This window comes from Flavihumibacter solisilvae, from assembly GCF_000814475.1.
GTDB lineage: Bacteria > Bacteroidota > Bacteroidia > Chitinophagales > Chitinophagaceae > Flavihumibacter > Flavihumibacter solisilvae.
The window spans coordinates 1-57,671 of sequence record NZ_JSVC01000024.1 but is presented as its reverse complement, the minus strand read 5'-3'; the positions used below and the strand labels follow the sequence as shown (position 1 = coordinate 57,671).

Genomic DNA, 57,671 nt, shown 5'->3' with positions numbered 1-57,671 from the left:
GACCGTTGTTATCGAGCACCTGCATTTCCGGACCGGTATACCAAACGTATTTGTATTTAGCTGGCTCATCCTGTACGTTGAAGATTACACCACTGTTACCATCTTTGGAAATCTTCCACTCGAGCTTGAGGTGATAGTTAGTGAAAGCCTCTTCCGTTACGATATCACCGCCGCCACCTGTCTGCCAGTCGGCACCTTTGGCGGAAGCATCGAGGTGAAGCGTACCATTGTCAACTTTCCATGCCGGGCCGGTAATGGTTTTGCCGAATGTATGCCAGCCTTTGGTTGAAGTTCCGTCGAACAATAATTGCCAGCCTTCTTTTTTCTCCTGCTTGCTCAGTGTATTGTCTGCAGCCGCGTTATCAGATACTTTGTTGGAAGAACCACACGATGCCAGTACTGCCAGGGTAGCGGAAAAAGCAAATATCCTTTTGATCATTCTTATTGGTTTTTGAGTGTCAGTATGTATTTCACCATTGTTTTCGCATCGTCCTCAGATACCTGTGGGTGAGGGGTCATGGGAACCTGTCCCCATACACCACTGCCACCTTTTATGATCTTGTTTGCCAGATCAGTAATAGTAGCGTCGTCTGCAGTGTATTTTTTTGCAACGTCAGAATAAGAAGGGCCGATGGCCTTTTCGTTAACCTTGTGACAGGTAAGACAATCGCTTGACGCAATCAGTTCAACCCCCTTGTCATCCTCTGCAGGTGCAGGTGCTGCCTGCTCTTCTTTTGCCGCGGGTTCGTCCGCCTTTTTTTCAGTTGTCTGGTTGTTTCCACATGCAATGGCAATGGCGCTTACGCCCAGCACGATGAAGAACTTTTTCATTTTCGTTTGTTTATTGAATGCCTAGAATTTTTTTATTGAAAGCTTCGTCTGACCCGGTTCCCGCAAAATCATCAAATGCTTTTTCGGTAACCCTGATGATGTGATCCTTTATAAAGATAGCACCTTCTGATGCACCATCTTCCGGATGTTTCAGGCAACATTCCCATTCCATTACCGCCCAGCCTTTATAGTCATATGCAGCCAGCTTGCTGAAGATTGCTCCGAAATCAACCTGCCCGTCGCCAAGGGAACGGAACCTGCCGGCACGATCGATCCAGCTCTGGTAACCGCCATATACACCCTGCCTGCCGGTTGGATTGAATTCAGCATCCTTTACATGGAACATCCTGATGCGCTCATGATAGATGTCAATATATTCGAGATAGTCGAGGCACTGCAGCACGAAATGTGAGGGATCGTAAAGCAGGCAGGCGCGTGGATGGTCATTCACTTCCTTCAGGAACATCTCGTAAGAGATGCCATCGTGGAGGTCTTCGCCCGGATGGATCTCATAACAGAGATCAACGCCATTTTCATCAAATACATCGAGAATAGGTTTCCACCGCTTTCCAAGTTCACGGAAACCGGTTTCTACCAGTCCTGCCGGACGCTGGGGCCATGGGTAAACCGTATGCCACAACAGGCTTCCGCTAAACGTAGCATGGGCATTGAGTCCAAGGTTCTGAGATGCTTTGGCTGCATATTTCAGCTGCTGTACTGCCCATTCTGTGCGGGCAGCAGCATTGCCGCGAACCTCTTCCGGTGCAAAGCCATCAAACAACTCATTGTAAGCCGGGTGAACGGCAACGAGTTGTCCCTGCAGGTGCGTAGACAATTCCGTAATGGAAAGCCCGCATTCATTTACGATGCCTTTTATTTCATCTGCATAAGTTTTGCTTTCTGCCGCCTGTTTAAGGTCGATGCACCTGCTGTCCCAACTTGGGATCTGTACACCTTTAAATCCCAGTGATTCTGCCCAAAGGCAGATGGAACGGAGATTGTTGAAGGGAGCCTGGTCACCAAGAAACTGCGCAAGGAAAATACCGGGGCCTTTTAATGTGGTCATATTTCAAATTAAAAAGTCAAAATTAAAAAGTAAAAATTCGTTGTGCTGCGAGCTCCGTCTAATCACAGTTCGAACTCAGTCCATTTCCTCTCACTCCTGCCACTTTTTACGACGTTCTCGATGAACGCCATTCCGCGGATGCCTTCTTCGATCCCGGGGAAGTCGAGCCACTCCTTTTCAGGAGTACGGCCATCGAGACGCGCGCGCAAAGTCAAAGCGAAATTTCTGTAAAGGTTCGCGAATGCTTCAAGGTATCCTTCCGGGTGCCCCGGGGGAACACGGTAATTGTGCTTCGCAAAACTTCCAAGGTAAGGAGCGCCGGTGCGTAATACCTGAGTAGGCTGGTCAAACCATTTTACCTTCAATGTATTCGCATCTTCCTGTTGCCATTCAATTCCGCCTTCCTCGCCATAGATGCGGATCTTAACATTGTTTTCTTCACCCGCAGCCACCTGCGTGGCAAAAAGGAATCCGCTTGCACCTCCCTCAAATTTCAATAACACCGTACCGTCATCATCAAGCAGGCGACCAGGCACATTGATGTTCAGGTCTGCACAAATGCTGGTTACTTTCAGCCCGCTTACATATTCGGCCATGTTGAAAGCATGCGTCCCGATATCACCCATTGCGCCTGCAATACCGCTGCGCTTGGGATCAGTACGCCACTGTGCCTGTTTGTAATCGGTTACTTCCAGGTATTTGCTCAGCCATCCCTGCGGGTATTCGACGTAAACTTTTCTCAGTTTCCCGAGTTTACCAGATGCCACAATTTCGCGGGCCTCCTTGATCATCGGGTAACCGGTATAGGTATGTGTAAGGCAAAACAGCAAACCCGAATTGTCGGCAATTTTCTTCAGCTCCTTTGCCTCTTCCAGTGAAAAGGTCATGGGTTTGTCGAGCACCACGTGAAACCCATTTTCCAATGCCAGTTTTGCCGGGGCAAAATGCACATGGTTGGGAGTAACGATACTCACAAAATCCATCCGTATTCCTTCAGGCAACTCTTTTTCTTCGAGGATCATTTCTTCATATGATCCATACACCCTTTCAGCCGGAAGATGTAACAATGCACCACTTTCCTTTGACTTCTCCCTGTTGCTGCTGAACGCCCCGCAAACCAGTTCAGTTTCTCCATCCATTATCGCAGCGATCCTGTGTACCCCACCTATAAACGCATCTTTTCCTCCACCGATCATTCCCATCCTGAGTTTCCTGCTCATGGTCTTTGAATTTATTTAGAGAAGCTGACACACTCTTTTAGTTCTTTTTCGCTGTAGGCGAGCCCGTATTGCTTCAGTACATCATCTGGAACACCATTCCATTGGTTGGGTTTGTTTCCGGCGTATCCGATATCTGCTACACCAATTTGCGAAGTATAGAAACCGGATGCGGTCAGGTCACGCATTTTATTGAAGAAAGCCACGCCCTGGGCCATTTCCGGTTTCGCTTTTTTAGGATAAGCGATCTGGTCCACCATATTGATTCGTTCCTGCTCACTGCAATCCTTAAACGCTTTTCCAAATTGCCTGAGGCACTGGAGGTCGAGCCAGCGAAGACCACCGCGCATTGGTGTCTGGTGGTTAGGCATATCCTTCACAATAAACTCGATGAAGTCAGGAACTTTCGCATCGGATGCGCTTCCGCTTACTTCATCTTTCGGGATGATAATGTCTGCGAGGATGGTAATGGTGGCCATCTCATGTTCCGTGAAGAATTTTTCACTGGTAACATTCTTGTAATGGGCTACTTCCTCTTTCATCCGGTCAAGGTTGCCGGCAATATTTTTTTCGTCCTCCTTGGGAGCAGCTTTTTTATCGGTATCCTTACAGGCGTCAAGAAGCATGCCGGTGGACAATGATCCGAGAGCAAGGGCTTTGAGCGATTTTCTTCTGTCCATATCAGGGTTATGAAGGTTAGATATTTTGTTTTTTCAGCTGGTCAACAATGTATTCGCTTGCGCGCATTGACAACGCAAGGATAGTCCAGGTGATGTTTTTATCTGCCTGCGATACAAACGGGGCACCATCAACCACGAACAGGTTTTTACAGTCGTGTGCCTGGTTCCATTTGTTCAAAGCAGATTGTTTCGGATCGTTACCCATTCTTGCGGTACCTGCTTCATGGATGATCTTTCCTGGAGTGTGCAGTCCGTAATTATTCTCCGGACCATCATCACCACCCCAGGTTACGATCGCACCCATTTCATGCATGATCTCCTTAAATGTTTCCTTCATGTGCTTTGCCTGGTTGATCTCATGTTCACTCCATTTCACATTAAACTTCAACACGGGGATACCATATTTGTCAACCACATTAGGATCTATCTGGCAATTATTTTCGCGATAGGCAATTGCTTCTCCGCGTCCGGCCATACCCACATTGGCGCCGTAGAAGAAGCGGTAATCTTCCTTCAGTGACTTACCATATCCGCCGGCTTCCTTCTGTGTTCCGTTAACCAGGAATTTCCCGTTGAGGTTCTGGATGCCGCCGCCAAATCCGTAGGAAGGCTGGCCCATACCACCCCAGTACTCAATGTGGTAACCACGTGGGAAGTCAAGCTTTTTATTATCAAGCCACCAGGGTGAATAGATGTGCATACCACCTACACCATCTTCATTATATCGTTTCCGGCCCATAAGGTTCGGCAGTACACCGCCCATGTCGGCACCGGTTGAATCGTGCAGGTAACGACCTACTACGTCACTTGAGTTGGCGAGTCCGTTCGGATGGCGCTGAGACTTGGAGTTCAGCATGAGACGGGCACTTTCACAGGCACTTGCAGCCAGCACAACTACTTTTCCTTCAACCTGGTATTCCAGCATGTCATCCTTGTTCACATATGATACACCTGTGGCAAGTCCTTCTTTATTTGTTAATACTTCACGAGCCATTGCATTCGGGATAACATCGATATTCCCGGTTTTCATTGCAGGCTTGATCAATACACTGGAAGAGGAGAAGTCTGCGTACACCTGGCATCCGCGTCCGCATTGTCCGCAGAAGAAGCATGCACCCCGGTCATCGTTGATCTTCTGGGTAAGCATGCTCAGGCGGCCGGGAATTACTTTTACGCCGGCACGTTCAGCACCGCGTTTGATGAATAGTTCATGCAGCCTGGGTTTGGGAGGAGGGAGGAAAAATCCATCGGGGTCGTTTTCAAGACCTTCGTTGGTTCCGAACACCCCGATCAGTTTATCTACACGATCATAGAAGGGCTTAATATCATTATAGGTGATCGGCCAGTTTTCGCCCAGACCGTCAATGCTCTTGCGCTGGAAGTCCTTGGGTCCGAACCTTAAAGAAATCCTTCCCCAGTGGTTCGTACGGCCACCCAGCATGCGTGCGCGGAACCAGTCCCACTGCGTACCAGGGGCCTTAGTGTATGGCTCGCCATCCACTTCCCAGCCCCAGTAACATGCATCAAAATCGCCAAATGGACGGAACCTGGTGCTTGCACCTCTTCGGGGTGAATCCCAGGGATTTTTGAGTTGCGTTACATTAACAGCAGGGTCGTACATTGGACCCGCTTCAAGTAGACATACCTTAAGTCCGGCATTGGCGAGAATATACGCGGCCATACCGCCACCAGCACCAGAGCCCACAATTACGGCATCATACTTAGTTGCTTGTTTCTTGATCTGAAGATCACCCATCGTAAGATTTGTATTGATGTGAAGTAAGAGGGGCTAAATTAAATGATAATTGCAATTCAATGAACGAAATCCTAAAACAGTATCAATCTGATAAAAAAAACATTCAAATGGTTAAAAAAATGCAACTGAATCCCGATTCTGTAAAATTTTTTTTGATTTGGGAAGACGAATAGTGTTTGAAATACACTTGAATCCCATAAATTTATGACCGCTCTGATTAAATAACCCGAACGATATGCAAGCAATAAACAAGAACCGTCTCTTCGTAGCCAGTTGTCTGGCCCTTTTGGTAACTTCTCTCTCTTTTGGTATTCGCGCTGGCTTGTTAGACACCTGGAAATACCAGTTTGGACTAAGTCAGGAACAGGTTAGCGTAATCACCAGCACAGCGTTCTGGGGGTTTCCACTTGCAATTATAATAGGAGGTATGGTAGTTGATATAATAGGAATGAAACGGCTCTTAATTTTTGCTGCCTTATTCCATTTACTTGGAATCGTTCTAACGATCACGGCTACTGGTTTCTGGTCACTCTTCATTTCTACTTTATTAATAGGATTAGGTAATGGCACAGTAGAAGCTGCTTGTAATCCTCTGGTGGCTAGCTTGTATACTGATAATAAGACTACAAAACTTAATCATTTCCACTTATGGTTTCCTGGAGGTATAGTGATTGGAACTTTGATAGTTAGATTCTTTGGAAACGCAATCCCCGGTACTACGTATCTCGACAACTGGCAGTTTCTCGTTGCATTGATGCTTATTCCAACCCTTCTTTATGGATACTTTTTTATCAAACAGGAGTTTCCTGTTACAGAAAGAGTTGCATCAGGTGTGTCTACAAGTGAAATGTATAAGTCTTTACTTAATCCGTTGTTCATCATTATGATTTTCCTGATGTTCGGTACAGCGATTACTGAATTGTTTACTGGACAATGGATTGATGTGTTACTGAAAAATGTTTCTGACAATGCGCTACTCCTCTTAACTATTGAAACTGGAGTAATGGTATTGGGACGGGCCTTTGCAGGCCCGGTGGTAGGACGCTTCTCACCTCAGGGAGTTCTATTGCTTTCGGCTATTTTTTCTACCATTGGCCTCTATATGTTGGGGCATTACCAGGGCAATATGCTTTTCGTTGGAGCTTTAATCTTCGGTATTGGCGTATGCTATTTCTGGCCAACAATGATTGGATTTGTCGCAGAAAATCTTCCAAAAACCGGAGCTGTTGGATTGAACTTTATGGGGGGGGCGGGAATGTTTGCCGTTTCTCTTTATATGATTTTTATGGGTGGTTATTATGATCGCCTTCTCCTTAACAAACTTCCTGAGGGTGCGAGCTTGGAAACATACAATAAATCGCAGCCTGGAACTGAAATGGCGAATGCTCTTGTGGAAGCTAAAAAAGCAGCTGGTCCGGAAATTATCAATACTACAATGATCATTCCGGTCATCCTGACTTTTGCTTTCGCCGGCTTAGTCTTCTATATGAGAAATAAGAAAAGTACAGTAAGGGTTGCTCCTTCTCACTAATTTGATGTATAAAAAGTCTCCATCGCAGGAGTCTGATCACCCGACAAATGAAAAAAGAAAATTCAAGGCGAGACGCCGTGCGTAAAATGCTGGTAGCAGGTGCCGGTGTGGCACTCGCACCCGTCGCTGGTTTCTCCGCGGGCACCAGCAGTTCCGAAAATCTGAACATGAAAGGAAATATTAATCATGCAGTTTGCAGGTGGACATACGGACATTTGCCTCTTGAGGAATTGTGCGCTGCTGCAAAACAGATCGGCATCAAAGCTATTGACCTTGTAGGTCCGAAAGATTGGGAAGTGCTCAAGAAATACGGACTTGATTCATCAATGTGCAACGGTGCGGAGATTAACCTGGTTGATGGATTCTGCGAACCAAAGTTTCATGATACCCTGATAAAGAACTATACGGAGATGATCCCGCTTGTTGCAAAAGCAGGATATAAGAACCTGATCTGCTTCAGTGGGAACCGCAGGGGAATGGATGATGAAACTGGACTGAAAAACTCTGTGCAGGGATTGAAGAAGATCCTTCCGCTTGCAGAGAAACATGGCGTTGTGATCACAATGGAGCTGCTAAACAGCAGGGTGGATCATACCGACTATATGTGCGATCGTTCTGCATGGGGAGTGGAACTCTGTAAAAGACTGGGCACTGCAAATTTCAAACTGCTGTTTGATATCTACCATATGCAGATCGATGAAGGAGATATAATGCGCTCTATTCAGAAGAACCACCAATACTTCGGTCACTACCATACCGGCGGAAACCCTGGTCGGAACGAGATCGACGAATCACAGGAACTGTATTACCCCGCAATTATGAAAGCGATTGTCGCTACAGGATTCAAAGGATATGTAGCACAGGAATTCATTCCGTCGGCGTCAGATAAAATTGCTTCTTTGCGCAAAGCAGTGCAATTGTGTGACGTGTAACAATCGCTTATCGTCTTAACAAAACTTCAAACTCAAACTTCAAATTAGAGATATGGCTGAGAATACTTATGATGCGATCGTTGTAGGCTCCGGTATCAGCGGAGGCTGGGCTGCAAAGGAACTTACTGAGAAAGGCTTGAAAACCCTGATGCTGGAAAGAGGACGGGATGTAAAGCACGTCAAGGATTATGTGAATGCCAACAAACATCCATGGGAATTTCCGCACCGCGGCGGACGCACACAGGAAATGATCGCCAATTATCCCGTTTTGAAAAGGGACTACCCTTTGAATGAGACCAACCTGGATTTCTGGGTAAATGAAAAAGATTGTCCATATACAGAAGTAAAAAGATTCGATTGGTTCAGGGGATACCAGGTAGGTGGCCGCTCCTTAACCTGGGGCAGGCAGAGTTACCGCTGGAGTGATCTTGATTTTGAAGCAAATGCAAAAGATGGATTCGGCGTTGACTGGCCAATCCGTTATGCGGAAATCGCACCCTGGTACAGCCATGCAGAAAAATTCGCGGGCGTGAACGGATCCAAAGACGGATTACCCCAACTGCCTGATGGTGACTTTCTTCCTGCAATGGAAATGAACTGCGTGGAAAAAGACGTGGCTGCAAGGATCAAAGACCAATATAAAGGAAAGCGCGCCATGATCATGGGCCGAAGTGCAAACCTTACGGCACCGATCAACGGCCGTACCAATTGCCAGTACCGGAACAAATGCTGGCTGGGATGTCCCTTCGGCGCTTACTTCAGCACGCAGTCCGCAACACTGCCCGCAGCAATGGCTACCGGTAACCTGACACTTCGCCCGTTCTCAATCGTAACAAGGATTCTTTACGATAAGGATACCAAGAAGGCGAAGGGAGTAGAAGTGCTTGATGCAGAAACAAACAAAACTTATGAGTATTATGCCAAGATCGTGTTCCTGAATGCATCGGCATTGAACTCAACCTGGGTCCTGATGAACTCAGCCACCGATATCTGGCCCGAAGGACTCGGAAGCACCAGTAACGCGCTCGGACATAACCTTATGGACCACCACCTTGGCGTAGGTGCTTCGGGTATGGTTGAGGGTTATGAAGATAAATATTACTACGGTCGCAGGCCGAACGGAATTTATATCCCGAGATACCAGAACATCGGTGACGATAAGCGCGGATATCTCCGCGGATTTGGTTACCAGGGTGGTGCAAGCCGCCAGGGCTGGAGCCGCGATATTGCCGAACTGAATGTTGGTATCGAACTGAAAGAAGCACTGACAGAACCTGGACATTGGTCTATGGGTATGGGTGGTTTCGGTGAAGTTCTTCCTTACCACGAAAACAAGGTTACGCTCGACAAAACGAAAAAAGATAAATGGGGATTGAATGTCCTTGCCATCGATGTTGAACTGAAGGATAATGAAAAGAAGATGCGCGTGGATATGATGAACGATGCAGCTGAAATGCTTGAAGCAGCAGGTGTGAAGAATGTAAGGAAATGGGATGGTGACGGTACATTGGGCCGTGGTATCCATGAAATGGGAACTGCAAGAATGGGTAAGGATCCCAAGACTTCAGTTCTCAACAAATGGAACCAGGTTTGGGATGCACCTAACGTTTTTGTAACTGATGGCGCCTGTATGACTTCCGCAGCCTGTGTTAACCCTTCGCTTACTTACATGGCACTGACAGCAAGGGCTGCCGACCATGCGGTTAGCGAGTTGAAGAAAGGTAACCTGTAAAAGGGAAACAATATTCTCAATATGCCTGGAGATTCAACCAATGTGAACATTAATGCCAAGGCCATGGAGCAGTACACTTATGATGCCATAGTTGTAGGAAGTGGTATCAGTGGTGGGTGGGCTGCAAAAGAGCTTTGTGAAAAAGGACTGAAAGTCCTGATGTTGGAGCGCGGCCGTGATTTCGAACATGTGAGTGATTACAAAACCGCCAACCTTCATCCCTGGGAAATACATCATAGGGGAAGGGTTCCGCTCGAACAGAAAAAACACTTTCCTGTAATTGCACGGGGATGGGCATTAAGTGAACCGGTGATGGATTATTGGGCAAATGAAGACGATTGTCCATATACGGAAATCAAGCCCTTTACCTGGTGGCGAAGCTACCAGATGGGTGGCAGGTCAATACTTTGGGGAAGACAAAGTTATCGCTGGAGTGACCTCGATTTTGAAGCGAACAAAAAAGACGGTCATGGAATTGACTGGCCTATCCGTTACAGCGATATAAAGGAATGGTACGATTACGTTGAACGCTTTGCAGGTATCAGTGGATCAATAGAAGGTATACCACATCTTCCGGATGGACAGTTCCTGCCTCCAATGGATCTCAACTGTGTGGAAAAAGATGTAGCGCAAAGACTTAAAGCAAAATATAAAGGCGACAGGCACCTGATCATTGGGCGGGTGGCGAATTTAACAGCACCAATTCCGGGACGTACACAATGCCAGTTTCGCAACAGGTGCTGGGAGGGTTGTCCATTCGGTGGTTACTTTAGTACGCAGTCATCTACTTTGCCTGCAGCTAAAAAGACAGGTAACCTGACTGTGCGGCCATATTCAATTGTTACAAGTGTACTGTATGACAAGGACAGGAAAAAAGCCAATGGGGTAGAAGTATTGGATGCTGAAACAAACAAGACTTACAGGTTTGGGGCAAAGATTGTTTTCCTTTGTGCTTCTGCACTAAATTCGACCTGGGTATTGTTCAACTCCGCGACAGACGTCTGGAACGGTGGACTCGGAAGCAGTTCAGGTGAACTCGGGCACAATGTAATGGATCACCATTATAATCTCGGGGCTACAGGCCGTGTGGAAGGATACGAGGATAAGTATTATTATGGTCGACGGGCGAACGGATTTTATATCCCGCGCTTTGCAAATATTAATGGAGATAAGAGAGATTACCTCCGGGGTTTCGGGTACCAGGGTGGTGCAAGCAGAACAGGCTGGCATCGCGAGATCGCAGAAATGTCGATCGGCCAGGAATTGAAAGAAGCGATCACTGAACCGGGTGGCTGGGCGATCGGCGCAACGGGATTCGGTGAGATCCTGCCTTACCATGAGAACAGGATCCAGCTGGATAAAACAAAGAAGGATAAATGGGGACTTCCGATATTGGCCATGGACGCTGAACTCAAGGAGAATGAAATGGCCATGCGGAAAGACATTGTGCAGGAAATGGTCAATATGCTCGAAGCAGCAGGAGTGAAGGACATCAGTACTTACGACAGTGGTCATGCGATGGGGCACGGGATTCATGAAATGGGTACGGCACGGATGGGACATGATCCGAAAACGTCTGTTCTCAACAAGTGGAACCAGGTGTGGGATGCAAAGAACGTATTCGTTACTGACGGTGCATGCATGACCTCGTCTGCCTGCCAGAATCCCTCACTTACTTATATGGCACTAACCGCAAGGGCGGCAGACTATGCGGTAAGTGAACTGAAAAAAGGAAATCTATAACAGTAATAAATAACCGAAAACAAAAACATATGAATAGAAGAGAAGCCGTTTCAGCAGTGGCGGTCATCCTGGGCGGAACCGTTGTTGGTTCCAGTCTCTTTCTTTCCGGTTGTAAGCAGCAGGACAAGAAAGGCTCGCCGACAGATTTCACCGCGGATGAGATCGCATTGCTGGATGAAGTAGGGGAAACCATCATTCCCACTACAGACACGCCGGGAGCCAAAGCTGCTCAGGTGGGTGCATTCATGAAAGTGATGGTGACAGATTGCTACGAGGAAAAGAACCAGAAAGCTTTTGTGGATGGTATTGCTGCCCTGCAGACTGCCAGCGATAAAAAGTTCGGCAAAGGGTTCATGAGCCTTGATGCTGCACAAAAGAAAGAGTTGCTTACAGAACTGGACAAAGAACAGAAAGCATATACTAAGGACAAGAAAGCGGAGGATCCTTCCCATTACTTCAGGCTGATGAAGGAGCTGACGCTGCTCGGTTATTTCTCATCGGAAGTGGGAGCGACCCAGGCGCTTCGTTACGTTCCCGTTCCGGGCAAATACGAAGGGTGCATACCTTATAAGAAAGGCGACAAAGCCTGGGCGACTTAATTAAAAGCACATTTCCCCGCAGGGAACTTATTTCATAAATAGTTCGCAGGATATCCTGCGAACTATTTTTTTATGCCTCTACATTCCAGTTTCCATATCAAATTGATAGGATTATCATTGGGTAATAATAGGCTAATAATAGGCTTATTATGCAACCAAAACCCTACCAAAACCCTACCAAAACCCTACCAAAACCCTACAAACAATTATAGAATTCCTTAAATAATGGGCATAAAAAAGCCACCCGAAGGTGGCTTTCAATATCAATTGTGGAATGGTTAATTGGCAGCTGATTCAGAATTGCTCTCAGATTCCGGATTTTCCATTGTAGGCATTTGAGGAAGAATTTCAGCCACTTTATTGCGGAGGACCCTCTTTGCAATCGCTCTTCTGACTACCGCTTTCTTAACAGCCCTTTTTACGGCTGCTTTTTTAATGGCCTTTTTTACCACGGCCTTTTTCACGGCTTTTTTAACAACAGCCTTTTTCACGGCTTTTTTCACTACGGCCTTTTTTACCGCTTTTTTTACTACGGCCTTCTTCACCGCTTTTTTAACCACCGCCTTTTTTACTGCCTTTTTTACGGCTGCTTTCCTTACCGCTTTTTTTACGACCGCTTTTTTTACTGCTTTTTTAACCACAGCCTTCTTAACGGCTTTTTTAGCCACCTTTTTGGCTACTGCTTTTTTTACTGCCTTTTTGGCCGGTGTTTTTTTAGCGGCCTTCTTTTTTGTGGGCATATTAATTCGTGATTTTGAGTGAATAATAATGGGTTAATAAAAAGATTTTTAAATTTACACAGGATGTGGGGAACTACCAATATGTCAGTTAATATTTCTTGCCATATTTTCAAAAAGTGGATATCGTGTTGGTTTCCCCTTTCCCCGGCTTTCCCGTCAGATTCATATTTTCTTTAACTTATCAACAACTCCTGTTAATTCATTTCGATTTCTTACCTTTGCGCTCCAAATTAGGCGACGTGACTTTTTTAGTCATTTTCCCCCAATTTGGCGGCCTGTTTACGGCCGGAGATCAAGTGCATAACTTTTTAACATACAACAATGGCAGACTTAAGATTTCAAAGAAACTTTGGTATTGCGGCCCATATCGATGCCGGTAAGACCACCACTACAGAGCGTATTTTGCGCTACACAGGTATGATTCACAAAATCGGTGAGGTACACGATGGTGCTGCTACCACTGACTGGATGGAACAGGAGAAAGAAAGGGGTATCACAATTACCTCCGCTGCTGTAAGCTGCCAGTGGAACTTTCCTACCGAAAAAGGTAAGGTAACAGGTGACACAAAAAAATATGCTTTCAATATCATCGATACCCCGGGTCACGTGGACTTTACCGTTGAGGTAGAGCGTTCTATGCGTGTTCTGGACGGTCTGATCGCCCTGTTCAGCGCCGTTGACGGTGTTGAGCCCCAGTCTGAGACTGTATGGCGCCAGGCTAACCGCTACAAGGTTCCCCGTATCGGTTTCGTAAATAAAATGGACCGTTCCGGTGCAGACTTCCTAAACGTGGTTAAGCAGGTGAAGGAAATGCTCGGTGCAAAGGCAGTTCCCCTCCAGCTCCCCATCGGTGCTGAAGACAATTTTAAAGGTGTGGTAGACCTGATCAAAATGAAAGGGATCATCTGGCACATGGAGACTGAAGGAATGACTTTCGATGAAATCGACGTTCCGGAAGACCTGAAAGCAGAAGCTGAAGAATGGAGAGCTCACCTGGTTGAAGCCGTTGCTGAATACGATGATACCCTGATGGAAAAATTCTTCGAAGATCCGAATTCAATCACCGAAGTGGAAATGCATGAAGCGATCCGCAAGGCGACTATCGATCTCAGCATCGTTCCGATGATGTGCGGTTCTTCATTTAAGAATAAAGGTGTTCAGACTGCGCTCGACGCGGTTTGTCGTTACCTGCCAAGCCCGGTTGACATCGACGCGATCGAAGGTATCAATCCTGAGAATGGCGAAACGATCAGCCGTAAGCCGGATGCTAAAGAACCTTTCGCAGCCCTGGCTTTCAAAATTATGACCGATCCTTTCGTGGGTCGTCTTGCGTTCTTCCGCGCATACTCTGGTCACCTCGACGCAGGTTCTTATGTGCTGAACGTACGTAGCGGCAAGAAAGAGCGTATCAGCCGGATCATGAAAATGTTCGCTAACAAGCAAAACCCGATCGATTTCATCGAAGCCGGTGATATCGGTGCGGCAGTAGGTTTCAAGGAAATCAAAACTGGTGATACCCTCTGCGACGAAAACCATCCGATCGTTCTGGAGAACATGTTCATCCCTGAACCTGTAATCTCTGTTGCGATTGAGCCTAAAACACAGGCTGACGTGGATAAAATGGGTATGGCTATCGCCAAGCTCGTTGAAGAAGATCCTACACTCCGCGTACGTACCGACGAAGAAACAGGCCAGACTATCCTCAGTGGAATGGGTGAACTGCACCTCGAGATCATCGTTGATCGTATGAAGCGTGAATTCAAAGTTGAAGTTAACCAGGGTAATCCCCAGGTTGCCTATAAAGAAGCATTCGCTGGTAAAGTTGAGCACCGCGAAACACTGAAAAAACAAACCGGTGGTCGTGGTAAATTCGCCGACATCGTGTTCGAACTCGGTGCTGCTGACGAAGAGTGGCTGGCTGCAAACCCTGGCCAGGGTTACCAGTTCGTAAACGATATCTTCGGTGGTTCCATCCCCCGCGAATTCGTTCCGGCTATCCAGAAAGGATTCCAGCTCGCAATGTCAAATGGTGTTCTGGCTAACTACCCTGTTGTTAGTATGAAGGTCCGTGTATTCGACGGTAGCTTCCACGCGGTTGACTCCGACGCAATGTCATTCGAACTTTGCGCGAAGCAAGGTTTCCGTGAAGCTGCCCGCAAAGCGAAGCCGCAACTCCTGGAGCCGATCATGAAAGTTGAAGTGGTTACCCCTGACCAGTATATGGGTGATGTAACCGGTGACCTTAACCGTCGTCGTGGTATGATGGAAGGTATGGACAGCCGTAACAATGCACAGGTGATCAAGGCGAAAGTGCCCCTGAGCGAAATGTTCGGTTACGTAACACAGTTGCGTTCCCTGTCTTCAGGCCGTGCATCTTCAACCATGGAGTTCTCTCACTACGCACCTGCACCAAACAACATCGCTGAAGAAGTGATCGCGAAAGTGAAGGGCAAAGTGAACGCATAAGCATAGAAGTTTAAGCAATATAGAGGGCTGTCTAAAGACAGCCCTTTTTTTATCTTTGCCGAATGACGAAAGCAGGTAAACCTTCCATCGATATCATCAATACAGTTCTCGAAGACTGCATCATTGCCTATCCTGTTTCATCGTTTATCATCAGCCTGTATAAGCACTACCTGAAATGGGGAACCTTAAGCAAGAAACAACTGATCGGGCTGCATGCAAAGGCCTCGCAGATTGAAGGCATCGCCCCCGGCAAACTGGCTGCTATCGAAACTATTATCAAGCGCATGCCCGATAAGGTCAAACCTGTTGAGATCACCAGGTCGCCTGTGGTTACTAAAGACTCCTCCATCGGCGAAACTTTGGAAAGGCTGTTAGCAGCTTACCCCAATCACAAACGCGGACTGTTCCTTCAGTCAAAATTCCAGCTCAATGAATCGTTCTCCCCGGAAGAGATGGCCGATATAAAGCGACTGAAGCAAATGCTGGATAAGAAATAAACTCAATTTCCTTCATGCATCGGATTACACATCCGCTTTGTCAGCAGTGAAACTACTGATATGAGGAAAGCGCCGGTCACCTGGCTCTTACTACTTCTGTTTTATGCAGGTTATAGCCAGGTTAAACCTGCTTCCAAATTGGGGGCTACGCTCAAACACTTCCTGGCAACGGAACAGAAAGACCAGCGTTTCATATCCAACACCAAAACCGGCAGTTTCGTTTCGGTTTTCATAGAGTTCACAGACCAGGCACAACTGGTTGCTTTGCCACCCACGGAAATCCATATACGCACCAGGACAAATAACATCGCTACAGCAGACATCCCGATCGACCAGGTTGAGCGGCTGGCTGCTTCGCCATCCATAAAGCGGATCGAACTTCCCCTATTGCTGGTTAAGACCGACACCATCATAAAAAAAGTGACTGGTGTTGATAAGGTGCTGGGTGGATTGAACCCATTGGACAAGTCCTATTCCGGCAGCAATGTTATAATGGGAATAATAGATGATGGCATTGACATCACGCATCCGGATTTTATGGATGCCACGGGTAAGACACGCATAAAGACACTTTGGAATATGGACTACGCCGGTACGCCACCAGAAGGATATCTATACGGGCATGTCTGGGCGCCGGACTCAATCGATCAGTACGTGCGAAAATTTCAGAACCAGCAAATTGCCAGGTGGAGCATGCAGGAGCGTTTCGGTTACGGCGGTCATGGTACACCGGTAACAGGGCTGGCTGCCGGAAAAAACGGTGTAGCAACAAATGCAGAGATCATCTCTGTGGCCCTTACAGCATTTGCAGATACCCTGCTTCGTTCTGACCGGGTAATTGATGCCATCGCGTTTATTTATTCGAAAGCAAAGGCACAGAAAAAGAAATGCGTGATCAATATCAGTCTTGGGGTAATGGATGGTGGTCCGCACGACGGGCAAACCCTGGTGGAAAGAGCAATCGATAACTTTTGTGCCGAACGCAACGACCTGCTGATCTGTGTTTCGGCCGGTAACAATGGCAACACCTGGAAACACTGGGGTGGCTTCCCGATCCATAAAGATTCCAGTTATGGCTTCTTTCGTTGTGCGTACAAAGCATCCCTTTATGTGACTGTTCCGAAGCAATTCTCATCCACGCTTTCTATCTCGATTGGTGAGGCAAAACTGGGTGACATCAACCGGCCGAATATCAGTCCGGATTCCGTGTATTACCAGACGCCATATATAAACATTGCAGATCTTGTCCGTAGTCCCATGCCACTTTCCTTCGATAGTAAATTGCCCAACGGCAACCCTTCTTCCACCATCACCTTCACTGCTTCTTCCTATAATGATGATTATGATGAGCTGATCATTACTACCGATGACCATACGTCCGGTACCAATGGTGTCATCTTCGATGACCACCTGTATCGCTTTATTTTTAAAGGAACCGGTACAGTGCATGCCTGGTACCCATTCTGGAATCTGCATCCTATATATTTCTTTGGGAACAATCCTTATCCCGATGATCCGACCTATAATAGTTCCGATAACGGGTATACTACAAATATTCCTTCACATGCTTTTTCTGTTCTGTCTTCGGGTGCATACAATATCCGAAGCTGTTACGTGAACAAGAGACAGAATAAAGTAGTTTATGGTTACCAGCCCTGCCAGCTGACTTACTTCACGAGCCATGGTCCCACGCTCGATGGACGGATCAAGCCGGATATCTTGTCGCCCGGTGAGAATGTTTTAACGCCGCGATCGCGGATGGACGACTTCCTTGATCATGAATTTATTATTGATACAGACATCCAGGCTTTTAGTGGAACAAGTGCTGCGAGCCCGATCACTGCCGGTGTTGCAGCCATGATCTGGGAGAAGTACCCGGACTTCATCCGTGATTCCGTTATCAACAGGATCAAATCCACAGCTTACGCTGACGACTATACGCTGCTGAATGGTCCGCTTCCAAACAATGTTTCAGGTTGGGGGAAGATCGATGCTTTCCGTGCCCTGAGTGGTGAAATAACTGACTATTCCTTATTCTGTCAGAATAACGTGTGTGAAGTAACGGTAGTTCCTACTGATCCCAGGGTCAGCAACCCGTACCATTTCAGGTTTTTTCCCAATCCCGCTTTTCAATTCGTGATTGCAGAATACAATTCCGAAACCCCTCTTACCCTACTTATGTACAACAGTATCGGTCAGCGGGTAAGTGAATTCAAACTGCCCGCTTCACCAATAGTTTCCAGGCAAATAATTTACCTCAATTATTTCGCCCCTGGTATTTACTTTATGAGGATAACAGGTAAGAACTACAGCATAAGTCAACCTCTGCTGATTGGTCGTTAATATACAGGGGCTTCCGTATCAGGGTTTTTTATACATTCGGGAATCAATGGAATAAATCATCAAATGAAACTTCGTATGTACAGGACCCTCAGGCTGATCATGCTGATCGCACTCCTGAATTTGCAACAGGCATTTGCACAAACTCCCGATTCTGTTATAGTAGCAGGAATAGTAAAGGAGGCAACTGAAAACTCCCAACTCGAGAAACTCGCTCACGAACTGATGGATGTGATCGGTCCGCGCCTGGTCGGCTCACCACAGATGCAGCAGGCACATGATTGGGCAGTAGAAAAATACAAGACATGGGGCATTACGGCCAGGAATGAAAAATGGGGTGAATGGCGTGGATGGGAGAGGGGCGTTACACATATCGATATGGTTCACCCGAGAGTGAAATCGCTTGAAGGGATGCAACTCGCATGGAGTCCCTCCACAGCAGGAAAATCAGTAACTGCAGAACTGGTTATCATTCCCGACGTGCAGGATTCAATAGCCTTCCAGCAATGGCTGCCCCAGGTAAAAGGGAAATTCGTGATGATCTCCATGAACCAACCGACCGGGCGTCCCGACTACAACTGGCAGGAATTCGCTACCAAGGAATCATTTGAGAAAATGAAGAAGGAGAGGACTGCCCAGACCGAAGCATGGCGCAAGCGGATCTCCAAAACAGGCATGAACAACCGAACATTGGCAGAGGCCCTGGAAAAAGCAGGTGCTGTGGGTATTGTCATGAGCAACTGGTCAAATGGATTTGGTGTGAACAAGATCTTCGGCGCTAACACCAAGAAGATTCCGACAATCGATATCGCATTGGAAGACTATGGCTTGCTGTACCGGTTGACCGAATCGGGCAACAAACCAAAAATTACGGTACGCTCGGATTCCAAAGAAAAAGGAACCGTTCCTACTTTCAATACTATTGCTGAGATCAAAGGAACCGAAAAGCCTGATGAATATGTGATCCTTTCTGCCCACTTCGACTCATGGGATGGAGGAACAGGTGCAACAGATAACGGAACCGGTACACTTGTGATGATGGAAGCCGCAAGGATCCTGAAGAAATTATATCCCAATCCCAAAAGGACGATCCTGGTTGGTCACTGGGGAAGCGAAGAGCAGGGATTGAACGGCTCACGTGCATTCGTCGAAGATCACCCGGAAATCGTAAGTAATATCCAGGCAGTGTTCAACCAGGATAATGGAACCGGAAGGGTTACCAGTCTCGCAGGACAGGGTTTCCTCCATTCATATGAATACCTGGGCCGCTGGCTGTCAGTAGTACCGGCAAACATCAAAGACCCGATCGAGACCCGGTTCCCGGGATCACCTGGAACAGGCGGTTCCGATTTCGCATCCTTTGTAGCTGCAGGTGCACCGGCATTTTCACTTAGTTCACTGAGCTGGTCATACGGTTCCTATACCTGGCATACAAACCGCGATACTTATGATAAGATAGTATTTGATGATGTGCGCAGCAATGCGATTCTCGCAGCAATCATGGCTTATATGGCGAGTGAAGATCCACAGAAAACAAAACGCGACCAGATCGTACTGCCGGTAAATCCGCAGACCGGCAAACCCGGCACCTGGCCCGCAAAAAGAACCCCAACCCGTAAAGGCGGTGTGAATTAAACTGAAGTAAAATTTGAACAACATGAGGTACCTGGTATTGTTTCTTTCGTTATTTTTTTCCGGTATTGCCGGCGCGCAAAATGGTTTCCAGTGGGCTGCTGATGGCAAAGGCTATTACCAGCATTCGGAAGACGGGTCAATTACATTTACAGAGTTACCCGGCGGGGAAACATCTGTATTTATCAATAAGGATGACCTGAAACCAGAAGGCTCCGCCAACCCGCTGACTGTAATCAGTTATTCGTTTTCGGCCGACAGGCAAAAAGTGCTGATCTACACCAATTCGCGCAGGGTATGGCGCTACTGGACAAAGGGTGATTATTATGTGTACGATATCGCCACAAAAAGAGTAACCCGCGCAGGAGCGTCCCTGCCCGGGTCATCACTGATGTTTGCAAAGTTCTCACCCGATAGTAAGAAGATTGCCTACGTTTCAGGTAATAACCTTTACTCCGAAGACCTGTCAAACAACAGGATAACCCAGCTAACGACTGACGGTAGCCGAAAACTGATCAATGGTACATTCGACTGGGCATATGAAGAAGAGTTCTTCTGCCGTGATGGATTCAGGTGGAGTCCTGACAGCAAAAAAATAGCCTTCTGGCAAATAGATGCAACAGGTACTAAAGACTACCTGATGGTGAACAACACCGATTCGATCTACCCGGTAGCTGTTCCGGTAGAGTACCCGGTGGCAGGAGAGAAGCCTTCCCCTTTCCGGATTGGAGTGGTGAGTGCTGATGCTGCCGGTACAAAATGGATGAACCTGCCTTACGACGAAAAACTGGGCAGTTATGCGCCGAGAATGGAATGGGTACCAGGTACCGATGAAGTGATTGTGCAGCACCTTGATCGCAAGCAGCAGCATTCCCGGTTATTCCAGGTGAATGCCGCTACCGGCAATGCTAAGCTGATCTATGAAGAAAGGGACAGTGCGTGGATAGATATCCTGCCATCGTGGGACCAGGACTATGCAAATGGCCGGTGGGACTGGCTGAAAAGTGGTAAGGAGTTCTTGTGGGTAAGTGAGAAGGACGGGTGGCGTCATGCCTACCGGATCAGCCGGGATGGAGGTAAGGAGACGCTTGTTACCAAAGGGAACCTGGATATCATGGATCTCGTGGCTATTGACGAACCGGGTAACTATTTGTACTACCTCGCATCACCCGAAAATGCCACCCAATTGTATCTCTATCGTTCCAGGCTTGATGGTAAAGGCAAAGCTGAAAGAGTTACCCCCGCCGACCAACCGGGAACCCATGAATACAATATTTCACCGGGAGCCTTATATGCAAAACACCAGTTCAACAACCACTATACCACCCCGGCTGAGGAATGGATCAGCGTGAAAGACGGGAAGCCCCTGAAAGGAAGTAAATCCATAAGTGAATTGCTGGCCACTTCCCGTCCGAAGTCACCCGGTGTCGAATTCATTAAGATCCGGACCGAAGAAGGAGTGGAGATGGACGCCTGGGTGGCAAAGCCAAAAAATTTTGATCCATCCAAAAAGTATCCCGTTGTGTTTTATGTATACACGGAACCCTGGGGCCAGACGGTGAAAGACACCTATGGCATCGGCCAGAATTTCCTCTACAATGGTGATATGGCAGGTGACGGTTACATTTATGTGTCTGTTGACAACAGGGGAACGCCGGTCCCCAAAGGCAGGGCATGGAGGAAGATTGTGTACCGGAAGATCGGGCTGGTCAATACCCGGGACCAGGCGATGGCGGCAAAGGAAGTGCTGAAATGGTCCTATGTCGACTCGTCCAGGGTGGCTGTATGGGGCTGGAGCGGCGGCGGTTCAGCCACGCTCAACCTGATGTTCCAGTTCCCTGAGATCTATAAAACCGGCATTGCGGTAGCGGCAGTAGGTAACCAGCTTACCTATGACAATATTTACCAGGAGCGGTATATGGGCCTGCCACAGGAAAACCGGGACGATTTTATAAAAGGTTCGCCCCTGACTTATGCCAAAAACCTGGTCGGCAAGCTTCTTTATATCCATGGAACGGGAGATGATAATGTGCACTATAACAATGCGGAAATGCTGATAAACGAGCTTATCCGGAACAACCGGCAGTTCCAGCTTATGAGTTACCCCAACCGTACCCACAGCATTTCAGAAGGGGAAGGAACAATAGAACACCTGAGGACATTATATACCAACTTCCTGAGGCAGAACTGTCCGCCGGGAGGTAAATAATCAGCCATGTATCCGATCATCAGCGCGGTTTGCCTGGGAATTGCCCTGAGTGCCTGTTGCGGGTTCAGGGTATTCCTGCCCCTGCTTGGAGCGTCGGTGGCGGCTTATTTCGGCTGGATCCCCCTGAACCCGGAGATGCAGTGGATGGCTGGCCTGACGGCGATCATCAGCTTCGGAACAGCCGCCGTGCTCGAAGTGCTGGCTTATTACATTCCTTTCGTGGATAACCTGCTCGACGCAATTGCAACCCCTCTCGCAGTAGTGGCAGGAACGGTGCTGGCAGCATCGTTCCTGCCGCTTGGGGGTATGGATCCACTTTTACGGTGGGGCCTTGGCTTGATAGCCGGTGGAGGAACTGCGGGCATAATCCAGGCCGGAACGGGGTTCCTGCGCCTGCTGAGTACCAAGACCACAGCCGGAACCGGCAATGCCGTACTGGCTACCGGCGAGAACCTGGCCGCTGCTGGCGGAACTATCGCAAGTCTGCTGGTCCCGGTACTAGCAGCTATCCTGACGATCGGCCTGGTCGTATATTTAGTGGTTGCTCTTATTAAAAGGCTCCCGAAGTGACACCCGTGAAACCTTCGTTCTGGTAACTTTTCCGGCCAACCCTGGCGTGAAACACACCATCCACGGGCATCTTTTTTACTTTTCCCTTTAAAATTTTTACTTTTCCCTCATAATTTTTTGGAAAAAACAAAACTACCGTTACCTTTGCACTCCCAATTAAATATTTGGGATAATAGGTATGTCACAGCGAATCAGAATAAAATTGCAGTCTTACGATCACAACCTGGTAGACAAATCTGCCGAGAAGATCGTTAAAACAGTACGTAGCACCGGTGCGGTGGTAACAGGTCCTATTCCCTTACCCACCCAGAAGAAGATTTTCACCGTACTGCGCTCTCCCCACGTGAACAAGAAGGCCCGTGAACAATTCCAGCTTTGCACGCACAAGCGCCTGCTGGATATCTACACTTCCTCTTCAAGGACTGTAGATGCACTGAGCAAACTGGACCTGCCTTCAGGAGTAGAAGTGGAGATCAAAGCGTAACAGGTTCGCTGAAAAACGAAATTAGTTCTTATAAATAACTGCCCTAACTCTCAATTCCGTTCATGCGGGAGAAAAGAGCGCTGGGGTTGGGTGAGAAGGCAAATCCTTTGAGAAATCCTTTGTCATCCATTAATTAGTAAAAGTAAATATGAACAAGCCGTTCAGGGTTTGTTTACTATTGGTACTTCCATCGTCCACCGAAGCGCTTTAGCGAAGGTGGATTTAAACCACCTCCTACGCTGAAGCTTCGGGGGGTACAAACGGAAAAGGTCAATAGCAAACGGGGATTGAAGTCCATCAATCAACTGCCAGCAAAGGCAGACAGTTGGATTGTCCTTTTAACCATGCGGCGCAAATGGTAATTAAATGAAAGGAATTATTGGAAAAAAGATTGGGATGACCAGCATCTTCAGTCCCGATGGAAGGCAAACGGCCTGCACCATCATTGAAGCTGGTCCATGTGTAGTTACCCAGGTAAAGACCAAAGAGTCTGACGGGTACGATGCACTTCAACTCGCATTCGGCGACAAAAAAGAAAAACACGCTACAAAAGCCGAAACAAATCACTTCTCAAAGGCACAGACTGCTGCCAAACGTTTTGTAAAAGAATTCCGCGATTTCTCAATAGAAAAAGCACTTGGGGAAACTGTAACTGCAGAAATTTTCGCTGAAGGCGATAAAGTTGATGTGGTAGGTAATACCAAGGGTAAAGGTTTCCAGGGTGTTGTAAAGCGCCATGGATTCAGTGGTGTCGGTGAAGCATCTCACGGTCAGCACGACCGTCAGCGTGCTCCAGGTTCTCTGGGTAACTCTTCTGACGCATCACGCGTTATGAAGGGCATGCGCATGGCCGGCCGTATGGGTAATGAGCGGGTGAAGATGAAGGGCCTGAAAATCCTGAAAGTATTCCCTGATAAAAATTATATCCTGGTTAGCGGATCCGTTCCGGGCCATATTGGTTCTATCGTTTTTATCCAGAAGTAAACCATTTAATCTGAAGTACGATGCAAGTAGATGTATTAGATATACAAGGAAAGAAAACCGGAAGAACCATTGAGTTACCGGAAGAGATCTTCGGTGTAGAGCCGAACGATCACGTGATCTATCTTTCTGTAAAGCAATACCTGGCTGCACAGCGCCAGGGTACACATAAAGTTAAGACCCGGATGGAAGTTAAGGGTGCCAGCCGTAAGCTGCACCGCCAGAAAGGTACCGGTGGTTCCCGTAAAGGTAACCTGCGTAACCCCCTGTATAAAGGTGGTGGTACCATCTTCGGACCCAAGCCGCGTGATTACAGCTTCAAGCTGAACCGTAAAGTGAAGGACCTGGCTAAAATGTCGGCTCTTGCTTATAAGGCGAAAGAAAATGCAATTGTGATCGTTGAGGACCTGGCGATTGAAACGCCTAAGACCAAAACTTTCACTGGTGTTCTGAAAGCGCTGAACATTGCCGGTAAGAAAACCCTGTTCGTTCTTCCTGAAAATGGTGAGAACGTTTACCTGAGCCTTCGCAACATCCCTTCAGTAGCGGGAACAGTGCTGAGCGATATGAATACTTTCGATATCGTTAATGCACAGGTGCTGATACTGAGTGAAAGCGTAGCAAAGGTTTTCACTGAAACAGAAGAAGAAAACGCATAATCATCACATTAATAAAAAGTAAGAAATGAAACTTTCTGAAATTCTGATAAAGCCGATTTTGACTGAGAAGGCAAACTCCCAGCAGGAAAGCCTGCGCCGCTTTGCTTTCAAGGTTAACAGGAAGGCAAACAAGCTGGAGATCAAGAAAGCAATAGAAACATTTTACGGTGTTACTGTTGTGGACGTGAATACTTCTGTGATTCCCGGAAAGAACAAGACCCGCTTTACAAAAGCAGGTTTTATCCAGGGCCGTAAGCCAGCCTTTAAGAAGGCACTGGTAACGGTTGCAGAAGGAGAAACAATTGATCTGTACGGAGCAGTTTAATCAACACAACATTAAAGTAAGCGACGCTGAGAAGTTCGCAGTAAAATCAAATAAAGATGGCATTAAGAAAGTATAAGCCGATGACGGCGGGAACGCGTTGGAGAATCGGGAACGCGTACGCGGAGATCACAACAGATACTCCGGAAAAAAGCCTGCTTGAGAAAAAGAACGGTACCGGTGGCCGTAACGCCCAGGGCCGCAGGAGCATGCGCTACATTGGTGGCGGTCATGCCAAGCAGTACCGTATTGTTGATTTCAAGCGTAACAAGAAAGACATTCCTGCAAAGGTTGCTTCTATCGAGTACGATCCGAACCGTTCTGCATTCATCGCGCTGCTGAATTATGCAGATGGTGAGAAGAGATATATCATTGCTCCGCAGGGCCTGCAGGTAGGCACTGAAGTTCTCAGTGGTGATGCCGTAGCTCCTGAGCTTGGTAACGCCCTGATGCTGAAGAACATGCCTCTCGGTACTGTTGTTCACAACATCGAAATGCAGCCTGGCCAGGGTGGAAAGATCGCGCGTAGCGCAGGTACTTCTGCACAGCTGAGCAACAAGGAAGAAAAATATGCTGTATTGAAAATGCCTTCAGGGGAACTGAGGAAAGTGCTGATCAACTGCTATGCTACAGTTGGTGTTGCTTCCAACAGCGATCACAGCCTGCAGAGCATGGGTAAGGCTGGTAGGAACCGCTGGAAAGGTATCAAGCCGCGTAACCGTGGTGTGGCCATGAACCCTGTTGATCACCCGATGGGTGGTGGTGAAGGTAGGGCATCCGGAGGTCATCCGAGAAGCAGGACCGGTAAGTATGCAAAAGGTCTGAAGACACGTAAGCATAAAGGTTCTGATAAACTGATTATCCAACGCAAGAATGGTAAGAAGTTAGCCTAAATCATCAATCATCAATCTACAAGCTAAAATTTAGATATGGCTCGTTCAATTAAAAAAGGTCCTTACGTAGACGTAAAACTGGAGCAGAAGGTTTTGGATATGACCGACGGTAAATCCAAGAAAGGTGTTATCAAAACATGGAGCCGCCGCTCTACCATCACTCCTGATTTCGTGGGTCACACTTTTGCCGTGCACAATGGTAACAAGTTCATCCCGGTATATGTAACGGAGTTCATGGTGGGTCACAAGCTGGGAGAATTTGCTCCTACCCGCAACTTCAAGGGACACTCAAGTAAAAAAATGTAATTAATAAATAATCCACCTACGTTAAAGCTTCGGTGGATGAAAGAATCTTATAAACATGGAAGCAGTAGCAAAACTGAAAAATTACCCCACATCACCCAGAAAGATGCGTTTGCTGGCTGACCTGGTGCGTGGAATGGAAGTTGAGAAGGCGCTGGCGGTGCTCGAGCACAATGCCAAGCACCCGGCCGTTCCCCTCCGTAAACTGGTTGTAAGTGCAATCAGCAACTGGAAGCAGGCAAATGAAGGTGGCGATGAGACCACCCTGGTGGTAAAGACCATTTTCGTTGATGGCGCAAGAACGCTTAAGCGTATGCGTCCCGCTCCGCAGGGTCGTGGTTATCGCGTCCGCAAGCGCAGCAATCACGTAACAGTAGTTGTAGATTCTAAATAATTCAATCGATAAACTTAATATACCAAACAAATGGGTCAGAAAACAAATCCTATTGGTGCAAGGTTGGGAATCATCCGCGGTTGGGAAAGCAACTGGTTTGGCAGTAAGAAGGATTACTCCACCAAGCTGATCGAAGATCATAAGATCCGCACTTACCTCAACGCGCGAATTAATAAGGGAGGTATCTCCAAGATCGTTATCGAGCGTACGCTTGGTAAACTGATCGTTACCATCCATACTTCCAAGCCTGGTATCATCATAGGAAAAGGTGGTAATGAGGTTGATCGTATTAAGGAAGAGCTGAAGAAGCTGACCGGTAAGGATGATGTCCAGATCAACATCCTGGAGATCCGTCGCCCGGAGCTTGATGCCAACATTGTTGGAGATACAATTGCCAAGCAGATCGAAAACCGTATCAACTATAAGCGTGCTATCAAGATGGCGATCGCCTCTGCACTCCGTATGGGAGCAGAAGGAATCAAAATCAAGGTGAGCGGCCGTCTGGGTGGTGCCGAGATTGCCCGTACTGAAGAGATTAAGCAGGGTCGTACCCCGCTGCATACTCTCCGTATGGACATCGATTACGCAAACGTGTTTGCCCTTACCGTATATGGTAAGATCGGTATCAAAGTATGGATCTGTAAAGGTGAAGTACTTGCCAAGCGTGACCTGAACCCCAACTTCATCGGTGGTAAAGAAGGTGGCCTGAGCGACCGTCGTGAGCGCCGTGATGATGACCGTCGTGATCACCGTGGTGGTGGCGACAGGAGAGGAGGAGGCGACCGTGGTGGCCGTGGAGCAGGAGACAGAAGGGACCGTAGAAATTAAATTAATAATGTGCAAAGATGAAAATGTGCGGATGTCAAGATTCACATTTTCACATTTTCAAATTTCCAAATTGATTAAAGATGTTACAACCTAAAAGAACGAAGCACAGGAAAATGCAGAAGATGCCTGTAAAGGGCGATGCAAAGCGCGGTACTAACCTGTCATTTGGTTCATTCGGTCTGAAGGCGCTGGAAACAGTATGGATGACCGATCGCCAGATCGAAAGTGCCCGTCAGGCAATGACACGTTCCATGAAGCGTGAAGGAAATGTCTGGATCCGTATTTTCCCTGATAAAATAGTTACCCGGAAGCCAGCCGAAGTAAGGATGGGTAAAGGTAAAGGTAACCCTGACCATTGGGCTGCCGTGGTAAAACCAGGTCGCATTTTGTTTGAATGCGATGGTGTGACAGAAGAAGTTGCCAAAGAAGCAATGGAACTGGCTGCACAAAAGCTGCCGATCAAAACTAAGTTTGTGGTTCGCAGGGAGCTGCAGTCATAACATTCCTTAAAAACAAAAATCGAGTATACGATGTCAAAGAAAATCGATTTCGTTAAGAGCCTGAAAGACATGAGTGTGGCTGATCTGAAGGCGCGTATCCAGGAGGATGAAATGCGTCTGAAGAAGCTGGAATTCGCCCATGCGATCACTCCGCTGGAGAATCCCATGAGCATCCGCGACCTGCGCAGGGATGTTTCCCGCCTGAAAACGGAATTAACCAAAAAACTGGCTACTGCCTGATTGCAGTAACCAGCTTTACACAACAAGCGAATAAGCTAAAACGAATAACAATGGCTGAAAGAAATTTGCGTAAAACAAGGATCGGGGTGGTAATCAGTAATAAAATGGAAAAGACCATCACTATTACTGTGGAAAGAAGAGTAAAACACCCTATCTACGGTAAGTTCGTGAAGAAAACCACCAAGTTCCATGCACACGACGAAAAGAACGAGTGCAGCATCGGAGATATGGTGCGCATCATGGAAACCCGTCCCCTCAGCAAAACAAAGCGCTGGAGACTGGTGGAAGTGCTGGAAAAAGTGAAGTAATCCCTCTGTTTTACATTACTAATTGACTAAACTAATTTAAGATGATTCAGCAAGAAAGCAGATTGAATGTAGCTGATAACAGTGGAGCCAAAGAGGTACTGGTTATCCGCGTGCTGGGTAACAGCGGGCAGGATTATGCCAAAATTGGCGACAAGATCGTGGTAACTGTTAAAGATGCCATTCCTGCAGGCGGTATTAAAAAAGGTACCGTAACTAAAGCGGTAATCGTTCGTACCAAGAACAAACTCCGCCGCAAAGACGGCTCTTACATCCGTTTCGATGACAACGCCGTAGTGTTGTTGAACAACTCGGATGAACCACGCGGTACACGTATTTTCGGGCCAGTTGCCAGGGAACTGCGCGACAAGGGATATATGAAGATTATTTCTCTTGCTCCGGAAGTATTATAATCGTACCTTTGCGCCCCGATTGGGTGCACGGGCTGGAAACAAAAGTGAAAAATAGATAAACAGAATCTACATGAGCACAAGATTCAAAGCGAAATACAACATTAAAAAGGGCGACACGGTGGTAATAATTGCCGGCGATGATAAAGACCTGAAAAAACCACGTAAGGTTTTGGAAGTGATCGTTGACAAAGGCCGTGTGGTTGTTGAAGGCGTGAATATCGTCACCAAGCACACAAAACCTTCTGCCCAGAATACCAAAGGTGGTATTGTCAAGAAGGAAGCCTCCATCAATATCTCCAACATTATGTTGTGGGATGCTAAAGCTGGTGCTGCTACCAAGGTTAAGCGTACCCGTGAAGAAGGTAAGCTAGTTCGTGTATCAAAAAAATCAGGGGAGGTAATTAAGTAATGAGTACCGTTAAATATTCTCCGCGTCTGGCAGACAAGTACAAGAAAGAAGTTGTACCTGCCTTAATGAAAAAATTTGCCTACAGCACTGTTATGCAGGCCCCCAGGCTGACCAAGATCTGCCTCAACCGTGGCGTTAATGGTGCCGTTGCAGATAAGAAACTGGTGGATATCGCTGTAGATGAGCTGACTACCATTACCGGTCAGAAAGCCGTTGCTACTATGTCGAAGAAGGATATCTCCAACTTCAAACTGCGTAAGAACATGCCCATCGGTGCGCGTGTTACCCTCCGCGGTGAGAAGATGTATGAATTCCTGGACCGCCTGATCGCCGTGTCACTGCCCCGCGTACGTGATTTCAAAGGCGTAAGCGAAAAAGCTTTCGACGGCCGTGGTAACTACACACTGGGTGTTACCGAGCAGATCATTTTCCCTGAGATCGACATCGACAAGGTAAATAAGATCACTGGTCTCGACATCACCTTCGTTACAACTGCGAACACTAACGAAGAAGCTTACGAACTCCTGAAAGAGCTCGGCATGCCCTTCCGCAACATTAAGAAAGGTGAAAACGCTTAATAAATTACTTTTTAATTAAATAAAACAATGGCTAAAAAATCGGTAGAAGCCAGACAAAGGAAAAGAGAAGCATTAGTAGCAAGGTATGCTGAGAAGCGTGCTGCTTTGAAAGCTGCAGGCGACTTCCAGGCATTGGATTCCCTTCCCCGCAACGCTTCCCCTGTTCGTCTGAAAAATCGTTGCCAGCTTACTGGTCGTCCGAAAGGTTATATGCGCTATTTCGGTCTTTCCAGGGTTATGTTCCGCGACATGGCACTTGCTGGTAAGATTCCCGGCGTAAGAAAAGCCAGCTGGTAATTCTATACTTGTTGATATCAGGTAGGATATCGCATTGTAAACACATTTTAAAACAACTCATTTACAGCAATGGTTACTGATCCTATAGCAGACTTTCTGACCCGCCTCCGTAATGCACAGATGGCAGGACACCGAATCGTAGAAATCCCCGCTTCAAACCTGAAGAAGCGCATCACCGAGATCCTGTACGATAAAGGTTATATCCTGAAGTACAAGTTCGAGGAAGACAATAAGCAAGGTCTCATCAAAATCGCCCTGAAGTATGATCCGTCCACCAAGCAACCTGCTATCCAGTCTCTGGAAAGGGTTAGCCGTCCGGGTCTGCGCCAGTATGCAAAGCCGGCTGACTTCACACGTGTGAAGAATGGTCTCGGTGTAGCAATCATCTCTACTTCAAAAGGTGTGATGACCGATAAGGAAGCCAAATCGCAGAATGTAGGCGGTGAGGTGCTTTGTTATATTTACTAAGAGCATTAATTGCGCAATGGCAACATTGCGCAATCGATATATAAACGGGTTGCTGATACATTAAGTCGTCCTATACCCGGCTGACCGATCTCAACCTCAAACAAATAATAAAACATCAAAACTTATTTTGTATGTCACGTATAGGTAAAAAGCCCGTTACAGTTCCCGCAGGAGTTACCGTTACTGTTGGAAAGGATAATGTGATTACCATAAAAGGCCCTAAAGGCGAACTGAAGCAGGCGATCGATCGCGATATCACTGTTGAAGTAAAAGATAGTGAAGTAGTGATCAACCGTCCGACAGACCAGATCCGTCACCGCGCTATGCACGGTCTTTACCGTGCCCTGGTTGCCAATCTTGTTAAAGGCGTAACCGATGGTTTCAAGGCTGAGATGGAACTGGTGGGTGTGGGTTTCAAAGCCGCCAATACCGGTAATACCCTCGACCTCGCTCTTGGTTATTCCCACAATATTATTTTCGAAATTCCCAAGGAACTGAAAGTTGCCACGCTTACTGAAAAAGGTCAGAACCCCAAGATCATCCTGGAAAGTTCAGACAAACAACTGCTGGGCCAGGTAGCTGCAAAGATCCGCAGCCTGCGTAAGCCTGAGCCATACAAAGGAAAAGGTGTTCGCTTTGTTGGTGAAGTGGTTCGTAAGAAAGCAGGTAAGTCAGCTGGTAAATAATAAATTGTAATAACAGATTGTTCCCGGCAGTATCGGGAATATAAAACAGAATATAATGGAAACGAAAGCTATCAGGAGACAAAAGATCAAGTACCGTATCCGCAAGAAAATTGCCGGAACTGCGGGAAAACCACGTCTTGCCGTATTCCGCAGCAATGCTGAAACGTATGTTCAGCTGATCGATGATGTAAACGGTGTTACCCTTGCAGCGGCCTCAACCCGCGATAAGGACATCCTGGCTCAAAAAGGTACTAAGTCAGAAAAGAGTAAGCTGGTTGGTGCTGTTATCGCACGCAAAGCAGGTGATCTCGGTTTCAATTCTGTAGTATTTGATCGTGGAGGAAACCTTTATCATGGTCGCGTTAAGGCTGTTGCTGATGGCGCCCGCGAAGGAGGTCTTCAATTCTAATTCCTTTTACAATCATCAATAATAACACATCTTAATTTCTGCAATAAATGGCAAAATCAATTTTAAACAGAGTTAAAGCAGGTGACCTGGAACTGAAGGAGAAAGTGGTTGCCATCAACCGCGTGGTAAAAACTACGAAGGGTGGACGTGCATTCAGCTTTTCTGCTCTGGTAGTGGTTGGTAACGAAAATGGCGTTGTCGGTCACGGACTCGGTAAGGCAAAAGAAGTGCAGGAAGCTATCACCAAGGGTATCGAAGATGCTAAGAAGAACCTGATCAAGGTTCCTGTTATGCACGGTACCATTCCTCACGACCAGCTGGCCAAAGAAGGTGCTGCTAAAGTACTCATCAAGCCTGCTGCACACGGTACGGGTGTAATCGCCGGAGGCAGCATGCGTGCTGTTCTGGAGAGCGCTGGTATCACAGACGTTCTTGCAAAGAGCCTCGGTTCTGCTAACCCGCACAACGTGGTGAAGGCAACCGTTAAGGCACTTGCTACTTTGCGTGAACCTATCCAGGTTGCGAAGACCCGCACGGTTGGATTGAAGAAAGTATTTAATGGATAATCTGTTAACATCAATAACCTGTTAACAAGAAATATATCGCAATGAAAAAGATCAAGATCACACAAGTTAAGAGTGCTATTGACAGGCCGGAACGCCAGAAGCTTACGCTGAAAGCGCTCGGTCTTAAGAAAATGAACGCTTCCAAAGAGGTTGAAGCAACTGCGCAGATCCTCGGAATGGTTCGCACCGTAGAACACCTGGTGAAAGTTGAAGAGATCTGAATAAATTAATGATTCAATAGGTGAGTAGTTCTTATTCACCTATTGACTTATTCACTTATCAACTAATCGCAGGTCAACAAATAATTTAATCGCGAGGGGTGATTCCCCGTTAAGTCAAAAATCAGGAAATAATGAAACTGCACAATCTTCAGCCTGCATCAGGCGCAACTCATAAGGAAAAACGTTTAGGTCGTGGTGAAGCATCCGGTAAGGGTGGTACATCTACAAAAGGTAACAAAGGTGGTCAGAGCCGCGCAGGTTATTCCAGCAAAAGAGCTCACGAAGGTGGACAGATGCCAATCCAGCGTCGTATCCCCAAGCGTGGATTTAACAATATCAACCGTGTTGAATACCGCGTATTTAACCTCGGCCAGATCGAGCAGCTCGCAGAAAAGTACGGAATTACCGAATTCAGCCTGGAGAATCTGTATATCAATGGTTTGATTAGCCAGACCGATAACGTGAAGATCCTGGGTAACGGAGAACTGAAATCAAAACTTACATTCAAAGTGAACGCTGTCAGCGACAAGGCAAAATCTGCTATCGAAGCTGCGGGTGGAACCATTGAAATTGTGAAGTAATTTTTCTTATCTTGCCGGACGCATTGGTGAAATGCGTCTTTTTTTTTGAGGCTCAATAAAATTTCAGAAAACCCGTGAAGAAATTAATTCAGACGCTGAAGAATATCTGGAGCATTGAGGAGTTACGGAGTAAAATCATAACTACACTGCTGCTTATTCTCATTTATCGTATCGGTGCACATATCGTACTGCCCGGTCTCGATCCATCCAAAATTGACCTGACCAGCGCTAAATCCGGCGCGCTCGGACTGATCGACGCATTTGCCGGGGGAGCATTTTCACAGGCATCCATTTTTGCCCTTGGTATCATGCCTTACATCTCCGCTTCGATTTTCATGCAGCTGATGACCATCCTGGTTCCGCAGATGCAGAAAGTGCAGAAGGAAGGAGAAAGCGGCAGAAAAAAGATCAACCAATGGACCCGTTACCTGACTGTTGCTGTTACCGCAGTACAGGCAGGTGCTTATGTCGCCTACCTTCGCCAGGTAAACAGCGCAGCAATGCTTGAAAGCTATGCTCCGTTTTTCTGGTTGTCAACTACTATTGTTCTTACAGCAGGTACACTGTTCGTGATGTGGCTCGGTGAAAAGATCACTGACAAAGGTCTCGGTAACGGTACTTCACTGATCATCATGGTGGGTATCCTTGCCCGTCTGCCGCAGTCAGCCATCCAGGAATGGGCGGCAAAGAGCAACCGCGGTGGTGGTGGTCTCCTTATCTTCATCATTGAAATCGCAGTGCTGGTTGCAATCATCATGGGACTTATCATCCTGGTTCAGGGTGTACGTAAGATCCCGGTGCAATACGCAAAGCAGATTATCGGTAACAAACAGTTCGGTGGTGCACGCCAGTTCCTTCCCCTTAAAGTGAACGGAGCAGGTGTTATGCCAATCATCTTCGCGCAGGCGATCATGTTCCTGCCGACATTGTTCTCTTATACAAGCTTTGAGTCTGGCCAGGGAATTGCCAAGATCTTCTCTGATCCACGCGATGCATGGCATATGGTGATCTACGCAGTGATCGTAATTGCTTTCACCTTCCTTTATACTGCCCTTATCTTTAACCCCAAGCAGATTGCTGAAGACCTGAAACGGAACAATGGGTTTATCCCCGGCGTTAAACCGGGTCAGCCGACAGCTGATTATATTGGTGCGGTAATGGACAGGATCACCCTTCCAGGTGCGGTACTGCTTGCTGTAGTTGGTATCCTTCCGGGATTCGCACAGCGTGTAGGCATCACACAAGGATTTGCTTCCTTCTTTGGTGGTACATCCCTTCTCATCATGGTTGGTGTAATCCTCGATACGCTTCAGCAGATCGAAACACAGTTGCTGATGCGCCAGTATGATGGTCTCATGAAGAGCGGACGCATCCAGGGACGCCAGGCTGTTTCCACAACAACAATCTAACATTCATCTCTGATGATACTGCAAACCCGGCAAAACCTTAACTTTGCCGGGTTTTTTATGTTATCTGCAATATGACCTGGCCGATTGCGTGAAACATTTAATTAATAATTTTGCTTTTCACATTTACTCATGGTTTATTATAAAACGTCCACCGAAGTTGAATTGATGCGCGAAAGCGCCCTGCTCGTAAGTAAGACACTGGCAGAAGTAGCCCGGGCACTTAAACCGGGAATGACCACCCTGCAGGTGGATGCTCTTGCGGAACAGTTCATCCTCGATCACCAGGCGACCCCCTCGTTCAAGAATTACAAAGGTTACCCGTTCACCTGCTGTATCAGTGTAAATGATGCTGTAGTCCATGGCTTTCCCAATGACGTTCCCCTAAAGGATGGTGATATCGTTTCTGTGGATGTTGGCGTGTTTAAAAACGGGTTCCATGGCGATAGTGCATACACATTCGCAATCGGTGAAATTGATGATGAAGTAAAGCGGCTCCTGCGGGTTACCAAGGATTCGTTGCAATTCGGAATTGAAAAAGCGGTTGCTGGAAACCGTGTTGGTGATATTTCCTTTGCCATCCAGGATTATGCCGAGAAGAAACACAAATATGGCGTGGTTCGCGAACTGGTTGGTCATGGCCTTGGCCGTAAGCTGCATGAAGATCCCCAGGTTCCCAATTTCGGCAAAAGAGGCAGCGGCCCCAAGTTGCAGAACGGGCTTGTAATTGCAATTGAACCGATGATCAATATGGGCGTGAAAGAAGTATGGTATGAAGAAGACGGGTGGACTGTCAAGACCAAGGATGGCAAGCCTGCCGCTCACTACGAGCATACTATTTGTGTCCGCAAAGGCAAGGCCGATGTACTTTCCTCCTTTGAAGAAATCGAAGCGGAAGAAAAGAAAAACGCCAACCTTTACGACGCCTATTGAGTCGCCTTAATGGCCTGCGCATAAAGGGTGTTTTCACTCCTGACCAGCAATTATTTTTTTTCCATGTTTGCATTGTTACCAAAAAACAGAACTTATGGACAATGCACAACTGCGCATCGAAAATGACATTTTAAAACTTGCCATGCAGGCTGAGTTTGGCGCTGAATTCATGGATTTCGCCGACATTCCTCCGGAGGTCGAAAACAATTTTCTCAAAATGGTTCGCAAGGTCGAAGAAATGGAGCGAGAGGCCCCGCTCATTTCGGTGTTTGACTTTGTTGGCCGGCCCCTGGTTCCTCATTCGGATGAGATTGCGGATGACGCAATTGACGCGGAACTTGAAAAACTTTATGCGGTCCTCGAAGGAAATGATCTGTCTCTTGTCAGCATTCGTGATTACCCTCCCCGGCACATGTATAAGTTCATAACAGAAGAACTGTTTCCTTTCGAAATGCAGGATGTCCGCATGCCCGGAATGGTCGGAATTTTCTGTTATGAAGATTTTCATTTTGAACCGGAGGAAGACATAAGGGGAGTGATAATGTCTTTCCTGTATGGCTGGGAAAAATTACAATGGCGGAATCCGAAAGAATTAATTGAAGAACACCCTGTGCAACCGGGAGGGAACATGGTAACCCAGGAATCGCTGATCCGGCACATGATTCTGGAAGCAGGTAAATTCTCTTCTGTCCAATCTCTCGAATACAATCTTCATAGTATAGAGGTTAAATGGACGGATGAACTTTTCGGTATGGGTTATGCGCTTGGTGAAATGAGATACATGGCAACCTTTCCTGACGGAAGTGAGCAATGGTTTGAGGGTGAATGTAAATTTTGTTGTGGTACTCTAGGCGAAGAATGGCGATTGCATTATTTCCAGATCCCGGGGTTTACCTGGAACGGGAAATGGCTGGATTACGAGTAAATTTGCGTTCATGCAGGGAAAGACACTTATCATAGCCGGCGGAGGAGCGGCCGGTTTTTTTTGTGCTGTTAATGCAGCAGAAAAAAATCCCGGGCTGAAAGTCATCATCCTCGAAAAAAGCAACAAACTATTATCCAAGGTAAGGATCAGCGGTGGCGGCAGGTGCAATGTCACCCATGCCTGTTTTGACCGGCATCAGCTGGTGAAAAGGTACCCGAGAGGGGAGAGGTTCCTGAAGAAATCATTTGTTCACTTCAGTCCTGAAGAAACCGTCAGCTGGTTTGCAAAAAGGGGAGTGCAGCTCAAAACGGAAGAAGATGGTCGGATGTTCCCGGTTTCAGACGATTCGGGCACTATCATCAGTTGCCTGCTTGACGCTGCAACCCGAAGAGGCGTGCAGGTACTGCTTCACCAGGAAGTAAAAAAGCTTTCCCGTATCGGTGAGTTATGGCAGGTCGACTGCGGCAGCGAAAACTATAAGGCGGATTTTGTGTGTATAGCGTGTGGAGGCTATCCTAAACCGGCGATGTTCCAGTGGTTGACGGAACTCGGACATACCGCAGCATCGCCGGTGCCATCTTTGTTCACCTTTAATATCGGGGATAAGATTCTCAACAACCTGATGGGAATTTCCATTCCCGACGCCCAGGTAAAGATCATGGGGTCAAAACTCATGGAACGCGGACCCGTACTGGTGACCCATTGGGGGTTAAGCGGGCCGGCGGTGCTTCGGCTCAGTGCGTGGGGAGCAAGGGAACTTGCCGCATTGAACTGGCATTTTAAGGTACAGACCAACTGGATCCCCGAATATAATGAGAACAGCCTTCGTAGTTTTTTGCAGCAATTCCGGTTTGAAAAAGCAGCCATGAAAGTAGTGAACAGGAACCCGTTTTCCCTTCCGCAGCGGTTCTGGGAATACCATCTGGAAATAGCAGGTATAAATGCCGAAACCAGGTGGAGCGACCTGCCGTCAAAGGAGCAGAACAGGCTGATCAAAAACCTCTGCGCCCAGGAATTCGAAGTAAAGGGAAAAACCACATTCAAAGAGGAATTCGTAACGGCCGGGGGCATCAACCTGGCTGAAGTGGATCCCGATACCATGGAAAGCAGGTTGAATAAGAACCTCTTTTTCGCCGGGGAGGTCCTGGACGTCGATGGCGTTACCGGTGGTTTCAATTTCCAGCACGCCTGGACCAGTGGATTTGTTGCCGCCCTGGCTATTTCCACCCGCCTGACAGAACGACCTGTTAAAGCCTGATATCCTGCATTATTTACAGGGGTAGAATCCAGATTAGCAGCGGTTTTTGCCTATCTTTGCAGGCCCGAATAAAACCATCGGGAATCGATTATGTTTCAAAATTTTATTGTAAAACAACTAAACGCTGAAGCCCAGGAGTCTGCGTCTGCACCTGCAGAAGCAACTACAGCGACAACAAATGCACCTGAGCAGCCGGCGCAGGCAACCGCGCATGATGACTTTGACTGGAGCATCGACAAGCGTAATGTGTCTACTTACAGCCCTGATGAGAAAGCAAAGTATGACAAGGTTTACGATCAGACCTTTGTAGCCATCACTGATGGTGAGCTGATTAAAGGTTCTGTAGTAGGTCTTACTAAAACAGACGTTGTCCTGAACATTGGTTTCAAGAGCGATGGTCTGATTTCCCTCAATGAATTCCGTGATCTTTCAGGTCTTAAAATCGGCGATGAAGTTGAGGTAATGGTTGTAGAGAAAGAAGACCGCCAGGGTCATCTTCACCTGAGCCGTAAGCAGGCGCGTATTACCCGTGCCTGGGAAAAAATCGTTGAAGTACATAAAACTGGTGAGATCGTTACCGGTACCGTTACCAGCAAGACCAAAGGTGGTCTTATCGTTGATGTATTCGGTATGGAAACCTTCCTTCCTGGTTCACAGATCGATGTTAAGCCTGTTACAGATTACGACCAGTTCGTGGGTAAGACCATGGAGTTCAAGGTGGTTAAGGTTAACGAAGCCATCAAGAATGCTGTTGTATCGCATAAGGCGCTCATCGAAAGCGATATCGAAGCACAACGTGCTGAGATCATGGGCAAACTGGAAAAAGGTCAGGTTCTGGAAGGAACCATCAAGAACATCACCGATTTCGGTGCGTTCATGGACCTCGGTGGTCTCGACGGTCTGCTGTATATCACCGATATCAGCTGGGGTCGTATCAACCATCCTTCAGAAGTTCTGAAGCTGGACCAGAAGCTCAATGTTGTGGTACTGGATTTCGACGACGACAAAAAGCGTATCAGCCTCGGCCTGAAGCAACTGACTCCGCACCCTTGGGATGTGCTGCCTGAAAACGTTTCAGAAGGTCATGTTGTGAAAGGTAAAGTAGTAAATATCGAAGACTACGGTGCATTCCTCGAGATTATGCCTGGTGTTGAAGGTCTTGTTCACGTGAGCGAGATCACATGGGCTAACACTCCGATCAATGCGAAAGAGTTCTTCAAACTTGGAGATGAGTACGAAGCTAAGATCGTAACCCTCGATAAGGATGCACGCAAGATGAGTCTCTCCATCAAGCAAATGACTCCTGATCCCTGGAACGAGATCGAGAACAAATACCCGGTTGAAAGCCGTCACAACGGCCTGGTGAAAAACATCACTCCTTACGGTGTGTTCGTTGAACTGGAACCAGGTATCGGCGGTATGATCCACATCAGCGACCTGAGCTGGCTGAAGCGCTTCAACCATCCTTCTGAATACACGAAGGTTGGCGAGCGTATCGAGATCATGATCCTTGGTATCGATAAGGACAACAGGAAGCTTCAACTGGGCCATAAGCAGCTCGAAGAAGATCCATGGAATACCCTGGAAGATACCTTCGCTATCGGCACAGTGCATGAGGGTACCGTTATCCGCAAGGATGAGAAAGGTGCAATCGTTCAACTTCCTTACGGCCTTGAAGGATTCGCTCCTAACCGTCACCTGAATAAGGAAGATGGTACACAGGTACAGGCAGAAGATACGAATACCTTCATGGTGATCGAATTCGATCGTAATGAAAAGAGGATCGTGGTAAGCCATACCCGTACATGGGAAGCTGCGAAAGCTGAAGAAAGGGAAGCCATCAAGAAGGAAGCTAAAGCTGAAGCTGACAAAACCAAGAAAGCCGTGAAAAACATTCAGGGTAAGGTTGAGAAGGCTACACTGGGTGACCTGGGTGTGCTTGCAGAACTGAAAAAGAAAATGGAAGGTGGCGAAGGCGAAACAGGCCAGTAATCACTATACCATTAAATGATAAAGAGGGCGTCATGGGCGCCCTCTTTTTTTTTGCCCCTTACGGGAGCTGGTTAAAAAAAGCCTGCCCTGAAAATTCTGAATAAGTAAACCGAGAAGGTTGGCTACCGGTTTCATAAACATTCACGAATTACTAAAACCAAATGAATACTTTTCCCCCTTCGCTACTACGCACAGGTTGTTCTCAAAGCAGGCAAACATTTAAAGAGCTGAGGTTTAGACAGGGATTGGATGGCTGTTCAAATCAACTACAATACAATTCAATCAAAGCCTGAAACGGACTGCGGTCTTTCGGTCTGGGGTGGGGATATTGGATGAAAAGCTGGTCGGTCTGGTCCCTATATATTGAGTGCGGGATTCAGGAAGCCGGTTTTTCAAGGATGAAACAAGAGAAAAGAAAGTTGATTGACATTGGATTCGTTGGGTTCATAGAATATTGAAAAAACTTCTGGACGGTTGTTACTGGACATTGGATGGTTGGAGGCTGCGATTCCGTCAATCAACTTCTGAAACAAAAATACCAGATGACCCGGTCTGGTACAAGAGCGGATTTGCTGAATTTTAAGTTTTCGGATTTTACTCCTCCGATCGTAAAATTACGGCAACAGAAGAGTGCTTATTACGAATAAGGACGCCGAAGTTTATTAAGGGACGATGGTAATAGTATATTCCGAAAGGGTATATTTACGTATAATTACCATAGTGAATGTTCAGGATTTTTCACATATTGCAGTCCGTAAGCATTTCCAACAGATGCCTGCAACCCTCGTAAAATTCACCGTATGAAAAAACCAGACCCCAACAACCCGATCAAAGTAGCTATTGCTGACGACCATGCTCTATTCCGTGCCGGGGTTAAAACTGCATTATCCGCTAAGAAAGATGTTGAACTGATGGCTGAGGCTGATAACGGAATGCAATTACTTAACCTGCTGAAGCATATTGAGCCTGATGTGATCCTGCTGGACATCCAGATGCCCATCATGGATGGAATCTCCACGCTTCCCGAGATCCGTAAGATCAATCCTTATGTAAAGGTCATTATCCTGAGCATGCACAATGATCATTCCATGATCTCCAAACTCATGGAAATAGGGGCAAATTCCTATCTCACCAAGAACTCCGATTCGGAGACCATTTACCAGGCAATCAAGACCTGTTATGAGCAGGAATTCTTTTTCAACGAATTGACCAACAAAGCATTGCTAACGGGCTTGCGCACGCGCAAAATGGAGCCGGATAGCCTCATCGATGCGCAACTTACTGATAAGGAAGTACGCATCCTGAAATTGATGTGCGAAGAAAAAACTACAAAAGAAATCGCTGATATAGTGGATATCAGTCCACGTACGGTGGAAGCGATCCGCGACAAACTCAAAACAAAAACCGGGGCGAAGTCAATGGCCGGACTGGTCATGTACGCAGTGAAGAAAGGATTTGTTCAGGAGAACTAAATAATCGAACTGCGAACATCGTTTGCAGTCAATAAATGAACAGGTCAATAAGTGATAGAGAATCGACGCTCTGTGACTTATTGACCTGTTCCGTTTCCGACCTTCCCGTTTTTCATCTCATACTAAACAACGCAGCCTGGGTCATACTCCAATTTATCTCGCCCCTGCCGCAATTACTGATCCTGATGTCATGGCGGTCCCAATCACCGATACCTTCAATGCTGCCATCACCATTCTGCACGAGCGCAGTCAGACAAGGAACAACAAGGGAGATAACGACTTCCTGGTGCGTGGCACGCAGGTTCTGCTTGCGGTAACCTATATAGAGGCGACCATTCCGGACTTCCGTGGAAATTTCGGGTAGTATATTGGTCTCGCCGGTGATGGTAAGCGCAGTTTGCCTGCCCTGCTGAACAAGCACCCGGAACGGACCATTATTCTCAATAACGCTGAAGGAACCGGTAATCCGTTCCTGCGAAGCGGAAATACCGGAACCTGTTAATGTAATAAAGCTGCAGGAGTTACTACCTGCGGGTTTCAGAAGAAGCACAAAAAGGAATGCAGTGATCAGCCTGGTCATCTGATAAGGTTTGCAAGATTGACCAGCGACGGTTTGAAAACGTTGTGCGATCAGATTATTTTATTTTTGAATGCCTTGGCCACAGCCTCGCTCTTCGAGTTGACCTGTAGTTTTTCGTAGATCTTTTTGATGTGCGATCTCACTGTATCGATCGAGATATACATATCAGCTGCAATCATTTTGTAACTGTACCCATTTACCAGCAGCTGCAGTACCTGCTTTTCCCGCTCCGATAAATTATAATCGTCACTGGCGGGCGAATGGATCTCCGAGAACATTTTCAACACCTGCGAAGCTATTGAACTTGTCATGGGAGCACCACCGGTGTGGGCTTCCTGGATGTATTCGGTAAGCCGTGATGGTGAAGTCTTTTTCAGCAGGTATCCATTTGCCCCGTTTTTCAGTGCTTCGAAAACATTTTTGTTATCATCGAAAACAGTCAGCATCAGTACCCGCACCCTGGAATCCACCTGCCTGATGGCTTTAAGTCCTTCAATCCCGTTTGCCCCAGGCATGTCTATATCCATCAAAACCACATCCGGTTGGTAAATCTCTATTTCTTCAGCAGCATTGTTGCAGTGTTTGAATGCCGCCAAAACTTCGAAATCGTCCGTTCCATTGATCAGCATAGTGAGGCCTTCCCTCAGTTGCGGATTGTCTTCATAAATAACCACTTTGATCATACTGCTGATTTCCCGGTAAAATTAACTGTGTATTTCAAGACTGCAACCACATAATCATGTCAGCGGAACCTCCAGCCGGATAAGCGTTCCGGCGTTTCTCCCACTGGTTATGCTCAGGTCACCTTTCATCATTTCCGACCGCTTTTTCATATTCGTCAGTCCGTTGCCATTATCTGCCGTTTCGGACTCAAATCCGATGCCATTGTCCTGGATGTGCAGGTTCAGTTTGCCATTGGCTGCATACAACTCAATCACGGCATTATTGGCCTGTGAATACTTCGCCAGGTTGTTTACCGCTTCTTTAAAAATGAGGAAAAAGTCCCGCCTGGCTTCCATGTCCAGAACCAGGTCCTTCACATGATCGCCGATCCTGAACGTGTATTCAATTCCTTTTGGTTCCAGTACCGAAGCTGCGAACTCCCGCATTCTTGCCGTGATCTTCTGCATGTTGTCATTCATCGGGTTGATGCTCCATACGATATCATCCATCGCCTCCATCATCCGTGTACTGTTATCACTGATCTTTTCAATGTATTCACGGGTAGAGTTCGTATCGGAGGTGATTTTCATTTTGGCCATTTCACTCAGGATATTGATAGTGCTGAGCGTTGACCCCATATCATCATGAAGATCCCGGGCAACGCGTCTCCTGACCCGTTCCACCGCCATCAGCCTGTTTACACGCAACCTATGGATGAAATAGGCAATCACACCCAAAGCGATCACTGCCAGGGTCATAAACCACCATGTACGCCAGAACGGAGGCTTGATAAACAGTTCGAGGGTAGTGATATTGGGAGAGGAAATACCTTCCTCATTTTCACACCTGACTTTAAACGTATAGTTCCCGGGTGGCAACAGGTTGTAAATGGCAATCAGTCGCCAGTCAGCCCGTTGCCAGGTCTTGTCAGCGCCTTCGAGCATGTAGTAATAAATCAACTTATCCCTTTGACGAAAACTTAGTGATGCAAACGCAAAAGTGATCGAATTCTCTTCGGCCCTGAGCCGGATCTTATCAAGTCTTAAGATGGAATCCGGGGGAAGGAACTGGTTGAATAGTTTGAAGTCGGTAATGCGCACATCCTGCGGAGCAGATTTACTGATGAAACATGCGGGGTTAAAAAAGACCGCGTGCTGGTTACCGGCGAATACAAGCTCGCCATTCTTTTTCCTGATATTAGTACCCAGCAATGTTTCATGGCTGGTCGTGGTAATGAGCCCATCGCGCTGGTCATACCGGGTAAAGATCTTCAATCGGGGATTATATTTACACAGCCCGTTCTTGGTACTGATCCACAACTGGCCGAACATATCTGTTTGAAGTGAAGTAATATTATTTCCAGGCAGGCCATCCCGGATCGTAAGTGTACTGACCTTCCCCGTTACAAAGTTGAGCAGGTTCAACTGGCCGCCGCCGAGCGCCATGATGCTGTCATTCAATTGAACAATATCTGTGACACCGTTTTCCGGAACATTGTAGTGCCCAACCTGTTTGCTGCTCTTCACATCAAAAACATACAGTCCCTTACCATGGGTGCCCACCCATAACCTGCCGCCCGAATCCGTATAGAGCCTGAATATAACTGTGCCCAGGTCAGCAACCTTTTCAAACGAGCTGTTTTCTAATGTAGATCCTGCTTTCCACCTAACCAGCTGACCGCCCTGTGTTCCCAGCCAGACATTGCCATTCCTGTCAAGGGCCATATCCCTGATTGTTCTGCCGTTACAGGCATCAGGTTTGAGAAACAGGGATTGTTTTTTCTTAGTGTCAAACAGCATTACCCTGCCCGATTGGCAGCCTGCCCACAGCCTGTTATGATCTTCCTGGTATAAAAGATCCCAAACCAGCCGGTATTCCGGTCCCGCCGGCATATTCCGGTAAAAAGGTTTAGTCAGGTTGGTATCCGTCATGCTTATAACTCCACGACCCCAGGTGCCGATCCAGATATCTTTATCACTCATTTCCTGGAGGGATGTGATGTTCGCCGGTGACTTCTGCTTCGATAGCATCAGGCGCATCGAACAGGATTCATCCTGTGAAGTTGAGTACAGCCCATTATCGGTAGCGAACCAAAGCATATTCTCATTATCCTCCAGGATCTGGTACACATAATTAAATCGAATACCGTGATCTGCCTCCGGCGGATACTCAAAATTCATCAGCCGTTGCTGCACGGAGTCATACTTCACCAGCAGGTTTAATCCATGGACCCAGAGTGTCCCGTTCCTCAATTCCTGCATGTGAAGTATCTCTTTGTAATAACGGCTGGAAAAGTAAAACCCCGTTGAATCCCGGGTCACCTGGTTACTGGTTCCATCATAGCACAGTAAACGTTGTCCCCCGGATGTACTGGTATAATCCCACCAGCCTACCCAGCATCTTCGCTTACTGTCTATATACACAGAGTTCACATTCCGCAGCTGTGAAAGCTTAGTGAGGACAGGATATTGAGGTGAAGGTTTCGAGTGCGTGAACCAGTTTCCCGCTTTTACATTGTAAACGACCAGCCCGCTGTCTGTTGCGATCCAGGTATCGCTTGTTTGCTTGTCCTGGAATAGTTGTACCGGCTTCCAGTTATCCGGCATGGAAAAAGGTAATTTGCCTTTTTCAAACCGGTTTGCAGATGCGTTGTAAACCAGTACTCCGTGCCGCACGATAAGGAGATATATCCTGCCGTAATAGTCCTTCCATAAGTGGAAATCTGCATTATTCGCGGCTTCGTCTATGCCGGTAATTGCCGCTTCGCGGAAATCCATAGACGAAGGATTGAATACACCAACTCTTCGGCCCATCCGGACCCACATCCTGCCGTTCTCATCGTCAAGGATCTGCTGGACCGGTAGGGAAGGTAGGAAGTTAGGAACGCTGTGATCGTAGAAGCTGACTATTTTCCGGCCGTCATAGCGCTGCAGACCGTTATCCGTACCCAGCCATAAAAAGCCTTTGGGATCCTGCCACACAGAATAGACAAAATTCGAGGCGAGGCCGTCAGTAATTGATAGTCGCGCAAAGGTATAATCCTGTCCATGCGAAAGCAGGGGCAGTAAAAATCCCATGATCCAAAAACACCAGCTTTTCTTGATCTGCATCCTCCAAATTTAAAGGTTGTCGGGTTATACCAACTCCTGCTTTAAAACCGTTTATAATATTGAACGTGTACCTAGAAAACGCCCGCCGGTATTGGGCTTCGGAAGAATACCAATTTTCGCGCAGGGAATATCCATGAATTAAAACCGTGCCTATCGTGAAAAACCTCTACACACTGCTTACTTTACTGGTAGCACTTTTCCTGGCACCCCAACTTGTCGCCCAGCCTTGTTTTAACCTGAAAATCACCAGTACAGTGCCACATGAATCAAGGTGCATGGCCACCGGAACGATTAATGTCGCGGTAGCCGGGGGAAGTGGAAATTACAATTATAAAGTGACTGGTCCCATCAATACGCCGTTCACTTCTGCAGCGGTTATTTCCGGTTTGTCGGCCGGGACTTACACCGTAATTGTCCAGGATGTTACGACTGGTTGTATCGTAGAAAAACCATTGGTTGTCGTAACCGGTACCTATGTGGATCCGCGGTTTACCCTGGTAAAAACCGACGAAACCTGCCTGAACCAGAGAAATGGTACCATCTCGCTCAGTAGCCTGACTGGCGGCCGTGCTCCCTATACCTACACAATTGTCGCACCTTCACCTTCAGGTGTAGGAACCAGTAATACGACCGGAACATTTACCGGTCTCAGGGGCGGTGAATACGCCATTGAGCTTAAAGACTCCTGCGGCGGTATCCAGACCCGGCGGGTTACCATACTCGGTTATAACTGGTGGATTGAATCGCATAGCGGCGACCGCGTCAGCTGCCAGGACGGTGATTTTGATCTCAGGCTCCGTGACAGTAAGGGAAATGTAAACACGACAGGAACGATTTTCGACAGTTTCAACTACGGAGTGGTTAATTCACCCGGTGACACGAGCTGGTATGGCAGTCGCACTTTCACGCATACTATCGGCAACCGGCGGTCGGTTACCCTGGTTGCAAATGACGGCTGTGGGAATGTCAGGTCTGTTGTATGGAACAATAACCGCTTCCCTTCGGTTGCGAACCTGGTAACGACCTCCAACCAGTCGTGCAACAATTTCTCCGCGCAGATCACCGGCCAGTCGAACCTCGTTAATCCAACTTACTGCCTGTTCACAGCGTCGAATGTACAGGTGGAATGTAATACAACTGGGATCTTCACTTCCATCCAGCAGGGATCATATTACATTACCGTCCGGGATGATTGTTATGATACTACTATCCGCAGGACCTTTATCCTAAGTCAGCCAAAGCCGACACTCGGCGCTAACGTCAATATCAACCGTACCGACTGTAATACTTTTGATGCAGCTGTGAATGGGATGGTGAACTTCACCAACCCGGATTACTGCCTTTATGATGCTTCCGGAACGCAGTTGTCCTGCAACAATACCGGGAACTTTACCGGCCTCCAGGTCGGCAGTTATTGTATCCGGGTGAAAGATGCCTGCTATGATACAACAATTTCAAGGTGCTTTACTGTAGCTCCGCTGGTACCGTCGGTTGCCACTTCTGTTACTGTAAGCGACAGGCAGTGTGGCGATTTTGATGTCAGCATCTCCGGCCAGTCAAATATTTCGAATGCACAATACTGTTTGTACACATCATCAGGTACATTGATTGGTTGTAACAGCAATGGAAATTTCAGCGATGTGCCTTATGGTGATTATTGTATGCGCATCATCAACGATGCCGCATGTTATGATACAACAATTGTGAGGTGCTTCAATGTGGTGCCACAACCGCCGGCAATTGGTGCTAACCTGGATGTGGTCAAGGCATGTAGTTCGGTGACCATCAGTGCTGCGGGACAGGCCGGACTCACAAATCCCGAATATTGCCTCTATGATGCGGCGGACATACTGATCGGTTGCAACAATACAGGTGTCTTTCCTGGAATGCCTTACGGCACATATTGTATGACCATCAAGAATGACCCGGTATGTTACGATACGCTCTTCCGCCGATGTATAACCGTAGTTCCGGACAGGCCGTCGATTGGCAGCCCGGATATTACCAGCAGGCAGTGCAGCAGCTTTGATGTATCTGTGACCGGCAGGCAATTTCTCAGCAATCCGCTATTCACGCTGAAAGATGCGTCAGGTACAGTGGTCGCGACAAATACAACAGGCGATTTCCCGGGGATAGCTTACGGAAGTTATTGTATTGAAATGCTGAATGATGCCAGCTGTTATGATACTGTTATTACCCGCTGTTTTACCGGCTCACTTCCTCAACCTTCTGCCGGCAGCGCACAGATCTCAAACCGTAACTGTTCCACATTTACTGCAAAAATTTCTTCTGTCACCAATGTGCGGAACCCGTTGTACTCACTGCTCGATGTATCCGGTACCGTTGTGGCTACGAATACAGATGGCACTTTCAACGACATCCTATACGGAGATTATTGTATTGCCATTAAGGATGGATGTTATGATACAACCATAACCCGTTGTTTTACCTCGGCTCCTGATCCGGTAGATATGAATATCAATGCAATTGCTTCCTGCATATTGAACACTACCAATCTGCGGATCAACATTACCAGTGGTAGCGCTCCGTATACCATCAGGACATTTGATCATTTGGGTACGCAGGTAAAAATACAGTCAGGCTCCGGCACTTCACTAATGGTCAATAACCTGCCTGGTTTACCGCCGGGTGAAAAATATACGGTTGAAATTGAAGATGCGTGCGGCAACAAAACCAGCAGGCAGTTCGCACCGGTGCTGAGTACCTTCAATAGTGCACTGAACCTCGTTGCGAAATGTCCGTCAGGGGTTAGTCCGGATGGATCATCCGAACTAACGGTATCCGTATCGTCAAACCTTGGTACCATTAACCCGGTGATCATCAGCCGCGATGGACTGGCAGTGAACATGCCTTACAATACATCCACAACGTCGGTGTTCAAATGGCTGGATCTTGCACCTGCAACTTACGTGATGCAATACAACCTGCCGGGAAGCTGTAACAATAAGGCTTTTGATACAATTACGGTTGGCCCATACCGTTATCCGCAACTTGATAAATCTGCTTCTTACCAGTGTGATAACAATAGTTTCAGTGTGGGAGCAAACGTAACCGGTGGCGCGCCGCCATTCACCTATGAGATCATCGGCAGTGCTCCGGCATCTCCATCCATCGTTTCACTGCCTCAGGCAAGCCCGGTGTTCAGTATCAACAATGGAAATATCTATTCGCTGGTGCGACTGCGTGCTGTCGACTATTGCGGTAACGCGACATTGAATGATGTCAGCGTACTGCCATTGCAGAATACGGTGGTTACTGCGAGTTCAGACTGCTACTATTCCAATGTGATATTGTCAGCAGACAGCATTGCAAATGCAACTTACCAGTGGTACAGAAAGTCAGGACCTAATGACAGCACCCTGGTCAGCAGCAGCCGCACTTACGAAATCCCTTACCTGTCGTCGGAATTAATCGGCACTTATGTAAGCAGGATGACAGTCAACAATGGATGCCTGGTTCGACTGAACTACCATGAAGTGACAGGCACCTGCAACGGCGGATTGCTGGCAGGAAAGATTGAACTCCGGGGTAAACATGCAGCCGGAAAAAATAATCTTTCGTGGAACCCGGCCCCGGGACAGGCAACCAGGTACGTGGTGGAAAGAAGGGCCGGAGCGACCAACGTCTTTGATTCCATTGGTAGTGTGCGGGCAGGTAATGGTGGAGTGCAGAAATTCAGTTTTACAGACGAGCAACCGCAACCAGGTGTGAATCAATACAGGATCCGGGCAGTAGATGCCGGTGGAATTGTAAGTTACTCGAACCCGATACAACTGAAAGCGAATGCGCTGCAGGAAATACAGGTCTACCCGAACCCTGTTCAGAAAATGCTGAACATTTCGCTTTCCTCGAAGCTACCGGTAAGATATAAGGTCCAGTTGTTTACTGCTACCGGTCAGATGGTATATTCAACGGAAAAAGTGGTATCTGGAATAGAAATCATCCGCATAATGCGGCAACCTTCCATGAAATCCGGCCTGTACCTGTTGAAGGTACGCGACCTGGAGACGGGAGCGGACACAGTTGAAAAGCTGGTATTTGAATAATATTTTCGTGGGGACATATGGTTTTATATTTTTAATCATATGTTCCCACCTAAACCTCTTGCCCCCTCCCTGAAAGTGCTGCCGGTTGCTGTGCTTTTTGCTGTTGCCCTGTTTGCATTCAGCTGCTCAAAAAAGAATGACAGTATCGTCTCCATTTTTAACACTGAGCCGGATATTACTTCATTGTCAACAGACTTCCCCGGTGAGGTTTCGGGTATTGCTGACAGTTACCTGAATCCGGGCTGGCTGTGGATGATCCAGGATGGAGGAAATCCGGCGGAATTGCTGTGTGTAAAACATTCGGGTGAATACGGCGCGAAAATTATTCTCGAAGGAATCAGTAATCGCGATTGGGAAGATATGGCCATCGTAGAGAGCGGGGATGGAGGCGCTCCATTTATTTACATAGCAGATATTGGCGACAACCACAAGAACCGCGGGGAATACAATATATACAGGTTACGTGAACCACGTCTTGATAAACGTGAAGTATCTGAGATTGAAAAAATTACATTCCGGTATTCGGACAATAAATCGCATGATGCGGATGCATTCCTGATAGCTGGGCAGGGGAAGGAAATTTATTTGCTGACCAAGGAAAATCCCACACTGGTGTTTCGGATATCCAACGTGGTTACCGGAGGAATGGTGCAGACAGCGCAGAAATTAGGGAGTCTGAAAATTGGTGGAATTACCAGCAGTGCTATTTCCCGAACCGGGGAAATTTTAGTGCGCACCTATAACAATCTGTATTTCTGGCCGAAGACCGGTTCTGCAGGCGTGTATGACGTGTTGAATAAAAAGAAGCAGGAGGTCCCGATCCATGTGGAACCGCAGGGCGAGGCGGTAACCTTTGGCAAGGTGAATTCCGGCATCTTTACTTTGAGCGAAAATGCCGGGCTGCCGCTGAACCTGAGTTTATACTTTTATCCGCGTAACTGATCCAGCAGGTTAGGCATAGTGATGCCGATATGACTTTCGTCATAGCTGCATTCGCCGTTTTCGATCAGTAATACCTGTGGCGATTCATGCCATACATCGAAATCGGCCGCAACCTGGTTCGATAATTCCCTGAACCTGATCAGGTCGAGATGATAAAATTCAATTCCTTCAGGAGTTTCAGCATTTTCGAGCCTTGATTTGGCCATTGAGCTGATGGAGCATCTGGTGCTGTGCTTAAAGATAACCTGCGGTTGGTTATACGATTTTGTACGGATTTCTTCCAGCTGTCCGGGTTCTTGCAATTCGATCCACTTCATAATTTACTTGTAGCCTACCATTTTGGCTGAGTTATAACAACCAGTCCGCGAAGTCTTGCACGCCGTAAAGCCGGCAATCACCAAAGCGAAAAACAGGGCTGCGATAAGTTTACTTTTCATTTTTAGTTCAATTAAAGAAAAAATGCAAAATGAATACCAGCTTTCGATAAGACAATGCAAATTTATAATAAAATTTATAAGCGTACATTTGCCACCGGCCGGGAGCCTTTTTAAAGAATTCATAACATGTCCTTACAATTACAGAAACCAATTGCCTTTATTGACCTTGAAACCACGGGAACAAACCTCGGTACCGACAGGATCGTTGAAATTGCCATTGTAAAAATTGGCAAAGACGGCTCCAAACAGACGAAAAGGAAGCTGATCAACCCGGAAATGCCGATCCCGGCGGGAGCAAGCGATGTGCATGGTATCACAGATGAAATGGTAAGGGAAGCGCCCGCTTTCCGCCAGGTAGCCAATGAATTCAAGCAGTTTCTCGACAATTGTGACCTTGGTGGATATAATTCAAACAGGTTCGACATTCCTCTGCTGGTGGAAGAGTTCCTTCGCGCCGGACTGGATTTTGACATGAACAACCGTCGGATGATCGATGTTCAGAAGATCTTCCACATGATGGAACAGCGTACGCTGAGTGCCGCATATAAATTCTATTGCAACAAAACACTTGATGGCGCTCATAGTGCCGAAGTGGATGCTGCCGCGACCTGGGAAGTACTGGAAGCGCAGTTACAGCGTTATCCGCAGCTGGGAGACTCCCTTGATTCCATCATCAAGTTCATTGGTGAAGACCAGGTAGTAGATTTCGCCCGCCGGTTTATCATGAGCAACGGGATCGAAGTGTTTAACTTCGGCAAACACAAGGGCAAGGCTGTTGCCGAAGTGTTAAAAGCCGAACCCCAATATTATGATTGGATGATGAAAGGCGATTTTCCACTCCATACGAAACAGAAACTCACCGAAATCCTCAATCGCACGCTTTTGAAAAAGAGCAATTGAACTATCTTCGCAGGTTAAAGCAGCAGCGTGGAAAAGATCGTGATAATACCAACGTATAATGAACGGGAGAATATTGCCAGCATTCTCGATGCAATATTCAATCTCCGGCAGGATTTCCACGTGCTGGTAATTGACGACGGCTCACCTGATGGCACTGCCGATATCGTAAGGCAGATGCAGTCCACCCATGGCACCTCCCTTTTTCTCGAAGAGCGTAAAGGCAAACTGGGCCTTGGCACTGCCTATATTCATGGTTTCAAATGGGCAATTGCACGCGGTTACCATTTCATTTTCGAAATGGACGCAGATTTTTCCCATAATCCCAATGATCTCCAGCGGCTCTACGAAGCCTGCAAATATGATGGTGCAGATGTTGCCATCGGTTCGCGTTATGTAAGGGGAGGAGGAACCATAAACTGGCCCTGGGACAGGATCCTCTTATCAAAAGGAGGAAGTCTTTATACCCGGATCATTACCTGGATGCCGGTCCGCGACACCACAGCAGGATTTGTCTGCTATCGCAAGGAGGTACTTGAGGCGATCAACCTGGATGAGATCCGCTTTCTCGGTTATGCATTCCAGATAGAAATGAAATTTGCTTCCTGGAAACTTGGTTTTACGATCAGGGAAGTTCCCATTGTATTCGAAGACCGGAAATACGGCGTATCAAAAATGCATAAGGGGATCGTTAAAGAAGGCATACTTGGCGTGCTGAAACTGAGGTGGGAAAGCCTTTTCAAAGATTATCATGCGCGCATGAAAAATACTGAAGGAGAGGAAGCTGCCGCATGAAGACCGCCTTCCTGAAATTACACCTCGCTGTTTTCCTTGCCGGGTTCACCGGTATCCTGGGCAGGCTGATAACCCTGAATGAGGGACTACTCGTATGGTACCGACTGCTGATCAGCGCTGCAACCCTCTGGATCCTGTTTGGTTTTAAGAATAAGTTGCAGCCAATCTCCTGGCAGCGTATGCTTTCCATCACCGGTGTCGGTTTTGTCGCAGCACTGCACTGGGTTACTTTCTACGGCTCCATCAAATACGCCAATGTTTCCGTGGCACTGGTCTGCTTTTCAGCCATAGGTTTTTTCACCGCACTGTTCGAACCACTGCTGATGCGGCGTCGTATAGTGATCCAGGAAGTGTTGCTTGGACTGCTCGCTATCGCTGGCATTTACATCATCTTTCACTTCGACCCGCGCTATAAAACTGGAATCATCATCGGGATGGTTTCTGCTATGCTCGGTGCCATCTTTCCTATACTCAACAGGAAACTGCTGCAACGGGTAAATGTCGAAACGCTCACTACCTACGAATTATCGGGCGGATTCATTACCCTGTCCATCTTACTGCCGTTTTACCTGCACAAGTTCCCGGTAGATTCATTCCTTCCGGGCTGGAGTGATTTCGGCTGGCTGCTGTTTCTTTCCTGGCTCTGCACCGTTTGGGCATTCCAGTTATCTTCCTACGCCCTTAAACGCATTTCTGCTTTTACCGTGAACCTCAGTTACAACCTGGAACCCGTTTACGGCATCCTGCTGGCATTTATCGTTTACCAGGAAAACCAATACCTTGACTGGAACTTTTATACCGGGCTCTTCCTCATCGTGCTGGCGGTTTCACTGCAGATGTTCAGGGTGTGGAGATATGGGCACAAAGCTATATAGTTCGATAAGTGAATACGAAAATAAGTGAATAACTATATTTATAACCTAATCGCATATGCATGAAACAATTGTTTGGGCTCCTGTTATTTCTCTTTGCAGGTAACTTACTTTTTGCGCAGAAGAAACCTCTCGATCATTCGGTTTACGACAGCTGGCAGAGCATCGGCGAAAAGCTGGTCAGCAATGATGGCCGCTACATCGTTTATTCCGTAAATGTGCAGGAAGGAGATGGCGAGCTGCTGGTGCAGTCGCCGGATCTGAAATACCAGTTCCGCATACCGCGCGGTTACCAGGCAAGGATAACAGATGACAGTCGTTATTTGGTAATGAAGATCCGCCCGCTTTTCCGGCAGACCCGCGATGCAAAGATCAAAAAGAAATCCCCGGCAGAAATGCCTAAGGATTCACTTGGTATTCTTGAACTGGGTAAAGACAGCCTGCAAAAGATTGCTGATGTTAAGTCGTATGAATTGCCAGAAAGGGGCGCTTCATGGATAGCGATGCATTTATATAAAGCTCCTGTGGCCCCGGCCGCGGCGCTTGATTCAACAGGCCGTTTGCAGAAGCTGACATCAATGGCTGATAGTCTGACCCGGATAGCCGACAGCATCCGGAATAAAGTTACCGAAGCGAAGCTCAAAGGTCTCGAATCACTAAAGACAAATAAAACGGGCCCGTCAAAGGGCGAAGACAAGATCGAAGAAGGTACTGACCTTGTAGTGAGGAACCTGGTAACAGGGAAAGAATACCGGTATGCACTTGTGAGCGATTATCTATTCAATAAAAATGGCCAGGTGCTGGTGGTAGAAACAACCGGTAAGAATGGCGGTAAGGAATCACCACTTGTATTGTGGCAGCAGCTCGATCGCGAAAGGCCTGATACGGTAATGACGAAATTTAATGAAGCGAAAGGTTTTGCGATCACCGAAGACGGTTCAAGGCTTGCGTTCGTCGCCGAACGCGATAGTGCCACAAAAGCATTGAAAAAATATTTTAAGGTATGGACTTATAGTCCGGGGCGCGACAGCGCAGTTGTGTGGGCGGAGAGAAATTCAGGACCTATTACAAATGGACTTGTGATCAGTCCCGAGTTTAAAAACTATTTCAGCAAAGACGGCTCAAGATTATTTTTCGGATTAAGCGCAGACCAGCCTGCAAAAGATACTACGCTGGTTGATTTTGAAACGGCGAAGCTCGACATCTGGAACTACAAGGATGATTACCTGCAGCCACAGCAACTTGTACAGTTGAATAACGATCTCAGGAAAAGCTGGCTCGCAGAGATCGAGTCATCAAATGGCAGGGTTATGCAACTGGCGGATGATTCCTGTGAACTGGTAACGCCAACAGCAGAAGGAAATGCCCGTTATGCGCTGGGAACAAGTTCAAGGGGCTACCGTGTGCAACAGCAATGGGCGCTGGATGGTTCCGTTCGTCTCTTCGTAGTCGATCTTGAGATCGGCAGACGCCGGCTAGTCGCAGAAAAAGCCCGGAGTGGATCTGCAAGGATCTCGCCCGCAGGAAACTACATTACCTGGTATGATTCTAAGAAGCGTCACTGGATGAGCTATGATATTACAAAAAGCGAGGCGCACGAGATAACAAATGGTATTACAGTGCCATTATTCGACGAAGATGACGACCATCCTGATGATCCGCCTGCACATGGAATAGCCGGCTGGCTGGAAAATGATGAAGCTGTGTATGTATACGACAAGTATGATATCTGGCAGTGTGACCCTTCAGGAAGACTGGCACCGGTTTGTATTACAGGAAACCTTGGCCGGCGGTACAAAATCACATTAAGATACAGCAGTACGAATCGCGAAGACAAGTTTATCCGCAAGGGTCAGCCCTGGCTGCTGCAGATGTTTGATCACAAAACGAAAGGTTACGGCTGGGAAGTTTTCCAGCCGGGAAAGGCATTCGCATACACCGATGGTAAACCGGTTATCCGCGAAGCCGTAGTCAGTTCGGCCATTAAGGCAAGAGATGCCGATGTATTGGTATATAATCAGCAAACGCCTGCATCAAATAATGTGTTTGCTACCACATTGGGCAACGCAACCCGCGCCGATGCGGCAACTCAACTCAGCAGTATAAATCCGCAGCAATCCCAGTATAACTGGTTCTCTGTTGAACTGCATAATTGGAAAATGTTCGACGGCAAAATGAGTGAGGGACTACTGTACAAACCGGAAGATTTTGATTCTTCGAGGAAATATCCCATCATACTGTATTTCTACGAGCGGAATGCAGATGATCGCTACAATTATATCGAACCGATGCCTGTTCGCGCTTCGATCAATATTGCCTATTACACGAGTAACGGCTACCTGGTGTTCGATCCGAATATTTACTACAAGACCGGCCGGCCGGGTGAAGATGCTTACAATTCCGTTGTTTCTGCTGCGAAGTACCTGGCAAAGTTCAAATGGGTTGATTCCACAAAAATGGGAATCCAGGGACATAGCTGGGGTGGTTACCAGGTTAGTTATCTTATTACCCGTACCAACATGTTTGCTGCTGCAGAGGCCGGTGCACCGGTAAGTAATATGACCAGCGCCTACGGTGGAATCAGGTGGGGGACAGGCCTCAGCCGCCAGTTCCAGTACGAGCGGACACAAAGCAGGCTTGGAGCAACGCTCTGGGAAAAGCCTGAGCTGTACATTAAAAATTCACCCTTGTTCCGCGCCGACAAAGTGAAGACTCCTTTACTGATCCTGCACAATGATAAAGATGATGCGGTTCCCTGGTACCAGGGCATTGAATATTTCACTGCTTTACGCAGGATGGGCAAGCCTGTCTGGATGATCAACTATAACGATGAGTTGCATGGTATTATTGACAGAAAGAACCGGAAGGACTGGACAAAAAGGATGGCGCAATTTTTTGATCATTACCTGAAGGACGCACCTGAACCGGCATGGATGGGAAAGGGCGTACCTGCAACACGCAAGGGAATTGATTTTGGGTTCGGTGATCCCGCTGAGAAATAGGAGCTGGTGGTGAAATCTTAAGCGGCTGAGATATAACGAACCAGGCAACGTTTTGCGATTGGAAGAAGTGTTTCTTCCAGTGGAAAAGAAAGGGCAGCTTCAATGGTGTAAACCGCCGGATTGGGCAGCTCTTTCTTTTCTTTTATGAGACTATACTTCATGTTTTCGTAAGTGTTCACAATGGAGCGCTGCCATTCCGCAATGCAGGCTGTTTTGATCGCGCGGAACTGCTCATCATGTTTTTCGAATATGCTCAGCCGGTAGTGATAAACCAATGTTGATTTTGTAGTTCCTGTACTCAGGAAAAAGTAACCTTCCTTATTATCGAGCGGAACGAGCCCGACAGGTTCGATCAGTATCTTGTGCTCAACGAATTCATAAATCTCAGTGCCATTTTTGATCGACGTTTTCATTTCTCCCGCTGCATACTGGATGATGTTTTCCAGTTCCTCCATAAGCTCATCGTCTTCGATCATTTGTTCGTAAAGAAGCTGCAGCTTTTCCACTTCAATCCCGGTAAGTTTTTTCGGGAAATGTTCCTGCAGGAATTTTTTGTTTTCCCTGAACCGGACCATATTGTTATAATGGAAGATGACATCTGCGAGCTGTGGATAGAGTTTATTCTCATTGAAGCAGCTGTTCACTTCCTGCAGGTAGGCGAGCAGGGTATATTTTTTCAACTCAAAGTCGATGAACCCTTCCGCGAACCATGTTTGTGATAAAGTTTTCATGGCGAAAGAATTTTACTATAAATTACTAAAAAAGCCGCCAAAACGCAACCTCCTATGCTCAATCGCCTGCCTGTTTTATTGTTTCCTATCCTGTTAACCGGATGCGCCAGCAAATATTTCATTGTCCGCCACGCCGAAAAGGCGCAGACTACTGCACAGGCTACCCAATCAGCGTCTGCTTCGGTTATGCAGACTCCCAATAACCCGCCCTTGTCAGCAGTAGGCGAAGCCCGGGCAATAGCCCTTAAAGACCGCCTCGCTTCTGAGCAGATACGCAAAGTGTATTCCACCAATACCATCCGCACCTTAACCACCGCAGCGCCAACTGCCAGCCACTTTAATGTGCAAGTGCAAACCTATGCCAAAGTAGACAGCGCATTTATCGCTTTGTTAAAAACACAAAAAGGAAATGTGTTGATCGTGGGACACAGTAATACAGTAGATGATATTGTCAACGGCCTAACCGGTACACAGCAATTATCTGATCTTCCCGAAACAGAATACGACAATT

57 protein-coding genes (1 of these 57 running past the window's edge) are annotated in these 57,671 nt (G+C 47.2%); 45 read left to right on the top strand and 12 right to left on the bottom strand.

What is annotated here, in order from left to right; all coding sequences use genetic code 11:
• The 6 genes from OI18_RS19695 to OI18_RS19670 all read right to left on the bottom strand — a co-directional run.
• Nucleotides 1-439: the 5' portion of a 3-keto-disaccharide hydrolase gene (locus tag OI18_RS19695; RefSeq protein ID WP_039143025.1), read on the bottom strand. Its footprint begins 314 nt before the window's first position; only the first 439 of its 753 coding nucleotides appear in the window; its start codon is at nucleotides 437-439; the stop codon falls past the left edge of the window.
• Between the two features lie 2 nt (nucleotides 440-441).
• Complete coding sequence (locus tag OI18_RS19690; RefSeq protein ID WP_039143023.1) at nucleotides 442-831, bottom strand: c-type cytochrome; 390 nt, start codon at nucleotides 829-831, stop codon at nucleotides 442-444.
• Nucleotides 832-841: 10 nt separating this feature from the next.
• On the bottom strand, nucleotides 842-1,897 hold the full coding sequence (locus tag OI18_RS19685) for a sugar phosphate isomerase/epimerase family protein (protein WP_039143020.1): 1,056 nt from the start codon (nucleotides 1,895-1,897) through the stop codon (nucleotides 842-844).
• 62 nt (nucleotides 1,898-1,959) lie between these two features.
• Entirely contained in the window at nucleotides 1,960-3,117 is a 1,158-nt protein-coding gene (locus OI18_RS19680; protein ID WP_039143016.1) for a Gfo/Idh/MocA family protein, read from the bottom strand.
• Between the two features lie 11 nt (nucleotides 3,118-3,128).
• A complete protein-coding gene (locus OI18_RS19675; protein ID WP_039143015.1) occupies nucleotides 3,129-3,794 on the bottom strand; it encodes a gluconate 2-dehydrogenase subunit 3 family protein in 666 nt (221 codons plus the stop codon).
• 16 nt (nucleotides 3,795-3,810) lie between these two features.
• Nucleotides 3,811-5,550: a GMC oxidoreductase gene (locus OI18_RS19670; protein WP_039143013.1), complete on the bottom strand. Its 1,740-nt coding sequence runs from the start codon at nucleotides 5,548-5,550 to the stop codon at nucleotides 3,811-3,813.
• Between the two features lie 235 nt (nucleotides 5,551-5,785).
• Between OI18_RS19670 and OI18_RS19665 the strand changes: the two genes are divergently transcribed.
• The 5 genes from OI18_RS19665 to OI18_RS19645 are packed head-to-tail and all read left to right on the top strand — an operon-like array spanning nucleotide 5,786 to nucleotide 12,087.
• On the top strand, nucleotides 5,786-7,081 hold the full coding sequence (locus OI18_RS19665; protein WP_039143010.1) for an MFS transporter: 1,296 nt from the start codon (nucleotides 5,786-5,788) through the stop codon (nucleotides 7,079-7,081).
• Nucleotides 7,082-7,128: 47 nt separating this feature from the next.
• Nucleotides 7,129-8,013: a hydroxypyruvate isomerase family protein gene (locus OI18_RS19660; RefSeq protein ID WP_039143007.1), complete on the top strand. Its 885-nt coding sequence runs from the start codon at nucleotides 7,129-7,131 to the stop codon at nucleotides 8,011-8,013.
• A gap of 52 nt (nucleotides 8,014-8,065) precedes the next feature.
• On the top strand, nucleotides 8,066-9,745 hold the full coding sequence (locus OI18_RS19655; RefSeq protein WP_039143004.1) for a GMC oxidoreductase: 1,680 nt from the start codon (nucleotides 8,066-8,068) through the stop codon (nucleotides 9,743-9,745).
• Between the two features lie 21 nt (nucleotides 9,746-9,766).
• Nucleotides 9,767-11,488 carry an FAD-dependent oxidoreductase gene (locus OI18_RS19650; protein WP_205410077.1) on the top strand — a complete coding sequence of 574 codons (1,722 nt, stop codon included), beginning with the start codon at nucleotides 9,767-9,769 and terminating at the stop codon, nucleotides 11,486-11,488.
• 29 nt (nucleotides 11,489-11,517) lie between these two features.
• Entirely contained in the window at nucleotides 11,518-12,087 is a 570-nt protein-coding gene (locus OI18_RS19645) for a gluconate 2-dehydrogenase subunit 3 family protein (protein ID WP_039143002.1), read from the top strand.
• Between the two features lie 278 nt (nucleotides 12,088-12,365).
• Here OI18_RS19645 and OI18_RS24725 read toward each other — a convergent pair whose 3' ends face one another.
• Nucleotides 12,366-12,827, bottom strand: a complete 462-nt coding sequence (locus tag OI18_RS24725; protein WP_052273414.1) for a hypothetical protein — start codon at nucleotides 12,825-12,827, stop codon at nucleotides 12,366-12,368.
• A 321-nt stretch (nucleotides 12,828-13,148) separates the two neighbouring features.
• Between OI18_RS24725 and fusA the strand changes: the two genes are divergently transcribed.
• The 33 genes from fusA (at nucleotide 13,149) to OI18_RS19475 (ending at nucleotide 41,064) form a co-directional block, all read left to right on the top strand.
• Nucleotides 13,149-15,293, top strand: coding sequence for an elongation factor G (fusA, locus tag OI18_RS19635; RefSeq protein ID WP_039143000.1), 2,145 nt, complete (start codon nucleotides 13,149-13,151; stop codon nucleotides 15,291-15,293).
• Nucleotides 15,294-15,355: 62 nt separating this feature from the next.
• Nucleotides 15,356-15,790 carry a hypothetical protein gene (locus OI18_RS19630; RefSeq protein WP_039142997.1) on the top strand — a complete coding sequence of 145 codons (435 nt, stop codon included), beginning with the start codon at nucleotides 15,356-15,358 and terminating at the stop codon, nucleotides 15,788-15,790.
• A 60-nt stretch (nucleotides 15,791-15,850) separates the two neighbouring features.
• The gene (locus tag OI18_RS19625; protein ID WP_039142994.1) at nucleotides 15,851-18,133 is read left to right on the top strand and encodes a S8 family peptidase; all 2,283 of its coding nucleotides are present in this window, start codon (nucleotides 15,851-15,853) and stop codon (nucleotides 18,131-18,133) included.
• 63 nt (nucleotides 18,134-18,196) lie between these two features.
• Nucleotides 18,197-19,765 (top strand): M20/M25/M40 family metallo-hydrolase, encoded by a 1,569-nt coding sequence (locus tag OI18_RS19620; protein WP_240312805.1) that lies wholly within the window; start codon nucleotides 18,197-18,199, stop codon nucleotides 19,763-19,765.
• Between the two features lie 22 nt (nucleotides 19,766-19,787).
• Nucleotides 19,788-21,971: a S9 family peptidase gene (locus OI18_RS19615; protein WP_039142991.1), complete on the top strand. Its 2,184-nt coding sequence runs from the start codon at nucleotides 19,788-19,790 to the stop codon at nucleotides 21,969-21,971.
• 6 nt (nucleotides 21,972-21,977) lie between these two features.
• Nucleotides 21,978-22,541, top strand: a complete 564-nt coding sequence (locus OI18_RS19610) for a DUF4126 domain-containing protein (protein WP_039142989.1) — start codon at nucleotides 21,978-21,980, stop codon at nucleotides 22,539-22,541.
• 178 nt (nucleotides 22,542-22,719) lie between these two features.
• A complete protein-coding gene (rpsJ, locus tag OI18_RS19605) occupies nucleotides 22,720-23,025 on the top strand; it encodes a 30S ribosomal protein S10 (protein WP_039142986.1) in 306 nt (101 codons plus the stop codon).
• A gap of 366 nt (nucleotides 23,026-23,391) precedes the next feature.
• Nucleotides 23,392-24,009 carry a 50S ribosomal protein L3 gene (gene rplC / locus OI18_RS19600; protein ID WP_039142983.1) on the top strand — a complete coding sequence of 206 codons (618 nt, stop codon included), beginning with the start codon at nucleotides 23,392-23,394 and terminating at the stop codon, nucleotides 24,007-24,009.
• 20 nt (nucleotides 24,010-24,029) lie between these two features.
• Entirely contained in the window at nucleotides 24,030-24,665 is a 636-nt protein-coding gene (rplD, locus tag OI18_RS19595) for a 50S ribosomal protein L4 (RefSeq protein WP_039142978.1), read from the top strand.
• 25 nt (nucleotides 24,666-24,690) lie between these two features.
• Nucleotides 24,691-24,990, top strand: coding sequence for a 50S ribosomal protein L23 (gene rplW / locus OI18_RS19590; RefSeq protein WP_039142976.1), 300 nt, complete (start codon nucleotides 24,691-24,693; stop codon nucleotides 24,988-24,990).
• Between the two features lie 56 nt (nucleotides 24,991-25,046).
• Nucleotides 25,047-25,880, top strand: coding sequence for a 50S ribosomal protein L2 (rplB, locus tag OI18_RS19585; protein ID WP_039142974.1), 834 nt, complete (start codon nucleotides 25,047-25,049; stop codon nucleotides 25,878-25,880).
• A gap of 36 nt (nucleotides 25,881-25,916) precedes the next feature.
• Complete coding sequence (gene rpsS, locus OI18_RS19580; RefSeq protein WP_039142972.1) at nucleotides 25,917-26,186, top strand: 30S ribosomal protein S19; 270 nt, start codon at nucleotides 25,917-25,919, stop codon at nucleotides 26,184-26,186.
• 55 nt (nucleotides 26,187-26,241) lie between these two features.
• On the top strand, nucleotides 26,242-26,577 hold the full coding sequence (gene rplV / locus OI18_RS19575) for a 50S ribosomal protein L22 (RefSeq protein WP_039142963.1): 336 nt from the start codon (nucleotides 26,242-26,244) through the stop codon (nucleotides 26,575-26,577).
• Between the two features lie 30 nt (nucleotides 26,578-26,607).
• Nucleotides 26,608-27,405: a 30S ribosomal protein S3 gene (rpsC, locus tag OI18_RS19570; RefSeq protein ID WP_039142960.1), complete on the top strand. Its 798-nt coding sequence runs from the start codon at nucleotides 26,608-26,610 to the stop codon at nucleotides 27,403-27,405.
• 80 nt (nucleotides 27,406-27,485) lie between these two features.
• Complete coding sequence (gene rplP, locus OI18_RS19565) at nucleotides 27,486-27,905, top strand: 50S ribosomal protein L16 (RefSeq protein ID WP_039142958.1); 420 nt, start codon at nucleotides 27,486-27,488, stop codon at nucleotides 27,903-27,905.
• Nucleotides 27,906-27,935: 30 nt separating this feature from the next.
• Entirely contained in the window at nucleotides 27,936-28,145 is a 210-nt protein-coding gene (gene rpmC / locus OI18_RS19560; protein WP_039142956.1) for a 50S ribosomal protein L29, read from the top strand.
• Nucleotides 28,146-28,195: 50 nt separating this feature from the next.
• Nucleotides 28,196-28,453, top strand: coding sequence for a 30S ribosomal protein S17 (rpsQ, locus tag OI18_RS19555; protein WP_039142955.1), 258 nt, complete (start codon nucleotides 28,196-28,198; stop codon nucleotides 28,451-28,453).
• A gap of 41 nt (nucleotides 28,454-28,494) precedes the next feature.
• Entirely contained in the window at nucleotides 28,495-28,863 is a 369-nt protein-coding gene (gene rplN, locus OI18_RS19550; RefSeq protein WP_039142952.1) for a 50S ribosomal protein L14, read from the top strand.
• A 70-nt stretch (nucleotides 28,864-28,933) separates the two neighbouring features.
• The gene (gene rplX / locus OI18_RS19545) at nucleotides 28,934-29,272 is read left to right on the top strand and encodes a 50S ribosomal protein L24 (RefSeq protein WP_039142948.1); all 339 of its coding nucleotides are present in this window, start codon (nucleotides 28,934-28,936) and stop codon (nucleotides 29,270-29,272) included.
• Nucleotides 29,272-29,850, top strand: a complete 579-nt coding sequence (gene rplE / locus OI18_RS19540; RefSeq protein WP_039142945.1) for a 50S ribosomal protein L5 — start codon at nucleotides 29,272-29,274, stop codon at nucleotides 29,848-29,850. The genes rplX and rplE overlap by 1 nt, the downstream gene beginning before the upstream one ends.
• Nucleotides 29,851-29,877: 27 nt before the next feature.
• A complete protein-coding gene (gene rpsN / locus OI18_RS19535) occupies nucleotides 29,878-30,147 on the top strand; it encodes a 30S ribosomal protein S14 (RefSeq protein WP_039142943.1) in 270 nt (89 codons plus the stop codon).
• A 69-nt stretch (nucleotides 30,148-30,216) separates the two neighbouring features.
• Complete coding sequence (gene rpsH / locus OI18_RS19530; RefSeq protein ID WP_039142940.1) at nucleotides 30,217-30,615, top strand: 30S ribosomal protein S8; 399 nt, start codon at nucleotides 30,217-30,219, stop codon at nucleotides 30,613-30,615.
• A gap of 131 nt (nucleotides 30,616-30,746) precedes the next feature.
• Nucleotides 30,747-31,301: a 50S ribosomal protein L6 gene (gene rplF, locus OI18_RS19525; protein WP_039142937.1), complete on the top strand. Its 555-nt coding sequence runs from the start codon at nucleotides 30,747-30,749 to the stop codon at nucleotides 31,299-31,301.
• Nucleotides 31,302-31,356: 55 nt separating this feature from the next.
• A complete protein-coding gene (gene rplR / locus OI18_RS19520) occupies nucleotides 31,357-31,710 on the top strand; it encodes a 50S ribosomal protein L18 (protein WP_039142934.1) in 354 nt (117 codons plus the stop codon).
• A gap of 47 nt (nucleotides 31,711-31,757) precedes the next feature.
• Nucleotides 31,758-32,276 (top strand): 30S ribosomal protein S5, encoded by a 519-nt coding sequence (rpsE, locus tag OI18_RS19515; protein WP_039142931.1) that lies wholly within the window; start codon nucleotides 31,758-31,760, stop codon nucleotides 32,274-32,276.
• A 41-nt stretch (nucleotides 32,277-32,317) separates the two neighbouring features.
• Nucleotides 32,318-32,497 carry a 50S ribosomal protein L30 gene (rpmD, locus tag OI18_RS19510; RefSeq protein WP_039142929.1) on the top strand — a complete coding sequence of 60 codons (180 nt, stop codon included), beginning with the start codon at nucleotides 32,318-32,320 and terminating at the stop codon, nucleotides 32,495-32,497.
• A 131-nt stretch (nucleotides 32,498-32,628) separates the two neighbouring features.
• Complete coding sequence (rplO, locus tag OI18_RS19505) at nucleotides 32,629-33,078, top strand: 50S ribosomal protein L15 (protein ID WP_039142928.1); 450 nt, start codon at nucleotides 32,629-32,631, stop codon at nucleotides 33,076-33,078.
• Between the two features lie 74 nt (nucleotides 33,079-33,152).
• On the top strand, nucleotides 33,153-34,487 hold the full coding sequence (gene secY, locus OI18_RS19500) for a preprotein translocase subunit SecY (RefSeq protein WP_039142925.1): 1,335 nt from the start codon (nucleotides 33,153-33,155) through the stop codon (nucleotides 34,485-34,487).
• A gap of 129 nt (nucleotides 34,488-34,616) precedes the next feature.
• Nucleotides 34,617-35,417, top strand: a complete 801-nt coding sequence (map, locus tag OI18_RS19495) for a type I methionyl aminopeptidase (RefSeq protein WP_039142923.1) — start codon at nucleotides 34,617-34,619, stop codon at nucleotides 35,415-35,417.
• 94 nt (nucleotides 35,418-35,511) lie between these two features.
• The gene (locus OI18_RS19490; protein WP_039142920.1) at nucleotides 35,512-36,342 is read left to right on the top strand and encodes a hypothetical protein; all 831 of its coding nucleotides are present in this window, start codon (nucleotides 35,512-35,514) and stop codon (nucleotides 36,340-36,342) included.
• 10 nt (nucleotides 36,343-36,352) lie between these two features.
• Entirely contained in the window at nucleotides 36,353-37,600 is a 1,248-nt protein-coding gene (locus tag OI18_RS19485) for a BaiN/RdsA family NAD(P)/FAD-dependent oxidoreductase (protein WP_039142919.1), read from the top strand.
• A gap of 90 nt (nucleotides 37,601-37,690) precedes the next feature.
• Nucleotides 37,691-39,592, top strand: a complete 1,902-nt coding sequence (rpsA, locus tag OI18_RS19480) for a 30S ribosomal protein S1 (protein WP_039142917.1) — start codon at nucleotides 37,691-37,693, stop codon at nucleotides 39,590-39,592.
• An 800-nt stretch (nucleotides 39,593-40,392) separates the two neighbouring features.
• Nucleotides 40,393-41,064 carry a response regulator transcription factor gene (locus OI18_RS19475; protein WP_039142916.1) on the top strand — a complete coding sequence of 224 codons (672 nt, stop codon included), beginning with the start codon at nucleotides 40,393-40,395 and terminating at the stop codon, nucleotides 41,062-41,064.
• 112 nt (nucleotides 41,065-41,176) lie between these two features.
• On the opposite strand, the gene OI18_RS19470 is transcribed toward OI18_RS19475, so the two are convergent.
• The 3 genes from OI18_RS19470 to OI18_RS19460 are packed head-to-tail and all read right to left on the bottom strand — an operon-like array spanning nucleotide 41,177 to nucleotide 45,417.
• Nucleotides 41,177-41,644: a GIN domain-containing protein gene (locus OI18_RS19470; RefSeq protein ID WP_039142913.1), complete on the bottom strand. Its 468-nt coding sequence runs from the start codon at nucleotides 41,642-41,644 to the stop codon at nucleotides 41,177-41,179.
• 50 nt (nucleotides 41,645-41,694) lie between these two features.
• Nucleotides 41,695-42,327, bottom strand: a complete 633-nt coding sequence (locus OI18_RS19465; protein WP_039142912.1) for a response regulator — start codon at nucleotides 42,325-42,327, stop codon at nucleotides 41,695-41,697.
• A gap of 54 nt (nucleotides 42,328-42,381) precedes the next feature.
• Nucleotides 42,382-45,417, bottom strand: a complete 3,036-nt coding sequence (locus OI18_RS19460; protein WP_039142911.1) for a ligand-binding sensor domain-containing protein — start codon at nucleotides 45,415-45,417, stop codon at nucleotides 42,382-42,384.
• Between the two features lie 155 nt (nucleotides 45,418-45,572).
• Between OI18_RS19460 and OI18_RS19455 the strand changes: the two genes are divergently transcribed.
• Both OI18_RS19455 and OI18_RS19450 read left to right on the top strand, forming a co-directional pair.
• Nucleotides 45,573-49,484: a T9SS type A sorting domain-containing protein gene (locus OI18_RS19455; RefSeq protein WP_152616892.1), complete on the top strand. Its 3,912-nt coding sequence runs from the start codon at nucleotides 45,573-45,575 to the stop codon at nucleotides 49,482-49,484.
• 39 nt (nucleotides 49,485-49,523) lie between these two features.
• Nucleotides 49,524-50,426 carry a hypothetical protein gene (locus OI18_RS19450; protein ID WP_039142909.1) on the top strand — a complete coding sequence of 301 codons (903 nt, stop codon included), beginning with the start codon at nucleotides 49,524-49,526 and terminating at the stop codon, nucleotides 50,424-50,426.
• Here the strand turns inward: OI18_RS19450 and ytxJ are convergent.
• Nucleotides 50,411-50,743, bottom strand: a complete 333-nt coding sequence (gene ytxJ, locus OI18_RS19445; RefSeq protein ID WP_039142907.1) for a bacillithiol system redox-active protein YtxJ — start codon at nucleotides 50,741-50,743, stop codon at nucleotides 50,411-50,413. The two genes, OI18_RS19450 and ytxJ, sit on opposite strands and share 16 nt — an antisense overlap.
• 246 nt (nucleotides 50,744-50,989) lie before the next feature.
• Between ytxJ and OI18_RS19435 the strand changes: the two genes are divergently transcribed.
• From OI18_RS19435 to OI18_RS19420, 4 genes are read left to right on the top strand one after another with little or no spacing between them, the layout of a single operon-like run.
• Nucleotides 50,990-51,763, top strand: coding sequence for a 3'-5' exonuclease (locus OI18_RS19435; protein ID WP_039142903.1), 774 nt, complete (start codon nucleotides 50,990-50,992; stop codon nucleotides 51,761-51,763).
• A 27-nt stretch (nucleotides 51,764-51,790) separates the two neighbouring features.
• Nucleotides 51,791-52,555, top strand: a complete 765-nt coding sequence (locus tag OI18_RS19430) for a polyprenol monophosphomannose synthase (protein WP_039142902.1) — start codon at nucleotides 51,791-51,793, stop codon at nucleotides 52,553-52,555.
• Nucleotides 52,552-53,430 (top strand): DMT family transporter, encoded by an 879-nt coding sequence (locus OI18_RS19425; RefSeq protein ID WP_039142901.1) that lies wholly within the window; start codon nucleotides 52,552-52,554, stop codon nucleotides 53,428-53,430. The genes OI18_RS19430 and OI18_RS19425 overlap by 4 nt, the downstream gene beginning before the upstream one ends.
• A 59-nt stretch (nucleotides 53,431-53,489) precedes the next feature.
• Nucleotides 53,490-56,429 (top strand): alpha/beta hydrolase family protein, encoded by a 2,940-nt coding sequence (locus OI18_RS19420; RefSeq protein WP_039142900.1) that lies wholly within the window; start codon nucleotides 53,490-53,492, stop codon nucleotides 56,427-56,429.
• A gap of 17 nt (nucleotides 56,430-56,446) precedes the next feature.
• On the opposite strand, the gene OI18_RS19415 is transcribed toward OI18_RS19420, so the two are convergent.
• Nucleotides 56,447-57,160 (bottom strand): hypothetical protein, encoded by a 714-nt coding sequence (locus OI18_RS19415; RefSeq protein WP_039142897.1) that lies wholly within the window; start codon nucleotides 57,158-57,160, stop codon nucleotides 56,447-56,449.
• A gap of 54 nt (nucleotides 57,161-57,214) precedes the next feature.
• Between OI18_RS19415 and OI18_RS19410 the strand changes: the two genes are divergently transcribed.
• Nucleotides 57,215-57,671 (top strand): SixA phosphatase family protein (locus OI18_RS19410; RefSeq protein WP_052273413.1); only part of this gene is annotated, 457 nt, incomplete at its 3' end.

Bases quoted from the DNA above. Each gene is read 5' to 3' on its own strand.
- map (WP_039142923.1), top strand. From the start codon at position 34,617: ATGGTTTATTATAAAACGTCCACCGAAGTTGAATTGATGCGCGAAAGC.
- rplO (WP_039142928.1), top strand. From the start codon at position 32,629: ATGAAACTGCACAATCTTCAGCCTGCATCAGGCGCAACTCATAAGGAA.
- rpsN (WP_039142943.1), top strand. From the start codon at position 29,878: ATGGCTAAAAAATCGGTAGAAGCCAGACAAAGGAAAAGAGAAGCATTA.
- ytxJ (WP_039142907.1), bottom strand. From the start codon at position 50,743: ATGAAGTGGATCGAATTGCAAGAACCCGGACAGCTGGAAGAAATCCGT.
- rplV (WP_039142963.1), top strand. From the start codon at position 26,242: ATGGAAGCAGTAGCAAAACTGAAAAATTACCCCACATCACCCAGAAAG.
- OI18_RS19465 (WP_039142912.1), bottom strand. From the start codon at position 42,327: ATGATCAAAGTGGTTATTTATGAAGACAATCCGCAACTGAGGGAAGGC.
- rpsA (WP_039142917.1), top strand. From the start codon at position 37,691: ATGTTTCAAAATTTTATTGTAAAACAACTAAACGCTGAAGCCCAGGAG.
- OI18_RS19685 (WP_039143020.1), bottom strand. From the start codon at position 1,897: ATGACCACATTAAAAGGCCCCGGTATTTTCCTTGCGCAGTTTCTTGGT.
- rplE (WP_039142945.1), top strand. From the start codon at position 29,272: ATGAGTACCGTTAAATATTCTCCGCGTCTGGCAGACAAGTACAAGAAA.
- rplW (WP_039142976.1), top strand. From the start codon at position 24,691: ATGAAACTTTCTGAAATTCTGATAAAGCCGATTTTGACTGAGAAGGCA.
- rpsQ (WP_039142955.1), top strand. From the start codon at position 28,196: ATGGCTGAAAGAAATTTGCGTAAAACAAGGATCGGGGTGGTAATCAGT.
- rplR (WP_039142934.1), top strand. From the start codon at position 31,357: ATGGAAACGAAAGCTATCAGGAGACAAAAGATCAAGTACCGTATCCGC.
- OI18_RS19415 (WP_039142897.1), bottom strand. From the start codon at position 57,160: ATGAAAACTTTATCACAAACATGGTTCGCGGAAGGGTTCATCGACTTT.
- rplP (WP_039142958.1), top strand. From the start codon at position 27,486: ATGTTACAACCTAAAAGAACGAAGCACAGGAAAATGCAGAAGATGCCT.
- OI18_RS24725 (WP_052273414.1), bottom strand. From the start codon at position 12,827: ATGCCCACAAAAAAGAAGGCCGCTAAAAAAACACCGGCCAAAAAGGCA.
- rpsH (WP_039142940.1), top strand. From the start codon at position 30,217: ATGGTTACTGATCCTATAGCAGACTTTCTGACCCGCCTCCGTAATGCA.
- fusA (WP_039143000.1), top strand. From the start codon at position 13,149: ATGGCAGACTTAAGATTTCAAAGAAACTTTGGTATTGCGGCCCATATC.
- OI18_RS19475 (WP_039142916.1), top strand. From the start codon at position 40,393: ATGAAAAAACCAGACCCCAACAACCCGATCAAAGTAGCTATTGCTGAC.
- rpmD (WP_039142929.1), top strand. From the start codon at position 32,318: ATGAAAAAGATCAAGATCACACAAGTTAAGAGTGCTATTGACAGGCCG.
- OI18_RS19620 (WP_240312805.1), top strand. From the start codon at position 18,197: ATGAAACTTCGTATGTACAGGACCCTCAGGCTGATCATGCTGATCGCA.
- rpmC (WP_039142956.1), top strand. From the start codon at position 27,936: ATGTCAAAGAAAATCGATTTCGTTAAGAGCCTGAAAGACATGAGTGTG.
- OI18_RS19680 (WP_039143016.1), bottom strand. From the start codon at position 3,117: ATGAGCAGGAAACTCAGGATGGGAATGATCGGTGGAGGAAAAGATGCG.
- OI18_RS19675 (WP_039143015.1), bottom strand. From the start codon at position 3,794: ATGGACAGAAGAAAATCGCTCAAAGCCCTTGCTCTCGGATCATTGTCC.
- OI18_RS19690 (WP_039143023.1), bottom strand. From the start codon at position 831: ATGAAAAAGTTCTTCATCGTGCTGGGCGTAAGCGCCATTGCCATTGCA.
- rplC (WP_039142983.1), top strand. From the start codon at position 23,392: ATGAAAGGAATTATTGGAAAAAAGATTGGGATGACCAGCATCTTCAGT.
- rplF (WP_039142937.1), top strand. From the start codon at position 30,747: ATGTCACGTATAGGTAAAAAGCCCGTTACAGTTCCCGCAGGAGTTACC.
- OI18_RS19485 (WP_039142919.1), top strand. From the start codon at position 36,353: ATGCAGGGAAAGACACTTATCATAGCCGGCGGAGGAGCGGCCGGTTTT.
- rpsS (WP_039142972.1), top strand. From the start codon at position 25,917: ATGGCTCGTTCAATTAAAAAAGGTCCTTACGTAGACGTAAAACTGGAG.
- rplD (WP_039142978.1), top strand. From the start codon at position 24,030: ATGCAAGTAGATGTATTAGATATACAAGGAAAGAAAACCGGAAGAACC.
- OI18_RS19645 (WP_039143002.1), top strand. From the start codon at position 11,518: ATGAATAGAAGAGAAGCCGTTTCAGCAGTGGCGGTCATCCTGGGCGGA.
- OI18_RS19490 (WP_039142920.1), top strand. From the start codon at position 35,512: ATGGACAATGCACAACTGCGCATCGAAAATGACATTTTAAAACTTGCC.
- OI18_RS19435 (WP_039142903.1), top strand. From the start codon at position 50,990: ATGTCCTTACAATTACAGAAACCAATTGCCTTTATTGACCTTGAAACC.
- rplN (WP_039142952.1), top strand. From the start codon at position 28,495: ATGATTCAGCAAGAAAGCAGATTGAATGTAGCTGATAACAGTGGAGCC.
- OI18_RS19450 (WP_039142909.1), top strand. From the start codon at position 49,524: ATGTTCCCACCTAAACCTCTTGCCCCCTCCCTGAAAGTGCTGCCGGTT.
- rplX (WP_039142948.1), top strand. From the start codon at position 28,934: ATGAGCACAAGATTCAAAGCGAAATACAACATTAAAAAGGGCGACACG.
- OI18_RS19420 (WP_039142900.1), top strand. From the start codon at position 53,490: ATGAAACAATTGTTTGGGCTCCTGTTATTTCTCTTTGCAGGTAACTTA.
- OI18_RS19615 (WP_039142991.1), top strand. From the start codon at position 19,788: ATGAGGTACCTGGTATTGTTTCTTTCGTTATTTTTTTCCGGTATTGCC.
- OI18_RS19660 (WP_039143007.1), top strand. From the start codon at position 7,129: ATGAAAAAAGAAAATTCAAGGCGAGACGCCGTGCGTAAAATGCTGGTA.
- OI18_RS19630 (WP_039142997.1), top strand. From the start codon at position 15,356: ATGACGAAAGCAGGTAAACCTTCCATCGATATCATCAATACAGTTCTC.
- OI18_RS19470 (WP_039142913.1), bottom strand. From the start codon at position 41,644: ATGACCAGGCTGATCACTGCATTCCTTTTTGTGCTTCTTCTGAAACCC.
- rpsC (WP_039142960.1), top strand. From the start codon at position 26,608: ATGGGTCAGAAAACAAATCCTATTGGTGCAAGGTTGGGAATCATCCGC.
- rplB (WP_039142974.1), top strand. From the start codon at position 25,047: ATGGCATTAAGAAAGTATAAGCCGATGACGGCGGGAACGCGTTGGAGA.
- OI18_RS19655 (WP_039143004.1), top strand. From the start codon at position 8,066: ATGGCTGAGAATACTTATGATGCGATCGTTGTAGGCTCCGGTATCAGC.
- OI18_RS19665 (WP_039143010.1), top strand. From the start codon at position 5,786: ATGCAAGCAATAAACAAGAACCGTCTCTTCGTAGCCAGTTGTCTGGCC.
- OI18_RS19425 (WP_039142901.1), top strand. From the start codon at position 52,552: ATGAAGACCGCCTTCCTGAAATTACACCTCGCTGTTTTCCTTGCCGGG.
- OI18_RS19670 (WP_039143013.1), bottom strand. From the start codon at position 5,550: ATGGGTGATCTTCAGATCAAGAAACAAGCAACTAAGTATGATGCCGTA.
- OI18_RS19610 (WP_039142989.1), top strand. From the start codon at position 21,978: ATGTATCCGATCATCAGCGCGGTTTGCCTGGGAATTGCCCTGAGTGCC.
- OI18_RS19460 (WP_039142911.1), bottom strand. From the start codon at position 45,417: ATGCAGATCAAGAAAAGCTGGTGTTTTTGGATCATGGGATTTTTACTG.
- OI18_RS19650 (WP_205410077.1), top strand. From the start codon at position 9,767: ATGCCTGGAGATTCAACCAATGTGAACATTAATGCCAAGGCCATGGAG.
- rpsJ (WP_039142986.1), top strand. From the start codon at position 22,720: ATGTCACAGCGAATCAGAATAAAATTGCAGTCTTACGATCACAACCTG.
- rpsE (WP_039142931.1), top strand. From the start codon at position 31,758: ATGGCAAAATCAATTTTAAACAGAGTTAAAGCAGGTGACCTGGAACTG.
- OI18_RS19625 (WP_039142994.1), top strand. From the start codon at position 15,851: ATGAGGAAAGCGCCGGTCACCTGGCTCTTACTACTTCTGTTTTATGCA.